At 63.7% G+C, this 49,317-nt stretch carries 42 protein-coding genes and 1 pseudogene (1 of these 43 cut by a window edge); 13 read left to right on the top strand and 30 right to left on the bottom strand.

The annotated features are described in order from the left end of the window. On the top strand, positions 1-430 hold a 430-nt coding region (locus tag GJ654_RS07535), incomplete at its 5' end, for a transposase (protein ID WP_210350812.1). Positions 431-712: 282 nt separating this feature from the next. On the opposite strand, the pseudogene GJ654_RS07530 reads toward GJ654_RS07535, so the two are convergent. From GJ654_RS07530 to cysQ, 6 genes and pseudogenes are all read right to left on the bottom strand, one after another. Continuing rightward, positions 713-886: pseudogene (locus tag GJ654_RS07530) on the bottom strand (transposase); the annotation flags it as partial. Between the two features lie 165 nt (positions 887-1,051). Next, on the bottom strand, positions 1,052-1,951 hold the full coding sequence (gene rfbD / locus GJ654_RS07525) for a dTDP-4-dehydrorhamnose reductase (protein WP_155445515.1): 900 nt from the start codon (positions 1,949-1,951) through the stop codon (positions 1,052-1,054). Continuing rightward, positions 1,948-3,000 (bottom strand): dTDP-glucose 4,6-dehydratase, encoded by a 1,053-nt coding sequence (rfbB, locus tag GJ654_RS07520; RefSeq protein WP_155445514.1) that lies wholly within the window; start codon positions 2,998-3,000, stop codon positions 1,948-1,950. The genes rfbD and rfbB overlap by 4 nt, the downstream gene beginning before the upstream one ends. 10 nt (positions 3,001-3,010) lie before the next feature. Beyond that, on the bottom strand, positions 3,011-3,883 hold the full coding sequence (gene rfbA / locus GJ654_RS07515; RefSeq protein WP_155445513.1) for a glucose-1-phosphate thymidylyltransferase RfbA: 873 nt from the start codon (positions 3,881-3,883) through the stop codon (positions 3,011-3,013). A 13-nt stretch (positions 3,884-3,896) separates the two neighbouring features. After that, positions 3,897-4,451 (bottom strand): dTDP-4-dehydrorhamnose 3,5-epimerase, encoded by a 555-nt coding sequence (rfbC, locus tag GJ654_RS07510; RefSeq protein WP_155445512.1) that lies wholly within the window; start codon positions 4,449-4,451, stop codon positions 3,897-3,899. Positions 4,452-4,678: 227 nt separating this feature from the next. After that, the gene (gene cysQ, locus GJ654_RS07505) at positions 4,679-5,479 is read right to left on the bottom strand and encodes a 3'(2'),5'-bisphosphate nucleotidase CysQ (protein WP_155445511.1); all 801 of its coding nucleotides are present in this window, start codon (positions 5,477-5,479) and stop codon (positions 4,679-4,681) included. A gap of 91 nt (positions 5,480-5,570) precedes the next feature. On the opposite strand from cysQ, the gene cysD reads away from it, so the two are divergent. The 4 genes from cysD (at position 5,571) to GJ654_RS07485 (ending at position 11,618) form a co-directional block, all read left to right on the top strand. Then, entirely contained in the window at positions 5,571-6,473 is a 903-nt protein-coding gene (gene cysD, locus GJ654_RS07500) for a sulfate adenylyltransferase subunit CysD (RefSeq protein WP_155445510.1), read from the top strand. Then, a complete protein-coding gene (gene cysN / locus GJ654_RS07495; protein WP_155445509.1) occupies positions 6,473-8,323 on the top strand; it encodes a sulfate adenylyltransferase subunit CysN in 1,851 nt (616 codons plus the stop codon). The genes cysD and cysN overlap by 1 nt, the downstream gene beginning before the upstream one ends. A 264-nt stretch (positions 8,324-8,587) precedes the next feature. After that, complete coding sequence (locus tag GJ654_RS07490; protein WP_155445508.1) at positions 8,588-10,315, top strand: ATP-binding protein; 1,728 nt, start codon at positions 8,588-8,590, stop codon at positions 10,313-10,315. A gap of 184 nt (positions 10,316-10,499) precedes the next feature. Then, the gene (locus GJ654_RS07485; RefSeq protein ID WP_155445507.1) at positions 10,500-11,618 is read left to right on the top strand and encodes a glycosyltransferase family 2 protein; all 1,119 of its coding nucleotides are present in this window, start codon (positions 10,500-10,502) and stop codon (positions 11,616-11,618) included. Here the strand turns inward: GJ654_RS07485 and GJ654_RS07480 are convergent, their stop codons facing one another. From GJ654_RS07480 to dapF, 7 genes are all read right to left on the bottom strand, one after another. Further along, entirely contained in the window at positions 11,619-13,019 is a 1,401-nt protein-coding gene (locus GJ654_RS07480) for a 4Fe-4S binding protein (protein WP_425540377.1), read from the bottom strand. A 34-nt stretch (positions 13,020-13,053) separates the two neighbouring features. Continuing rightward, positions 13,054-13,401 carry a cupredoxin domain-containing protein gene (locus GJ654_RS07475; RefSeq protein WP_246664645.1) on the bottom strand — a complete coding sequence of 116 codons (348 nt, stop codon included), beginning with the start codon at positions 13,399-13,401 and terminating at the stop codon, positions 13,054-13,056. Positions 13,402-13,447: 46 nt separating this feature from the next. Next, on the bottom strand, positions 13,448-13,987 hold the full coding sequence (locus GJ654_RS07470) for an iron transporter (protein WP_155445504.1): 540 nt from the start codon (positions 13,985-13,987) through the stop codon (positions 13,448-13,450). Positions 13,988-14,152: 165 nt separating this feature from the next. Then, the gene (locus GJ654_RS07465) at positions 14,153-14,419 is read right to left on the bottom strand and encodes a hypothetical protein (protein WP_155445503.1); all 267 of its coding nucleotides are present in this window, start codon (positions 14,417-14,419) and stop codon (positions 14,153-14,155) included. Between the two features lie 65 nt (positions 14,420-14,484). Beyond that, the gene (locus tag GJ654_RS07460; protein ID WP_155445502.1) at positions 14,485-15,507 is read right to left on the bottom strand and encodes a hypothetical protein; all 1,023 of its coding nucleotides are present in this window, start codon (positions 15,505-15,507) and stop codon (positions 14,485-14,487) included. Positions 15,508-15,648: 141 nt separating this feature from the next. Next, positions 15,649-16,908 carry a tRNA (N(6)-L-threonylcarbamoyladenosine(37)-C(2))-methylthiotransferase MtaB gene (mtaB, locus tag GJ654_RS07455; protein WP_155445501.1) on the bottom strand — a complete coding sequence of 420 codons (1,260 nt, stop codon included), beginning with the start codon at positions 16,906-16,908 and terminating at the stop codon, positions 15,649-15,651. Beyond that, entirely contained in the window at positions 16,901-17,785 is an 885-nt protein-coding gene (gene dapF, locus GJ654_RS07450) for a diaminopimelate epimerase (RefSeq protein ID WP_155445500.1), read from the bottom strand. The genes mtaB and dapF overlap by 8 nt, the downstream gene beginning before the upstream one ends. 105 nt (positions 17,786-17,890) lie before the next feature. Between dapF and GJ654_RS07445 the strand changes: the two genes are divergently transcribed. Next, the gene (locus GJ654_RS07445) at positions 17,891-18,505 is read left to right on the top strand and encodes a GyrI-like domain-containing protein (protein ID WP_155445499.1); all 615 of its coding nucleotides are present in this window, start codon (positions 17,891-17,893) and stop codon (positions 18,503-18,505) included. Positions 18,506-18,801: 296 nt separating this feature from the next. On the opposite strand, the gene leuB is transcribed toward GJ654_RS07445, so the two are convergent. The 5 genes from leuB to GJ654_RS07420 form a co-directional block, all read right to left on the bottom strand. Beyond that, positions 18,802-19,908 carry a 3-isopropylmalate dehydrogenase gene (leuB, locus tag GJ654_RS07440; RefSeq protein WP_155445498.1) on the bottom strand — a complete coding sequence of 369 codons (1,107 nt, stop codon included), beginning with the start codon at positions 19,906-19,908 and terminating at the stop codon, positions 18,802-18,804. Between the two features lie 145 nt (positions 19,909-20,053). Beyond that, on the bottom strand, positions 20,054-21,676 hold the full coding sequence (locus GJ654_RS07435) for a porin (RefSeq protein ID WP_155445497.1): 1,623 nt from the start codon (positions 21,674-21,676) through the stop codon (positions 20,054-20,056). Between the two features lie 439 nt (positions 21,677-22,115). Next, on the bottom strand, positions 22,116-23,795 hold the full coding sequence (locus tag GJ654_RS07430) for a porin (RefSeq protein WP_155445496.1): 1,680 nt from the start codon (positions 23,793-23,795) through the stop codon (positions 22,116-22,118). A gap of 417 nt (positions 23,796-24,212) precedes the next feature. Beyond that, positions 24,213-25,898: a porin gene (locus GJ654_RS07425; protein WP_196305464.1), complete on the bottom strand. Its 1,686-nt coding sequence runs from the start codon at positions 25,896-25,898 to the stop codon at positions 24,213-24,215. 301 nt (positions 25,899-26,199) lie between these two features. Beyond that, entirely contained in the window at positions 26,200-27,894 is a 1,695-nt protein-coding gene (locus GJ654_RS07420) for a SulP family inorganic anion transporter (protein WP_246664644.1), read from the bottom strand. A 115-nt stretch (positions 27,895-28,009) separates the two neighbouring features. Here GJ654_RS07420 and glk point away from each other — a divergent pair, with 115 nt between their 5' ends. Further along, positions 28,010-28,969, top strand: a complete 960-nt coding sequence (gene glk, locus GJ654_RS07415) for a glucokinase (protein ID WP_264586171.1) — start codon at positions 28,010-28,012, stop codon at positions 28,967-28,969. A 49-nt stretch (positions 28,970-29,018) separates the two neighbouring features. On the opposite strand, the gene ppa is transcribed toward glk, so the two are convergent. From ppa to GJ654_RS07400, 3 genes are all read right to left on the bottom strand, one after another. Beyond that, complete coding sequence (ppa, locus tag GJ654_RS07410; protein WP_155445492.1) at positions 29,019-29,555, bottom strand: inorganic diphosphatase; 537 nt, start codon at positions 29,553-29,555, stop codon at positions 29,019-29,021. Between the two features lie 71 nt (positions 29,556-29,626). Further along, positions 29,627-30,139 carry a GNAT family N-acetyltransferase gene (locus GJ654_RS07405; protein ID WP_155445542.1) on the bottom strand — a complete coding sequence of 171 codons (513 nt, stop codon included), beginning with the start codon at positions 30,137-30,139 and terminating at the stop codon, positions 29,627-29,629. Positions 30,140-30,235: 96 nt separating this feature from the next. Further along, the gene (locus GJ654_RS07400; protein WP_155445491.1) at positions 30,236-31,549 is read right to left on the bottom strand and encodes a carbohydrate porin; all 1,314 of its coding nucleotides are present in this window, start codon (positions 31,547-31,549) and stop codon (positions 30,236-30,238) included. Positions 31,550-31,716: 167 nt separating this feature from the next. On the opposite strand from GJ654_RS07400, the gene GJ654_RS07395 reads away from it, so the two are divergent. The 5 genes from GJ654_RS07395 (at position 31,717) to gor (ending at position 36,815) form a co-directional block, all read left to right on the top strand. Continuing rightward, positions 31,717-32,235, top strand: a complete 519-nt coding sequence (locus GJ654_RS07395; RefSeq protein ID WP_155445490.1) for a hypothetical protein — start codon at positions 31,717-31,719, stop codon at positions 32,233-32,235. Between the two features lie 64 nt (positions 32,236-32,299). Next, on the top strand, positions 32,300-34,174 hold the full coding sequence (locus GJ654_RS07390) for an ABCB family ABC transporter ATP-binding protein/permease (RefSeq protein WP_246664642.1): 1,875 nt from the start codon (positions 32,300-32,302) through the stop codon (positions 34,172-34,174). Positions 34,175-34,234: 60 nt separating this feature from the next. Then, a complete protein-coding gene (gene rpiA / locus GJ654_RS07385) occupies positions 34,235-34,948 on the top strand; it encodes a ribose-5-phosphate isomerase RpiA (protein WP_155445488.1) in 714 nt (237 codons plus the stop codon). 10 nt (positions 34,949-34,958) lie between these two features. Continuing rightward, a complete protein-coding gene (locus tag GJ654_RS07380) occupies positions 34,959-35,435 on the top strand; it encodes a DUF2059 domain-containing protein (RefSeq protein WP_196305463.1) in 477 nt (158 codons plus the stop codon). Further along, entirely contained in the window at positions 35,436-36,815 is a 1,380-nt protein-coding gene (gor, locus tag GJ654_RS07375; RefSeq protein WP_155445486.1) for a glutathione-disulfide reductase, read from the top strand. Between the two features lie 66 nt (positions 36,816-36,881). Here the strand turns inward: gor and GJ654_RS07370 are convergent, their stop codons facing one another. From GJ654_RS07370 to GJ654_RS07345, 6 genes are all read right to left on the bottom strand, one after another. Further along, positions 36,882-37,931 (bottom strand): NAD(P)-dependent alcohol dehydrogenase, encoded by a 1,050-nt coding sequence (locus GJ654_RS07370; protein ID WP_155445485.1) that lies wholly within the window; start codon positions 37,929-37,931, stop codon positions 36,882-36,884. Positions 37,932-38,041: 110 nt separating this feature from the next. Further along, positions 38,042-39,541: a phosphomannomutase/phosphoglucomutase gene (locus GJ654_RS07365; protein ID WP_155445484.1), complete on the bottom strand. Its 1,500-nt coding sequence runs from the start codon at positions 39,539-39,541 to the stop codon at positions 38,042-38,044. Positions 39,542-39,601: 60 nt separating this feature from the next. Then, positions 39,602-41,014: a mannose-1-phosphate guanylyltransferase/mannose-6-phosphate isomerase gene (locus GJ654_RS07360; RefSeq protein ID WP_155445483.1), complete on the bottom strand. Its 1,413-nt coding sequence runs from the start codon at positions 41,012-41,014 to the stop codon at positions 39,602-39,604. Positions 41,015-41,113: 99 nt separating this feature from the next. Then, positions 41,114-42,187 carry a peptide chain release factor 1 gene (gene prfA / locus GJ654_RS07355; protein WP_155445482.1) on the bottom strand — a complete coding sequence of 358 codons (1,074 nt, stop codon included), beginning with the start codon at positions 42,185-42,187 and terminating at the stop codon, positions 41,114-41,116. Positions 42,188-42,206: 19 nt separating this feature from the next. Beyond that, complete coding sequence (gene ptsP, locus GJ654_RS07350; protein ID WP_155445481.1) at positions 42,207-44,471, bottom strand: phosphoenolpyruvate--protein phosphotransferase; 2,265 nt, start codon at positions 44,469-44,471, stop codon at positions 42,207-42,209. A gap of 162 nt (positions 44,472-44,633) precedes the next feature. After that, the gene (locus GJ654_RS07345; protein ID WP_155445480.1) at positions 44,634-45,869 is read right to left on the bottom strand and encodes an aspartate kinase; all 1,236 of its coding nucleotides are present in this window, start codon (positions 45,867-45,869) and stop codon (positions 44,634-44,636) included. Between the two features lie 102 nt (positions 45,870-45,971). On the opposite strand from GJ654_RS07345, the gene ubiG reads away from it, so the two are divergent. After that, positions 45,972-46,733, top strand: coding sequence for a bifunctional 2-polyprenyl-6-hydroxyphenol methylase/3-demethylubiquinol 3-O-methyltransferase UbiG (ubiG, locus tag GJ654_RS07340; RefSeq protein ID WP_155445479.1), 762 nt, complete (start codon positions 45,972-45,974; stop codon positions 46,731-46,733). A gap of 216 nt (positions 46,734-46,949) precedes the next feature. Here ubiG and GJ654_RS07335 read toward each other — a convergent pair whose 3' ends face one another. From GJ654_RS07335 to GJ654_RS07325, 3 genes are all read right to left on the bottom strand, one after another. Then, positions 46,950-47,348: a F0F1 ATP synthase subunit epsilon gene (locus tag GJ654_RS07335; RefSeq protein WP_155445478.1), complete on the bottom strand. Its 399-nt coding sequence runs from the start codon at positions 47,346-47,348 to the stop codon at positions 46,950-46,952. 67 nt (positions 47,349-47,415) lie between these two features. Beyond that, positions 47,416-48,855, bottom strand: a complete 1,440-nt coding sequence (gene atpD / locus GJ654_RS07330; RefSeq protein WP_155445477.1) for a F0F1 ATP synthase subunit beta — start codon at positions 48,853-48,855, stop codon at positions 47,416-47,418. A gap of 27 nt (positions 48,856-48,882) precedes the next feature. Then, positions 48,883-49,317, bottom strand: the 3' portion of a protein-coding gene (locus GJ654_RS07325; RefSeq protein WP_155445476.1) for a F0F1 ATP synthase subunit gamma. Its footprint extends 429 nt past the window's final position; 435 of the gene's 864 nt are visible here — the last part of the coding sequence; its start codon lies off the right edge, out of view; it ends in the stop codon at positions 48,883-48,885.

Below are 49,317 nucleotides of genomic sequence, written 5' to 3'. Positions count from 1 at the left end.
AGCTCGTCGACCAACCGTGGCGCATCATGTCCATCGGACTCCGCGATTGGGCGCATGGGTTCTGATCAGCGAGACTTGGTATAAGCCGTTCTTCGAGGCGTTGCTCGCCACGTTCGCCCGCGAGGCCAACGCTGGCCGCGAGCGGACGATCGTTCTCGTCCTCGACAACGCCGGCTGGCACACTGAAGCGGGGTTGAACCTCCCCGAAGGCGTACGCCTGGTCTTTCTTCCGCCCTATACGCCCGAACTCCAGCCGGCGGAGACGCTATGGGCGCTCGTCGATGAGCCGATCATCAACAAGCACGCCGCCAACATCCAACAGCTGAACGAGATCATCGCATCGAGATGCGTCGCGCTCGCAAACGAACGCGACACCATCAAAAGCCGAACTGGATTTCACTGGTGGCCCGAAATCGTAAAACCGAAGTGATCAAACGGAAACCGTATGATTTTTTTCCGCAGCCGTGGTGTTGGATGCGACTACGGTCGGGCTACGCCCTCCCTGCATCACACCCAACACCACGGTGCCCGCAACAAACGAAACCCGGCAGAAAACCACTTATCATTGGCGGGAAACTGTTCAGACAACCGGCGCCAGCTCTGTTGCCGAAAATAATCAGCAGCGTAAAGTTCCGCGACTGAATCGAAGCTGCGTCCGAAACCAAATCCGCCGCTTGATTCACGCCGTCACCCAAATTTCCGCATAGCTCTTGTCGACTTCCGCCTTGCTAACCCATTCCCGCAGGGTGTGCGGCCGGCAGCCGATCTTGGCGGCAATCGATGACATCGCCGCCCAGCGCGAGGCGTGATCGCCCTCGTGTTCCAAAACCATCCGAACCGCGCTGGCCCGAACCTCAGGTGAAAATTTATTGGTCGTATTGCTCATGACGGCTCCATCCTACTTGGGAGTTGGAGCCTCCGGCAAACCCGGCGCGGTTCAATTTGCGGCGCCTGCAAACAGGCGGAGACTTGGCCTTGGAACTACGCTGGGTGACCGCGCCATCCCTAAGCCGCGCGGCGATTGCGGACGTGCATCAATGGCGTAAGACGCCTATTGCCGAGGGCGCCCGGCGGCCTGTTCCAATTCGTGCATGACCCGTGTCAGCCCGTCGCGCCAGTGCGGCAGGCGCACGCCATGGGCCTCAGCGAGTTTTTCGATGGACAATCGCGAGTTCAGCGGCCGCTTCGCCGGCGTGGGATAGTCGCTTGTCGGAATCGACACGACATTGGCGCACGGCCCCCCGCGCGAAAAAGATTGGGCGAAAATTTCGCGGGCGAAATCCGCCCAGGTCGCCTCGCCCTGCGCGGCCATGTGGAAGACGCCGCGCAAGGCTGAGTCCTTCGGCCGCGCGACGAGGTTGCGCGCCACGGCGACCACCCCTTCGGCGATGTCGAGCGCGGAAGTCGGCGCGCCATGCTGGTCGGCGACCACCCGCAGTTCGGGCCGAGACTCCGCGAGCCGCAGCATGGTTTTCACAAAATTCGCCCCCCAGGGCGCATAGACCCAGGATGTGCGCAAGATCGAATGGTTCGGCGTCGCCGCCGCGACCGCCTCCTCGCCGGCGCGTTTCGACGCCCCGTACACCCCGAGCGGCCCCACCGGATCATCCTCCCGCCAAGGTCTCTCGCCGGACCCGTCGAACACGTAATCCGTGGAAATCTGAATGATCGGGATGTTCAACGCGGCGGCGGCGCGCGCCACACGACCGGCCCCGCGTCCGTTAATGGCGAAGGCCAGCTCCCGCTCGCTCTCCGCCTTGTCCACCGCCGTATAGGCGCCGGCGTTGACGATCGCGTCCGGACGCGCGGCGGCGAACACAGGGGTCGGGTCGCTCTCGGCGGCAAGATCGAATTTGTCCCGGCCCAGCGCCACAATTTCCAAATCAGGACCGGCAAGCGCCTGCAGCGCGCGGGTGACCTGCCCGTCCCGCCCGGTGACGACCAGCCTCATGGCGCCGTCACCAACCCGAGCCGCTCGCCAGCGTAGACTTTGTCACGCAGCGGCCGCCACCACCATTCATTGTCGAGATACCACGCCACCGTTTTCTCGATGCCAGTGTCAAAATTCTCTTTCGCGCGCCAGCCGAGTTCGGTCTCCAGCTTGGTCGCGTCGATGGCGTAGCGATGGTCGTGCCCGGGTCGATCCGTGACGAAGGTGATCAGGTTTTGGCGGCTTTCCGCCCCCGGACGGGCGCGGTCGAGGATGTCGCAAATGCGCCGGACGATGTCGATGTTGCGGCGCTCGTTGCGCCCGCCCACGTTGTATTTCTCGCCAACCCGTCCCAGCGTAAGGATTGTCAGCAGGGCGCGGGCGTGGTCCTCGACATAGAGCCAGTCGCGCACGTTCGACCCGTCGCCGTAGACCGGCAGTTTCTTGCCGTGCAGCGCGTTGAGGATGACCAGCGGAATGAGCTTTTCCGGAAAATGATAGGGCCCGTAATTGTTCGAGCAGTTGGAAATCACCACCGGCAGGCCATAGGTGCGGCCCCAGGCGATGGCCAGATGATCGGACGCCGCCTTCGACGCCGAATAGGGCGAGGACGGATCGTAGGGCGTGGTTTCTTCGAAGAGTCCGTCCGGCCCGAGCGACCCGTAAACCTCATCGGTGGAGACGTGCAGAAAGCGAAAAACGTCTCGTTGCGGCGCCGGCAGCCCGCCCCAATAGGCGCGCGCCGCTTCGAGCAAGGTGAAACTGCCAACGACATTGGTCGTGACGAAATCGCCGGCGCCGGTGATCGACCGGTCGACATGGCTTTCGGCGGCGAGATGCATCACCCCGTCAGGCCGGAAATTTTCGAAGGCCGCGTCCATGGCGGCGCGATCGCAAATGTCGGCTTTCAAAAAGTGATAGTTCGGATTGCCCGCGATGTCGCGCAGCGACTCCAGATTGCCGGCGTAGGTCAACTTATCGACATTGAGCACTTGCGCGCCCTCGCCCACCAGATAGCGGCAGACCGCCGAGCCAATGAACCCCGCGCCGCCCGTCACAAGAATCCGCATTGACGTCTCCTCACAACCCGTCTTCGGCGATGCGCAGCAGGAAGCGCCCGTAGGGGGTCTTGCCGAACAATTCGCCGCGCGCGATCAACTGGTCGCGGCCGATGAACCCGTTGAGATAGGCGATTTCCTCAAGGCAGGCGACCTGTATGCCCTGCCGCTTCTGGATGACCTGGACGAATTCGCTCGCCTCCAGAAGGCTGTCGTGGGTGCCGGTATCGAACCAGGCATAGCCGCGCGACAGACGCTCCACGTGCAGCGCGCCCCTTTGCATATAGACGCGGTTGACGTCGGTGATCTCAAGTTCACCGCGCACCGAGGGTTTGAGGTTTGCGGCGATGTCCACGACCTGGTTGTCGTAGAAATACAGTCCGGTCACCGCCCAGGGGGATTCGGGATTTTCAGGCTTTTCGACAATGGCGACAGGCCGCCCCTCGGCGTCGATGGTGACGACGCCATAACGCTCTGGATCTTCAACGTGATAGCCGAACACGGTGGCGCCGGCGTCCCGGTCGCGGGCGCGCTTGAGCGCGGCGCTCAGCCCCGCGCCGAAAAAGATGTTGTCGCCGAGCACCAGGCAGACCGGGTCCGTCCCGACGAAGTCCGCTCCGAGAACAAAAGCCTGCGCCAGCCCTTCGGGCCGCGGTTGGACCTTGTAGGAGATCTGCACGCCGAATTGCTCGCCGGAGCCGAACAGGCGCCGGTAATTGTCGATATATTCGGGCGAGGAAATGATCAGGATCTCGCGAATGCCGGCGAGCATCAGCACCGAGATCGGATAGTAGATCATCGGCTTGTCGTAGATCGGCAGCAATTGCTTGTTGATCGCCAGCGTCGCCGGATGCAGCCGCGTGCCTGAACCGCCGGCCAGAACAATGCCCTTCATCTAAAAAAGCTCCTCAAACGAAACAATCCGGAAGGTCGCAAAGCCTGGGGTGCGTCCGATCCTTGGGAGACAGCAAATAGTCGTGCGCAAACCTGGGCCAGTCGATGGCGAGCGCGGGGTCATCGAAAGCCAAGCCGCGGTCGCATTCGGGCGAATAATATTCCGTGACCTTGTAGACCACTTCCGTGTCGGGTTCGAGCGTGCAGAAGCCGTGGGCGAAACCGACGGGAATCCACAATTGCCGCCAGTTTTCGGCGCTCAGCGTCGCAGCGATGTGGCGGCCGTAGGTCGGGGACGAGCGGCGGAGATCGATGGCGACGTCATAAATGGCGCCGCGCACCACGCGCACCAGCTTGCCCTGCGCCATCGGGTCGATTTGGAAATGCAGGCCGCGCAGCGTGCCCGCCGGCTTCGACAGCGACTGATTGTCCTGGACGAATTTTTGGCAACCGATCAGCGGCGAAGCGAGACGCTCATTATAGGTTTCGGAGAAAAAACCGCGCTCATCACCAATTTTCTTCGGGGTGAGCAGAACGGGACCGGCAATTTCAAATGTCTGGGACTGCATGTGCTGCTTCCAACCCGGCTCACATCGAACGGATATAGCCAAGCATAAGTGTGACCCCTAAGCAATTAGGGAGATTATTGATCTCAGTCAATCGCCGCTGTTGCCTTTACGTAACTCTCGACACCCGAATTGAACGATGCTGTCGCTCGCAGAGCGTCGAAAAGATCATCCCTGGCGCCCACAAGCTCGCGAAGCTCGCAACAACAAGGCCATCTCCCGGGCCCCGCTCACCTGCCTCGGGCGACAAAACCGGGATTGGCGTAGCCCTCATCGCTCTTGCCATAGGCAAACGGCGCGCCCGACACTGTTTCCATGCGCCCGCCAGCCGCGCGCAAAACCGCGTCGCCGGCGGCGGTGTCCCATTCCATGGTGCGGCCGAAACGCGGATAGACATCGGCCGCCCCCTCCGCGACCAGACAGAATTTTATCGACGAGCCCGAGGGCGCGGCGCCGCAGTCGTGACGCGCGAGCCAGTCTTGCGTCTCCTTGTCGAGATGTGAGCGGCTGACCACGGCGATGAGTTTCTCCGGCGCCTTCCGGCAGCCGATCTCCGTCCAAACGATGCGTTCGGGATCGACGACGCCCACGGGCAGGACGCCGGCGCGGGCGCGGGTTTCGCAGCCGACCCAGAGGCGTCCCTGGGCCGGCGCGAACACCACGCCGCATACCGGCGCGCCGCGCTCGACCAGCGCGATGTTGACGGTGAACTCTTCCGCTCCCTTCAAGAATTCCTTGGTGCCGTCAAGCGGATCGACCAGGATGAACACGTCGGCCTCGGCTGCGGCCTCGGGCGTCTCGGCCTCTTCGGAAACTACGGAGATTTGCGGCAGGGCGTCCGCCAGCCGGGAGAGAATGACGCTGTTGGCCGCGAGATCGGCCGCCGTGACCGGGCTGCCGTCGGCTTTCGCCTGCGCGTCCGCGTCCTTGCGCCAATAGGGAAGAATCGCGGCGCCCGCCTCCAGGGCGGTCGTAACGAAGAGATCGGCGATCGCGGGGAAATCGAGTGAAAAAGTCTGAACGTCGGCCATGCGGGCTCCGTCTTGCTAAAATCGCAAATTCCAGCTTTCTATACGCTACGCGCGGTTTGTCTAAGGCTTGTTGCGGAGATCGACACATTCAATGGTTTTAAGTGAACATTTGCGGCGTCTGGAAGCCGAGTCCATTTTCATCCTCCGCGAGACCGTGGCGGAGTTTTCCAATCCGGTCATGCTCTATTCGATCGGCAAGGATTCGAGCGTGATGCTGCATCTGGCGCTCAAGGCCTTTTATCCGGCCAAACCGCCCTTTCCACTGCTCCACGTCGACACCACCTGGAAATTTCGCGAAATGATCGCCTTCCGCGACGAGACCGCGGCGCGGGTGGGCATGGACCTGCTGGTTCACGTGAACCAGGAAGGGGTCGCGCGGGGCGTCTCTCCGGTGGCGTCGGGTTCGTCGGTCCATACGCAGGTGATGAAGACCGAAGGACTGCGCCAGGCGCTGGACAAGTGGAAGTTCGACGCGGCCTTTGGCGGCGCCCGCCGCGACGAGGAAAAGAGCCGCGCCAAGGAGCGCATCTTTTCCCACCGCAACGCCGCGCACGGCTGGGACCCCAAGAACCAGCGGCCGGAACTGTGGCGCGTGTTCGACACCCGCATCCAGCCGGGCGAGTCGATGCGCGTCTTTCCGCTGTCGAACTGGACCGAACTGGACGTGTGGGACTATATCGCCGCCGAAAACATTCCCGTCGTTCCGCTCTATTTCGCCAAGCCGCGCCCGGTCGTGCGCAGAGACGGCGCGCTGATCATGGTGGATGACGAAAGGCTGCCGTTGAAGGCTCAGGAGACGCCGGAAATGCGCCAGGTGCGCTTTCGCACCCTCGGCTGCTATCCGCTCACCGGGGCCATCGAGTCCGAAGCCGCCGCGCTCGAAGACATTATCGCGGAAATGCGCGCGTCCAAAACCTCCGAACGCCAGGGCCGTCTTATCGATTTCGACGAATCCGGCTCCATGGAAAAGAAGAAGCGCGAGGGTTATTTCTGATGCCGCTGCCCACTTTGCGTTTTCTCACCTGCGGTTCGGTCGACGACGGCAAGTCCACCCTCATCGGACGCCTGCTTTACGAGCGCAGCCTGATCTTCGACGACACGCTCGCCAGCCTGGAGCGCGATTCGAAAAAATTCGGCACGACGGGCGAGGAGGTGGATTTCGCGCTCCTGGTCGACGGCCTTGAGGCCGAGCGCGAACAAGGAATCACCATCGACGTCGCCTACCGCTATTTCTCGACGGCAAATCGTTCGTTCATCGTCGCCGACTGCCCTGGCCACGAGCAATATACCCGCAACATGGCGACCGGCGCCTCCAACTGCGACCTCGCCATCCTCCTGGTGGACGCGCGAAAAGGCCTTCTGGTCCAGACCCACCGACACGCCAACATCGTGTCGCTGCTGGGCATCCGCCACGTGGTGCTCGCGGTCAACAAGATGGACCTCGTCGACTACGACCAGGCCGTGTTCGAGCGCGTTGTCGCGGATTTCAGGGCTGCGAGCGCCACGCTGAATTTCGCGACGGTCACGCCCATTCCGCTTTCGGCGCGGCGCGGCGACAATGTCTCCGGCGCTTCCGCGCACATGAGCTGGTACAAGGGGCCGGACCTCCTAAGTTTCCTGGAGCAGGCCGATGTCGAGGAAGCCACGGCCCACCGTCCGCTGCGTTTCCCCGTCCAATGGGTCAACCGTCCCAATCTCGACTTTCGCGGCATGGCGGGAACGCTCGCCTCCGGGAGCATCGCCAGGGACGACGAAATCGTCGTCGCCGCCTCGGGGAAAAAGACGCGCGTCGCCCGCATCGTCACCATGGACGGCGACCTGGAGCGCGCCGAAGCGCCTGACTCCGTCACCCTGGTGTTCGCCGACGAGATCGACGCCTCGCGCGGCGACCTGCTATGCGACCCACTCAACCGGCCCGATGTCGCCGACCAGTTCGCGGCGCATCTGATCTGGATGAGCGAGGAGCAGCTTTTTCCGGGACGCTCGTATCTGCTGAAATGCGGCGGCGCCGTCATTCCCGCCAGCGTCACCGAGATCAAGCACAGGGTCGATGTCGAAACGCAGGCGCAGGCGGCGGCCAAGACACTTCATCTCAACGAGATCGGCCTCTGCAACCTCGCGCTGTCAAAACCGATCGCCTTCGACGCCTATGCGGACAACCGCACCACCGGCGCTTTCATCCTCGTCGACCGCGCCACCAACAGCGTCGCGGCGGCCGGCGTCATCGCATTCGCCCTGCGGCGCGCCAGCAACGTGCATCTCCAGGCGCTCACCCTCGACAAGGCCAAGCGCTCCATCCTCAAGCACCAGAAACCGGGCATTCTCTGGTTCACCGGCCTGTCGGGCGCCGGAAAATCGACCATTGCGAACGCCCTCGAGGCCAAGCTGCTGCAACGGCGCGCCCACACCATTCTTCTCGATGGCGACAATGTCCGCCACGGGCTGAACAAGGATCTGGGCTTTACCGAAGTCGACCGCGTCGAAAACATCCGCCGCGTCGGCGAGGTCGCGAAGCTGATGGTCGAATCCGGCCTGATTGTCCTGTGCTCGTTCATCTCGCCCTTCGCCGCAGAGCGCCGGCTGGTCCGCGATCTCGTCGAAACAGGCGAATTCGTCGAGATTTTCGTCGACACGCCGCTTGCGGATTGTATCGCCCGGGACCCCAAGGGCTTGTACAAGAAGGCGCTGACCGGACAGATCAAGAATTTCACCGGCGTCGACCAGGCATACGAGCGGCCGGAAGCGCCGGAAATCGTCATCGGCGGGGATGGCGCGACCCCCGAGCAGGCGGCGGACGCGATCATCGCCTGGATGGATGGGCGCGGTTTTTTCGCGCTGGGGTAAAAATCGACCGGAGGCGACGATCGACCCACCGGTCTGTTCGATCGCCGCCCTCCAGAAAAAACGCGCCGGCGTCTTCGGCCTGGCCGCCCATGCCACGTCGCGACTTGGCTTGAGCGCGGGTGACCCATGCCGCCGGCTTTCGGGCGGGATTTTCTCATCCCTCCTCCGAAGCGCTGGCGTCCGCCCCCTGCTGGTAAGAAAATCTTGATACCGCAAGCCTAAGACTGACGACCGCATACTTGCGGCCGCCAAAATGCGACGCTCATGGCTCATTCGATCGCACTTCCATTCCTCGCAGCCCTGCTCGCAGGCGTGGCGCTCTTTCTGGGCGAAAAGCTTCGGCGCTGCGCATCGCGGCTCCACGCCGCGGAACAGCGGCTCGAAGCCGCCCAGGACGAAGTCTGGGAGCTGAAATCCGCCGCCGCCGCGCGCGACAAGGCCGAAGCCGCGAGCGAAGCCAAGTCGCGCTTCCTCGCCACCGTCAGCCATGAGTTCAGAACGCCGCTCAACGGCATTCTCGGGCTGGCGGAGCTTCTGGCGGCCACGCCCCTGAACGCCGAACAGGATTCCTACCTCGCCGCGATCCGCGCATCCGGCGACGCCCTGTCGTCGCTCATCAACGACATCCTCGATTTCTCCCGGCTGGAAGCCGGAAAACTGGAGCTGAGGCCCGCCGAGTTCGACTTGCCCGCCCTCATCGAAGGCGCCGTGGAGCTTTTGGCGCCGCGCGCGCAGGACAAAGGCCTGGAGATATGCAGTTTTGTCGACAGGGAGGCGCCAAGACTGGTGATCGGCGACTCCGGCCGGTTGCGGCAAGTCCTCATCAACCTCGTCGGCAACGCGGTCAAATTCACCGAAAGCGGCGGTGTCGCGCTGGAAGTCGGCTCAGGCTCCGAGGGTCGGCTGCGTTTTTCCATCCGCGACACCGGGCCGGGCGTCCGCGAGTCGCAGCGCGCGGCGATTTTCCAGGATTTCGAACAGGGCGACGGCTCCTCGAGCCGGCGCCACGAGGGCGCCGGCCTGGGGCTGGCGATTTCGCGCCGGATTGTCGAACAGATGGGCGGCAAGCTGTGGCTCGAAAGCTCGGGACCGCGGGGATCGCAGTTCTGCTTCGAAATCCCCCTGGAGCGCGGCAAGTTTTCGCCGCGCGAGATCGGGCGACGGCTCCAGGAGCGACGCGTCCTGATCGTCGGCGATGCGCCGTTTGGCGGCGACTATCTGGCCCGCCGCCTCGCCGACGAGGGCGCGCAAACGCATGTCGCGCGCGACCAGGCGGGCGCGGCGTCGATGCTCGCCCAAAAATTCGAAATCGTCATTTTCGATTGCTCGCTCGGCGAAAAGATCATTGGCGATCTCTCGGCCCTGTCGCGAAATTTTCCAGACTGCCAGCGCGTGCTGCAATTCTCGCCTTTGGAGCGCCGCGCCTTCGGCGAGGCCATGCTGAAGCATTTTGACGGCTGGCTGGTGAAGCCGGTGCGCCTGGAATCCGTCGCAAAAAAACTTGTCCACGCCGCCGGCCGAGGGAACGAGGGCGAAGCGAGGAAGGCGGAAAGTCCGCCCCCCCTCCTCTCGGGAAAACACTTCTTGCTGGCGGAGGACAATGACGTCAACGCGCTGCTCGTCGAACGGCAACTCGGCAAGCTCGGCGCCAGTTTGCTTCGCGCGCACGACGGCGCGGAAGCCGTCACGCTCCTCGAGAGCAGCCTTGACGGCCTGATCCCGCGCTTCACCGCCGTTCTCATGGACCTGCGCATGCCCAGGCTCGACGGCTTGTCCGCGGCGAAAATGATACGCGCGATCGAACAGGCGCGGTTCGAAAAGCCCGTGCCGATCCTGGCGCTGACCGCCAATGCGTTCGACGACGACCGTGAGGCCGCGCTGCTCGCGGGCATGCAAGGATTTTTGACCAAACCCGTGGACCTCTCGGCGCTGGTCAGCACTCTGAGTGAGCTTGGCGCGGAGACCGTCAGCGCCACCCCTGCATATCCTTGAGCAGGCTTCTCCAATCCCGCAGTCTCTTGCACTGACGCCGATCCGCCGCTCGACCACGCCGGCGGGACCGGCGCGAAAACCCTTCCTTGCCTCGGTGTCACGGTTCGATTAAGCGCGGCGGATCAAGTTGCAAAAGCGCCGTCCTCAGGAAGTGCTGGCCGGTTGACGTGGAGTAGATAGCATCATGCAGGATCGCGCCCTGGTCAGCGTCGTCATTCCCTCCTTCAACCACGTGAAATATGTCGGGAGGGCCATCGACAGCGTGCTCGACCAGACCTATCCGCATTTCGAAATCGTCGTGATCGACGACGGCTCGCGCGATGGCTCCTACGAGTTCATCATGGAGCGCTACGGCCACGATCCCCGCGTGAAGGCGTCGCATCGGGAGAATCGGGGCGCGCACGAAACCCTCAACGAAGCCATCGCGGCTTCGACCGGCGCGTTCATCTCCATCCTGAATTCCGACGATGTCTATGCGCCGAACCGGCTGGCCGCTTTTGTCGAAGCGGCCGGCGAGGCGCCGTTCTTCGGCATATCGGCGCTGAACCTGGTGGATGAGAATGGCGTGAGTTTCGCGCCCGGCAGCGGCTACACCGAATATTACGACATGGTCTGCCGGCTTTCGGCAGGCAAGCCGGACGTTTATGGCCTGTGGTGCGGCAATATCGCCATCACCACCTCCAACTTCTTTTTTTCGCGATCGGTGTATGACGCGATCGGGCCTTTCCGGGCGCTGCGCTATGCCCATGACTGGGATTGGGCGTTGCGCGCGTCGGCGCGCTTCAACCTGCGCCGGATCACGGAAAAACTGCTCAGCTATCGCATCCATGGCTCGAACACGATTTTGGAGACTGACCGCTGGGCGCATGTGGTCGAAAACGCCTTTGTCTGCGCCTCGGCCTTGCGGCGCGACAAGGTCGACCTGCGCGACGCCTCGGCCGGGGCCCAACTTTTTGGCGGACTGCAGGTCAATTGGGCGTTCCCGCTGCTGCCGACGCTTTACTTGTTGGCCGATACGCGCGGCGAAGCGGAGCAATTGGCGCTGCTCGCCACGGGCGCGCTCCTGGAGGAAACCCGGCTCTTGCCGCAGGGCGCTGAAACAGACCCGCTGCTGTGGGAGTCGGCGCCGGGCGCGCTGCGCGGCTTGCGGGACTTGCGCGCCGCACGAGCGCAGGCTGAGCGCGACCGGGCCGCGGCCGGCGGCGAGTTGGCGGCAATCAAAAAGTCCCTGGCCTGGAAGCTGGTCGGCTGGCTATGGCGGCTGGAGACACGCAGGGCGCGGAAAGCCGCGAAGGCCGGCTGACTACCAGATCCAGAACAGCATGATCCAGGCGCCGACGCCGGCGCCGATGGCGGCGAGCATCGGGACCATGGCGACGAGCCGGCGCGGCGCGGCGGCGTAGAGGCCGCTCACCCGCCACGCAAGGCCGACGGCCCAAAGCCCGGCGCCGGCCAACAGGAACGCGCGGATTTGCGGGACAAAGGCCAAGCGAACCCCCTCCTGCTTGAGCAGGGTCACGGTCAGGGCGGACAGTCCGAGGAACACGCCGCAAGCCGCCACGGGAATCAGGCATTGGGCGAAATGGTGCAGCCGCGCCGAAGTTTTGGCCGGGCCGATGGCGCGGGCGGCGAGTCCGAGGCAGGCAAGGAGAAACCCGCCCATCACGGCGGCGGTCCCGGCGACATAGGCAAGCAGCATGGCGCCGTCGAGCAGCGACATGGTGTCGTTCTGGTCGGGATAATTGGTGAGCAGCCACCAGGGGGCGAGCGGCTGGAGCATCCACACCGCGCCAACGTCCACCAGTTTTTCCGCCGCGAGTTGTTTGAGCGCAACATACCAGGGGCTCGCCGACCAATGGAACGCGCCCACCGCCACCCCCATCAGCCCGAACACGATCAGCGCCGTCTCCCAGGGACGAGGGGTTTTGCCCGCGACATGGACGATCTCGCTGCCCGGCGCGCGGATCGACAGGGCGACGGAATCTTTGAAGCCGGAGCAGCGGCCGCACATGTGGCAGGCGCTCGCCCCCTTCATGATCTTGACCGGCACCAGCGGCGCGCAATTCAGCTTTGGCGTGGGGGCGCCGCTCTGGTTGTGGGCATGCCAAGCCCGCTCATCCACCTTGAAATGGATCGGCGCGAGTTTTGACAGAAGGCCAAACACCCCGGAAACCGGGCAGAGATAGCGGCACCAAACCCGCTTCGAGCGGCCCCAGAGATACCCCACGATCATGGCGGCCACGGTCGAGCCGCCGAGCACCAGCAGGGCCGGCGCGGCATATTGATAGACGCTGACCATCTGCCCGTAGATGGTGGTGAGGACGAAGGCGAGGAACGGCCAGCCCTTCCACGACAGCCAGTGCGGCAGCGAGCCGCCGCGGCCGTGTTCGCTCGCCAACTCGGTCAACGCGCCTTCCGGACAGAACACGCCGCACCAGACCCGGCCGACGAGAACCATGGATAGCAGCACGAACGGCCACCACACGCCCCAGAAGGCGAACTGGGCAAACAGAGTGAGGTTGTTCCAGATATGGGCGTGTGATTCGGGCAGCGGCAGGAAGGCGGGAACCGCGACCAGCAGCAGGTAGAAGCCAACAACGATCCACTGCACGCGGCGGATCAGAGCCTGATGGCGCATCAAGACATCGCCGAAACCGGCGAGCGCGCGGGCGGCGGCGCCTCTTGGCGCTGGCGCCGATGTCACGTCTGGCTCGCGGATCGCCATATTCATGCGGGGCTCATTTCGCCACAAGGATCGCCGGGGGCGCGTCGGGGTGGAAATCGTCGAAGAACGGATATTCTCCGGGATCGAGCGTGCGGAACACCAGGACGGACTCGGAGTCCGCCGCCAAGACCTTTTCCTTCTTCAACTCCTTGCTTTCGAATTCGGCCGGCGTCTTGCCGATATTCTTCAGCTCAAGGCGGAAGCGCGTGTTGGCCGGCACTTCCAGCCGCCCCGGCGTGATCGCGCCGTCGTTGAACTCGATGCGAAACGTCGGCTCCTCCGCCGCGCGCGCGGGCGCGAAAAACAACAACGGCGCCAGCAAGCCGCAAACCAAAGCCAGCCCCAGTCCCGTCGCCCGCATCGTCACCCTCCGTTCACGCCTCATCCGCAAGCAGGATGCAGGCCAATCAATAGCCGCCCTTCTTGCCGATGCCGGCAAAAGTAAACTCGTACACCGCCGTCAGCGGCTTGAACCATTCGCCCACGCCCGTCTCCTTGTCGGTGTGGCGACCGAAATGGTTGTGCATGGAGGAGTTCGGCGGCGAAATCGTGAGCGTCAGCTTGTATTTGCCGGGACCGAACATTTTGACGTTTTCGCCGTAATGCGGGCCGTCATTGGCGACCATGGGCATGAAATCCCCCTTGACCGTCTGGCCGTCGTCCAGCTTGGTCAGCTCGAAGCCGATGGCGAGATAGGGAATCCAGTCGCCTTCGGCGAAACCGTTGGGATTGCCTTTGGAGGCGTGAATGTCGGCCTCCAAATGCACGTCGGAGTCCTTGGCCGCGCGCATCATGCCGGGCGGGTCCATTTCGATGGGCTGGAGATAGACGGCGCCGACCTCCATGCCGCCGAGCTGCTGCTTTTTCCCGACAGGATATTCCTTGGCGGACGCGGCGCCTCCAAAAACGAGGACCGCGACAGCGGCGGAGGAGAAAATTTTGCGCATGCGACAGGCTCCAGTCCAAAATTCCATGCCGGCAATTTCCGCGAGCGGAGCCGTCGGCGCAAAAGATTTTCGGCAGTTTAGAGGTTTTCTAATCTGATGACGATGGCGCCCCCAACAAAAAAACCCCGCCTGAAAGGGCGGGGTTTCTGACGGGGGCCGAAGCGTTCAGCGCGGGGTCCAACCGATGGGGTCGCCGGGCGCCGGCAGCAACCCCTGGTGGAGCTCGTCGCGCCGGGCCGCGCCGCCGGGCGCGGCATAATTCAGCCGCGCGCTGTCCACGACATAAAGGTTTTGCGATCCCACGGGGACGACATTACCGGCGTCAAGGAAACTGCGGTGTTTTTTCACTTCGATCTGGTGGCTTTGCGCCAAGGCGGCGGAAGCGCCCAGGCTGGCGACGGCCACCGCCACGACAAAAACGGAAATGCGCATGGGACACTCCTGCTGCGAATGCTCAATTCTACTGCTTCCAACGGTCAAACGATAGCCGACGCTCGTCATTTTCTTCGCGCCGTGTCCGTGCAGGCACGGCTTTTTCGAACCCCCGCCGCGCCGAAGAAATCGGCGAGTTCGCGGTCCTGGCCCGCCGCGACGAGATCGAGCCGGTCGAGGACGCAGGCCAGATCGGCGAGGCCGAGCTTTTCGTCGCCGGCGCCGCACATCAAGCCGCCCATGGTCAAGGCGGGTTTTTCGAGCGCAAGCCGAAAACCGCGGCAATTGCCGCGCTTCACGTTCCCTGACCCGGAAAGCTCCACGGCTCCCGACTCGAAGTCGCCAAATCGGGTGGACAACGCCTGAGGCAGTTCCGCTTGCAGGACGCCGAGGCCCGATGCGGCGGCGCGGCGCGCCATGTCGACGAAATAGCCCGCATCGGCAACATCCTCGTCGCCCTGCCGATAGACGTTCAGGCGCAGAAAGGGCTTGGCGCCGCCGAATTGCCCGAAGGTCAGGACGTCCTCCCGTCCGCCGCCCGGCGCATGACGTCGCGCCGTATAAACGGGCTGGCCAAGACTCGGGGCGAGCAGTTCGAACAGCGGATAGGGTTTTGAGATCTCAACCCAGGCCGCCGGAGGGACCAGCGCGACAGGGGCGTCGCCGACCAGCGGCCAATCGCGCAACAGACCTGCCGTCCCCAGGGCGAGCAGGACGCCAAGCAGACTCTTGAGCGCCAGCCCGCGTCTCGCGGAAAGGACGCCGAGCGCCGATTGAGCCACGTTCATGGCGAAGGCGAGAGCTTCCTCTCCCCTCGCCTGCGCCGGCGCCTCGCGAAGAGAAGCGTCGGCGACGGTCACGCCGCGAGGCTCCGGCGCCCGCCCCGCCGATGGCTGGGCCGAAGGACGCCTGCCGTCCGCGAAATATTGGGGCGGGGGGTCGTTCCAGTTGTGTCTGAGATCGACGCCGAGATCGCGCACCCTCTGGCGCAGGGCGTCGATATCGGAGCGCTCGCCCAAACGACGGCGCGGCGTCTCCCGGACAAGAAATGGGGCGTTGTCGTCGTGAAAAGTGGTGCTGTCCGCCATCGGTCCCCTTCGCGCCACGAGCGCGCTCCGAACCTCCGAAATGTGCGCCGAAGGAGCGGAAGTCTGGTTACCGAGGGCCAAGCTTCTGGATTCATGATGAATCCGGCGTTAGGCGCCGTTTTGGGCGGAGCAAGGTCCGGATCAGGACAGCTTGAGGTCGAGGGACCCTTCCGAAAAGCCGATCACATCGGCTTCGAACAAGCGGCCGGGCTCGACACCGGGCGTCTTCGCGGCGGTAAAATCGTCGGCCCGCCCCGCCCCGCCGCGCTCGGAGAGAATTTTGACGCGCCGCCCCACCTGTTTCTCCAGATGGCGCGCCAAAACCCTGTCCCCCTCGGCGCGCAGGGTTTTGGCGCGCGCCTTGACGAGGGCCGACGGAACCGGCTTCATCCGCGCCGCAGGCGTTCCCGGCCGCGCGGAAAACGGAAAGACGTGGAGGAAGGCCAGACCGCAGTCCTCGACCAGCGCAAGGCTGCGTGCGGCAGCCGCGTCGTCTTCCGTGGGAAATCCAGCGATCAGATCGGCGCCGAAGGCCATTTCGGGCCGTTTTTCGCGCAAGCGCGCGCAAAAGTCCACGGCCTGGGCCCGGCTGTGGCGCCGCTTCATGCGTTTGAGGACGAGGTCGTCGCCGGATTGCAGCGACAGGTGCAAATAGGGGGTGAGCCGCTCTTCCTCCGCGAAGGCGGCGGTGAGATCGTCGTCGGCCTCAATGCAATCGATCGACGACAACCGCAGGCGCGGCAGTTTGGGCAGCTCGCGCAACAGCCGCCGTACGAGACGCCCCAGCTTTGGCGCTCCCGGGAGGTCGCCGCCCCAGGAGGTCAGATCGACGCCGGTGAGCACCAACTCCTTATGGCCCGTCTCCACGAACCGGCGCGCCTGCGCCAAGACCTCGTCCTCGGCGACGGAGCGCGAGGGACCGCGCCCCTGCGGAATCACGCAAAAGGTGCAGGAATGGTCGCAGCCGTTCTGCACGGCGAGGAAGGCGCGGGTGTGGCCTTCGAGCGCCGAAAGCAGCGGCGCCGGCGCATTGCCGCGACGCACCTCGGAGATCGCGCCGACGTTTTCGCGCGAAGCAAAATGGTCCCAACTGGCGGCGATGGTTTTTTCGGCATTGCCAAGCACATGCGCCACCTCGGGCATGTCGGCAAAAATTTTTGGCTCGATCTGCGCGGCGCAACCGGTGACGACGATGCGCGCGTCCGGTTGTTCCCGCGCAATGCGGCGGATCGCCTGCCGCGCCTGGCGCATCGCCTCGGCGGTGACCGCGCAGGTGTTGACGATCACAACGCCTTTTTCGGCGCCCTGCGCGGCCAGCGACCGGACGACTTCGGATTCGACCATGTTGAGACGGCAGCCGAAGGTGACGATCTCGGGGCCGTCCCGGGCGTCATCAGCCATTTTTACCCGCGAAGATGGCGGCGTCGAGTTTTTGCGAAAACTCGACTTCGACCGGACCGGTCATTTCGACGTGGTCGTCGGCCTCACGCCAATGAATGAGCAGATCGCCCCCGGGAAGCGAAATTTTTGTGCGACGTCCCGACAAACCCGCGCGCGCGGCGGCAACCCCGGTGGCGCAGGCGGCGGTGCCGCAGGCCAGCGTCAGCCCCGTCCCCCTCTCCCACACCTTTAGACGGATATGATCGGCGGTCAGCGGCTGCGCCAACGAAATATTGGCGCGCTGCGGAAACATCGGATCATGCTCCAGGCGCGGGCCGATCACTGCGAGGTTAAAAGCCTCAATCTCCTCGACGAAGAAAATGGCGTGCGGATTGCCCATGCTGACGCAAGAGGCGGGCGGGAGACCAAAATGGCCCAATTCGACCGCGGTCGTATCCACGTCGCGCGCCAGCGGAATGTCTTGCCAGCCCAGACGCGGCGGCCCCATGTCAACGGTGTAGGACAGCGCGCCTTCGCGAACAACCTCCAGCCGACCGGCGGAGGTGGCGAGGCGCAATTGGGTCGCTCCGGTCCTTTCGGCGAGATAATGCGCGACGCAGCGCGTGCCATTGCCGCAGGACGCCGAAAGCGAGCCATCCTGGTTGAAAATGGTCATGAACGCGGTCTCGCCGGGCTCGGAAGGATCGCCCAAAACCATCAACTGGTCATAGGCGAGCCCCGGCGCCCGCGCCAGGGCGCGAGCGTCTTCCGCGCGGGGGAGAAAACCGGCGCCGCGCAGGTCGAGGACAAGGATGGCGTTGCCGGCGCCGTTCATCTTGTGAATCTCGCGCCCGACCAAAGGATTTTCCGCAAAAGCGGTAAGAGGCGCCTGATCCATGCTTGCCCGCCATTCATGTCCGGTTTAGGCGGTATATAAGAGAAAAGACGGTGCGGGGCCATAGACCGCGGACGTTGCATTTTCGACGATTGTTTGGAGCTTGCCATGAAGAACGGCCACTTTGCTTCCTGCCGCGCGCCGCTGCTCGCCTGCATGGCGCTGGCCGTCGCCGTGACCGCGAGCGTCGCGCAAACACCGGCGCCCACGCCCGCCCCGTCGGCCCCCGCAGATGCGGCGCCGCCCGCCGCCGCCCCGGAATCGGAAACGCTGAAGCCCGCCGACCTCGCCGGCCGGCCCGCGCTGGTCATACACAGTTCCGCGAACTGGGAAGACGGCTACGCGAAAATCCGCGAGGGCATCGAGAAACTGCGCGCCGCCGCCCAAAAGGCCGGGTTGAAACCCGTCGACCACGGCATGGCCGCCTTCACCGAGACCGACGACGCCGGCTTCAAGTTCGACGCCATCCTGCCGGTCGAGCCCGTCGCCAAGCCGAGCCTGCCCGACGGGATCATTCTCGGGGAAACGCCGGCCGGAAAGGCGATCAAATTCACCCACACCGGCAGCTACGACGACATCGACACCACCTACGACGCCATCACCGCCTATCTCGACGAGAAGGGCCTCGAGGCGACCAATATCTATCTCGAGGACTATCTGGTCGAGGGCAAGGACGCGTCCGACCAGGCGCTCAAGGCCGATATCTACGTGTTCTTGAAATGAACGATTCGTATCGATAGCCATGGTTCGAGACGGCTGCTTTGCAGCCTCCTAACCATGAGGGGACCCTCTATATAAAATTAGCCCCCATGCTGAGGAGCCGCCCAAGGGCGGCGTCTCGAAGCACGAGGGCTATCCACGGACCTCTCAACGATCTGATACGATTTCCGAAGGATCAATTCGGAAATCGTATTCCGCTCGCGCGGAAATCCGCCCTTCGCCTGAAGGATTTCCGCGCGATTTCGTTTTCGCGGATCGCGAAGCGATCTTGCGGAAACCGTATGAGGCGTCGCTTCCCTTCAGATCGCCTTCTTCAGCGCGTTGGCGATGGCGTCGCCCATCGCCGAGGTCGAGATGCTCGACGCCGCCTCGCCCTTGATGTCTGCGGTGCGCAGGCCGGCGGCGAGCACGTCGGAAATCGCCTTTTCGATGAGGTCGGCGGCCTCGATCAGGCCAAAGGAATAGCGCAAAGCCATGCCGAACGAGCCGATCATGGCGATCGGATTGGCGATGCCCTTGCCCGCGATATCCGGCGCCGAGCCGTGCACGGGTTCATACATCGCCTTGCGCTTGCCATTGGCGTCGGCTTCGCCGAGCGACGCAGACGGCAGCATGCCCAGCGATCCCGTCAGCATCGAGGCGACGTCCGACAGCATGTCGCCAAAAAGGTTGTCCGTGACGATCACGTCGAACTGCTTGGGCCAGCGCACCAACTGCATGCCCAGCGCATCCGCCAGCATGTGCTCGAGCTTGACGTCGGCATAAGACTTCTTGTGGAGGTCGGTGACGACTTCCTTCCACAGCACGCCCGACTTCATCACATTGTGTTTTTCCGAGGAGGTCACCTTGTTGTTGCGCTTGCGCGCCAGCTCGAAGGCGACCGCCGCGATGCGCTCGATCTCGTAGGTTTCGTAGACCTGGGTGTCGACGGCGCGCTTCTGGCCATTGGGCAGGTTGGTGATTTCCTTGGGCTCGCCGAAATAGACACCGCCGGTCAGCTCGCGCACGATCATGATGTCGAGGCCTTCGACAATGTCGCGCTTGAGCGAGGAGGCGTCGGCGAGCGCCGGATAGCAGATGGCGGGGCGCAGGTTGGCGAACAGGCCCAGATCTTTTCGCAGACGCAGCAATCCCGCTTCGGGGCGCACTTCGTAGGGAACATTGGCCCATTTCGGACCGCCCACGGCGGCGAGCAGCACCGCGTCGGCGGCCTGCGCCCGCGCCATGTCCGCTTCCGAAATGGCCAGTCCATGCGCGTCATAGGCGGAGCCGCCGACGAGCCCTTTTTCGAATTCGAATTTGGCGAGACCGGCGTCCGAAACGATTTTTGCAACCTTTTCGACTTCCGCCGTCACTTCCGGCCCGATGCCATCGCCGGGAAGCAGGAAAATATTGTAGCTCGCCATCATCAGCCTCTTTGCGGATTTTTGGGGGATTTGGCGGCCTTGCTAAACCTGCGCGCGTCCCTTGGCAAGGATTCGGCGGGGGAAAAAGAAAATCCCGCGCGCCGAAGCGCGCGGGACGATTTTCGATCCGATCTGCCGACCGCGATCAGAAGGTGAAGCGGGCGCCGACGGTCGGGGCCCAGTTGACACTGTATTGCGAGCCGTTCGAGAAGCCGCCGTTCCAGGTCGACCAGGACACGCCGCCGTACACATCGAAGCGCTTGGTGAAGTGGTACACGGCGGAAAGGCTGGCCTGATTCATCGTGCCGGCGCAGGTGCCCGACGAACGGTTGTTGGTGTTGCAGGCGCGCTGGGTCGCGGCGGAGCCATAGCTGTTCTGGTTGGCATGCTCGTAGACCGCGATGATGTCGGTCTTGGGATCCCAGGCGTACTTCACGCCGAACCATTCGACGTCCAGCAGACGAGCGTTCGGATAGGCATTGTTGTTCACGGAGCTCAGGACATAGCCGCCCTGGTCGTTCTGCGAACCGATGCCGACCGGGTTCTTCGGGTTGTGGAAGATCATGTGGGACCAGCCACCGTAGAACTTCCACTGGTTCCAGGTGTACTTGGCGCCGATCGAACCGCCAGTGGTGTCCGCCGCAGTGCCCGAGAGCGTGCCGGCGTTGCTGTTGTTGACCGTGTTGATGGCCACATTCGTGCTGCTGCCGGGAAGCGTCAGGGTGTCGACGCCGCGCAACTGCGTCGTGTTGAGCGCGCCGCTGTTGATGGCCTGGTTGAAGTAGCCGATCACGCCGTCGACGTCGAAGCCGGCATAGGAGAACCCAACGTCGAACTGGGCGGCGTCGTTCTGACGCTTGAAGAACACGGTGGGCGTGTTGGCGTTGCCGGCGTTGCTGCCGCTGTTGCCGTCGACGAACTTGTACATGGCGCCAAAGCGGACCGGGCCGTAGGTAACCTTGTACTTCAGCGAGTTGTCCCAACGGCTGTCGCCGGTGAAGCCGAGACCGGCGCCGAACGAGCCGGAATAGCCAATGAAGGAGAAAGCAGGCGCGCCGCCGGTCGGGTCATAGGCGCCGAACAGATCATTGTTCAGGGTCCGGTGGCGACCGAAGGTCAGTGTGCCGAACGTCTTGCTGGACACACCGAAGTTCGCCTGGTCGTTGAAGGCTTGACCGCCGCGCGAACCGTCGCCGTTCTGCGACTGCGAGATGAGCGGCACGCCCGAGTTGTCGACCAGCGAACCCGGAGCGTTCTGCAACTGGCCGGACTGCGGGTTGAAATAGGTGTTGAGGGTGAAAACGCCGGCCCAGTCGGGGATCAACTCGACCGAACCCTTGACGCCGACCTGGCTGTTGCCGAGACCGTTCGGGTTGAAGCCAAAGTACGGCCGGTTGCCGGCCTTGGTGATCATTTCATTGCCGTTGTAGTACTTGCTGTTCAGCGGCGCGCCATGGGACGCGTAGCTGAGGCCGCCGTCAATGGCGCCGTTGATGCAGATGCCCTTCCAGCAGATCGGGCCATCATCCAGGACCACCGGCAGCGGTCCCTTGGTCACCTGCGCCAGGAAATCGGTCGGCGAGGCGGACGCGTCGGCGGCCTGCTGCGTTTCCAGCTTGCTGAGGCGCTTCTCGAGAGCCGCGTTCTGCTTCTTGAGCTCCGTGGCCTGGGCGCGCAGGGCCGTTACGGAGCCATCTTCCGCGCGGGCCACGCCCGACGCCGTGAGTACCGCAGCAGCCGCGACCGCCGCCATCCATTTGGTCTTCATTTCAACTCCTGTCGGGCTTTCGCCGCTGTTTGCGCGAAATCAAAACACAAGATTCAAAGATCGCCGGAGGAGAAGGGAGGGGCCGACGCATTGATCATGTGCTTGTCTGTTGCGCCCGACCAATAACCTGAACCATTTGCCCAAGAAAAGGCCCCGTTGTAGCCTCTATTATGTCACGTCTCTGACGCTTTTATGACAGTTTAAACACAAAATTGATAATCACGGAATTATTCTCTTTTCTATACGTTAGAAATAGTGATTTTTTTTCTTTTTGCTATAAAAACATTGTTTCTGTTCTCCGGTCTCGGACCGTTGCATATGGGCAACGCCGTAGCGGAAATCCGTCTTGGGGAATGATCAGACGCCTCCGCAACCGAACGCAAAAAATCCCGCGAGCCGAAGCTCGCGGGACGATTTCGATCCGATCGTCTGTCGGCGATCAGAAGACGAAGCGGGCGCCGACAGACGGCGTCCAATTGGAGTTGTAGAGGTAACCGGCGGCGAGGCCGCCGGCGAAGTTGGAATAGGACACGCCGCCGTACACGTCGAAGCGCTTGGTGAAGTGGTAGTCCACGAAGGCGCCGAACTGGTTGATGTAACCGGAGCAAGAGCTGGCGCGAACCGCGTTCGTGCCGCCGCAGTTGGCGGCGACAGCGCCAGCGAGCGTGTTGGTGTAGTAGCTGTTTTGACCCACGTGCACGTATTGCGCGACGATGTCGGTCTTGGGATCCCAAGCGTACCTCACGCCGAACCACTCGGTGTCAAGCAGACGGGCGCGCGGGAAAGCTCTGTTGTTGACCGAGCTGTAAACGTAGCCGCCCTGATCGTTCTGCGAACCAATGCCGACCGGGTCAGCCGGGTTGTGGGAGATGAGATGCGCCCAACCCGCGTAGAACTTCCACTGGTTCCAGGTGTATTTCGCGCCGATCGCGCCGCCGGTGGCGTCCTGAGCCGTGCCAGAGAGCGTGCCGGAATTGTTGTTGCCGACCGTGGTCACCGCGGCGCCGGGAAGCGGAGGCGTGAAGGTCGACGTGCCGCTCAACTGGAGGCTGCTCAGAACCGAGGCATTGGTGGCTTGGTGGTAGTAGCCGATCACACCGTCAATATCGAAGCCGCCATAAGAGGCGCCGAGATCGAACTGGGCGGCGTCATTATGACGCCCATAGAAGACCCGCGGCACGGTCGTCCCGTTCACGGTGCCAACGGGGCATCCCGTGGAGCCGATGAGGCAGGTGGTGTTGCCCCAGTTGCTGCCGCCGTTGCCGTCAACGAACTTGTACATGGCGCCGAAGCGGGCCGGGCCGTAGCTGACCTTGTACTTCAGCGAGTTGTCCCAGCGGCCGTCGCCGGTATAGGCCAAGCCGGAGACGTAGGACCCGGAATAGCCGATCAGCGAATAGGCCGGAGCGCCGCCGGTCGCGTCATAGGCGCCGACCAGATCGGTCGCGAAGGTGCGGTGGCGACCGAAGGTCAGCGTGCCGAACTCCTTCGAGGACACACCGAAGTTCAGCTGGTCGTTGAAGGCCTGACCGCCGCGCGAACCATCGGAGTTGAGCGACTGCGCCGCAACCGCAAGGCCTTGGTTGTCGACCAGCGATCCCGGGGCGTTCTGGAGCTGGCCGGACTGCGGGTTGAAATAGGTGTTGGCGGTGAACACGCCGGACAGGCCGGGCAGGATTTCGACCGAGCCCTTGATGCCGATCTGGCTGTTGCCGAGGCCGTTCGGGTTGAAGCCGAAATACGCGTGGTTCGCGTTCCGGGTCAGCTGCTCGTTGCCGTTATAGTACTTGCTGTTCAGCGGGATGCCATGCTGCGCCCAGGCGAGGCCGCCGTCGATGGCGCCGTTGATGCAGATGCCCTTCCAGCAGATCGGACCGTCATCGGGCACGACCGGCAGCGGACCCTTGGTTACTTGGGCGAGGAAATCGCCGGACGCGGGCGCCGTCTGGCCCGCCTGCGCCTCGAGCGCGCTGAGGCGCGATTCGAGGGCCTCGTTCTGCTTCTTCAGGGCCGCCGCCTGAGCCTTCAGGTCCTTGACGCTGACGGTCTCCTCGGCGCGCGCGCCCGCCGCGCTCATGATCGCGACCGCTGCGACCGCGGCCATCCACTTATGTTTCATGTTCTGCTCCTGTCGAGCTTCAGCCGCTATTGGGCGCGCCGGACGACGCGCATGAGGTCCGTCTTGTGGTGAGGGGAACCGACGAACAACGTTGCTATTGGCAAGTCGTGTTTTACTTACATCGCCCGCCCGACCCGATAAAGGTCATTTCTTGGGCGCCCTTTCGACTCTACTTCGTCTGATTTGACCAGTCCGCACGCGCACGTCCCGTTCCAGGGAAAAATAATGCCTCAAATAGCTTGAGCGAAGCTGAATTTCCTCTTTATGTAGATAATTTTCCTATTTTCAGCGCCTCTGACGCGACTGTTGCAAACACGCAACAAGCGTCGGGAAATTGGCCAGGCCGCTCAGGCGACAAAGAAAGACCCGCGAACCGAGGTTCGCGGGTCTCCATTTGTTTAGGCTTCTGTTTCGAGATCAGAAGACGAAGCGGGCGCCGACGGACGGGGTCCAGTTGGTGTTGTAGAAGTAGCCGGCGGCGAGACCGCCAGCAAAGTTGGAATAGGACACGCCGCCGTACACGTCGAAGCGCTTGGTGAAGTGGTAGTCCACGTAGGCGCCGAACTGGTTGATGTAACCGGAGCAAGAGCTGGCGCGAACCGCGTTCGTGCCGCCGCAATTGGCGGCGACGGCGCCAGCGGGCGTGTTGGTGTAGTAGTTGTTCTGACCCACGTGCACGTATTGCGCGACGATGTCGGTCTTGGGATCCCAAGCGTACCTCACGCCGAACCACTCGGTGTCAAGCAGACGGGCGCGCGGGAACGCTCTGTTGTTGACCGAGCTGTAAACGTAGCCGCCCTGATCGTTCTGCGAACCAATGCCGACCGGGTCAGCCGGGTTGTGGGAGATGAGATGCGCCCAACCCGCGTAGAACTTCCACTGGTTCCAGGTGTATTTCGCGCCGATCGCGCCGCCCGTGGCGTCCTGAGCCGTGCCAGAGAGCGTGCCGGAATTGTTGTTGCCGACCGTGGTCAACGCGGCTCCGGGAAGCGGAGGCGTGAAGGTCGACGTGCCGCTCAACTGGAGGGAAGACAAAGCCGCGCCGGTGGTGGCCTGGTGGTAGTAGCCGATCACGCCGTCAATATCGAAGCCGCCATAGGAGGCGCCGAGATCGAACTGGGCGGCGTCATTATGACGAGCATAGAAGACCCGCGGCACGGTCGTCCCGTTCACGGTGCCAACCGGGCATCCCGTGGAGCCGATAAGGCAGGTGGTGTTGCCCCAGTTGCTGCCGCCGTTGCCGTCGATGAACTTGTACATGGCGCCGAAGCGGGCCGGGCCGTAGCTGACCTTGTACTTCAGCGAGTTGTCCCAGCGGCCGTCGCCGGTATAGCCCAAGCCCGAGACGTAGGATCCGGAATAACCGAGCAACGAATAGGCCGAAGCGCCGCCGGTCGCGTCATAGGCGACGACCAGATCGGTCGCGAAGGTGCGATGACGACCGAAGGTCAGCGTGCCGAAATCTTTCGAGGACACACCGACGAACAACTGGTCGTTGAAGGCCTGGCCGCCGCGCGAACCGTCAGCGGAAAGCGAACGCGCCGCAACCGGGAGACCCTGGTTGTCGACCAGCGAACCCGGGGCGTTCTGGAGCTGGCCGGACTGCGGGTTGAAATAGGTGTTGGCGGTGAACACGCCGGACCAGCCGGGCAGGATTTCGACCGAACCCTTGATGCCGATCTGGCTGCTGCCGAGGCCGTTCGGGTTGAAGCCGAAGTAGGGGCGGTTCGCCTGGCTCGTCAGCATTCCGTTGCCGTTGTAGTACTTGGCGTTCAGCGGCGCGCCATGCTGCGCCCAGGCGAGACCGCCATCGATGGCGCCGTTGATGCAGATGCCCTTCCAGCAGATCGGGCCGTCATCGAGCACGACCGGCAGCGGACCCTTGGTCACCTGGGCGAGAAAATCGGTCGGAGAAGCGGACGCGTCGGCGGCCTGCTGCGTCTCCAGCTTGTTGAGGCGCTGCTCTAGAGCGGCGTTCTGCTTCTTGAGCTCGGCGGCCTGGGCCTTGAGAGCCTTGACGTCGGCTTGATCACCGGCATAAGCGACGGAGCTCGCGGACATCAACGCGAGGACGGCGGCCGCTGCCATCAAATGGTTCTTCATTTCGGTCTCCAAATCCAGGGTCAAAGGCCGTTCGAGACGCATAAACGTCGCGGCAACCTGAAACTACGAGGCGCGCTTAACCCCTCAAGCGCGGCTGTCATAACCAATAAAATCGGCTCAAATTTTTGGCAACGACCCGCGGCCTCGAAAGCCGCCTCTGGGCGCGGTTTGCAGAAGTCTGTTTCAAATTTGCCACATTTTTTTGGGCGTTTTGTGACAATCCGAATCTAAAATGCCGACTGTTGGCTCAAAGATCAGAGCCAGCGGCAGCCCGAGGATCTCCTGTGACGGAGGCCGGTCGTCATCGCCCTCCTTGCGGGCCGACCAGTTGACGCAAAGCCTCGTCAACGCTGTGGAAAATCCGCGTCTCGCCGCTGGCGTCCGGACGGGCGAGCGCCTCCACCACCCCGGAGGCGCGCAGGGCCGCCTGCGCGCGCACGGACTCGAGCCGAGCGATGGCGAAATCGCAGCCGAGCCCGTGGCAATGCTTGATCGCCGCGGCCAGCGCCCGCGCCGCCGTGTAGTCGATGGAAACGATGGCGGAGGCCTCGAGGACGATGAGCCGCATCGGCTGTCGCTGCGCAAGCTCCTGCAATTGCATCCGGAACCGGTCGGCGTTGAGGTGGGACAGCGGCGCCTGGAAGCCGACCACGGCGACCCCGGGGAGGGTTTCGCCGGGGCAGGAAGGATTGCGCGGCCACCACACGGTTTCACCCGGCAGGCGCTCGAACGTTTGCAAGTCGGTCTGCGTCGTCGACCAGACGCCGTGGATCAGCGACAGGATGATCGCCAGCGCCACCCCGGTCTGCACCGGCAGCAGCACCACGGCCGCCGCCGTGATCGCCATCAGCAGGAATTCAGGCCGGGAACGCCGGAAAATGTCGCGCATGTCGGCCAGCCTCACGATGCGGCCGGCGATGAACAGCAGGATGGCCGCCAATGAGGCTTCCGGCGTGTGGCTGAGGAATTTCTCGCCGAACGCCGCGAGCAGCGCGAGCGCAAGCGCGGCGGAGAGCCCGGACAGTTGCGATCGCCCGCCGCTGGCCTCGACCATCGCGGTTCGCGGCGGGCTGGCGTTGACGGGGAAGGCGCCGAACAGCCCCGCCAGCAGGCCGCCCGCGCCAATGCCGACAAAATCCCTGTTGATGTCGGTCTCCCCGTCGGGCGATCCATAGGCGCGCGAAACGGCCGCGCTCTGCACCATGATGACGAGCGTCAGGAGAACGGCGAGGCCGACCAGCCTGAAGACCTGTTCGACACTGGCGTCCAGCGCAACCGATTTCGGCCACTCGACGGGAAAGGCCCCAATGACCGGAAGCGCGGCGGGATCGACATCGAACCACAGCGCGCCAAACGTGGCCGCGCCCACCGCCAGCAAGGCGGCGGGAAGCCGTGGCGCAAAAACCTCGGCCGCGACGATCAGGGCGAGGCTAGCCAGGCCGACGGACATCGCCAGCGGCTTGGCCTCGCCGATCCGGGCCGCGATCTCGCCGGCGCGCTGCAACGCGTCGCCCGAACCCGGGGGCAGGCCAAGCAGCGCCGGCAATTGCGACATCACGATGTGGACGGCTATACCGGCCAAAAACCCGGTCAGCACCGGGATCGACAGCAGATTGGCGACCCAGCCGGCGCGAAACAGCCCGGCCCCGCACATCGTCGCGCCGACGAGAAAAGCCAGCAGCGCCGAGAGCATGGCGTAGTCCGCGCCGCCCACCGGCGCGATCAGGGCGAGCGAGGCGGCGAAAATGGGCATGATCGTCGAATCCGCACCCACCGACATCAAGCGATTGGCGCCGAACGCGGCGAAGCCGAGCGCGCCCGCCATAAAGGCGAAAAAGCCGATCGAAGGCGCGTAGCCGCCGAGGCGCGCCGTCGCCATCTGCTCGGGCGCGGCGATGGCGGCCAGCGTCAGCCCCGCCAGCAGATCGGCGCGCCACGAGGCGCCGGCGCCCATCAAGCCGCGAAACAACAACCGGCTTTTTTCCGTTCCGTTCATCGGCGCCCCCTCGCCAAATCTGTCCCATGCCGGCGGCGAAGGAAAGGGATTCGTGCGCGCAACGCGCTTTGGGGATAGACTCGCGCCGAAAACTCGGGCGCATCGGAGGATTCACGTGGCAAACGGCTCACACGCGGAAATCATCGCCGTCGCCGACATTGGCGGCACCCATGCGCGCTTCGCGCTGGCCGGGATCGACCGCGACTCCAGGCCAGAGCTTGGCGACGCCGTTGTGTTGCGCACGGCGGATTATCCCGACCTCGCCTCCGCGTACAAGACGTTCGCGGACAAGATCGAGGGCGCGCGCCCCCGGCGCGCGAGCTTCGCCCTCGCCTGCCCGATCCGGGGCGAGACGCTGAAATTCACCAACAATCCCTGGACCCTGCGTCCCAAAACGCTGGCCGCGGAGCTTGGCCTGGACGAAGTGCGGTTGCTCAACGATTTCGGCGCCGTCGCGCATGCGGCGGCCAAAGCCGATCCGTCGAGTTTTTCGCACGTCTTCGGACCAGATCGACCGCCGCGCTCCGGGGTGATCTCGATCCTGGGACCGGGCACGGGCCTGGGCGTCGCGCAATTGATCATCGGCGCCGACGGCCATCGGGTCGTCGAAACCGAGGGCGGCCACATCGACTTTGCGCCGCGCGACGCCTTCGAGGATGATCTGCTGGCGCGCCTGCGCGAAAAATTCGGCCGCGTCTCGATTGAGCGCATCCTGTCGGGGCCGGGTTTGGCGGAAATATTTTCGGCGCACTCGGGCGTGGAGGCTCCCGACGCCCCCACGCTGTGGGCGGCGGCCATCGCCGGAACCGACGCGTTCGCGCGCGCCGCGCTGCAAAAATTCTGCTCGTGCCTTGGCGCGGTCGCCGGCGATCTCGCCCTGGTTCATGGCGCCGAAGCCGTCATTCTCGCCGGCGGCCTGGCGCCGCGCATAGCCCCCCTGCTGGGCGCTTCCGCATTCGCGAACAGCTTCGTCGCCAAGGGGCGTTATCGCGAGATGATGGCGAACATTCCGGTCTGGATGATCGTCCACCCGCAGCCCGGCCTGTTCGGCGCGGCGGCGGCGTTCCGGCCATGAAAAAGGCGCGGTGGTTTCCCCCGCGCCCTCGGATAAATCGAAACCGAACTTACTTCTTCTCGATCTTGGCGCGCTCGATCGACTCGGTGATGACGCGCTTGGCTTCCGCCGCATCGCCCCAGCCGGCGAACTTGACCCATTTGCCGGGCTCCAGATCCTTGTAATGCGTGAAGAAGTGCTCGATCTGCTTCCAGGTGATCTCGGGCAGATCGGTGTAGCACTGCACCTTGTCGTAGCGTTTGGTGAGCTTGTGGCTGGGCACGGCCAGGATTTTTTCGTCGCCGCCGGCTTCATCGATCATCTTGAGCACGCCGATCGGGCGGACATTGATGATCGCGCCGGGAATGATCGGGCGGGTGTTGGCCACCAGCACGTCGCAGGGGTCGCCGTCTTCGGACAGGGTGTGCGGAATGAAGCCGTAATTGCCGGGATAGCGCATCGGCGTGTAGAGGAAGCGGTCCACCATCAGCGCGCCCGACGGCTTGTCCATTTCATATTTGATCGGCTCGCCGCCGATCGGAACTTCGATGACGACATTGACGTCTTCGGGATAATTCTTGCCGATGCTGATGGCGTCGAGACGCATTGGGCTCTCCGATGATTGACCTGAGCCCTTGTTTAGTCATTCACTCGACAATCGCAACCGGAATCGTCCGGTCAAGCGGCTTCAAATCCGAAGGCGACGCGTCCAAGCCGGACGCCGCCGAAGATTTCGCGGGCGCGGCGAATTTCCTTGCCGCCAAGCCGTCGATAGAAATCAAGGGCTCGCGTATTGTCCGCGAGCGACCAGACCAGAACGCGGTCGAGGCCATTGGCGGCCAAGTCGTCGCGCCCGCCCTGGAACAGGCGCCGGCCGAAGCCAAGCCCCTGATATTCCGGCGCCAGATAGAGTTCGAAAATCTCGCCATCATATTCGAGCGAAGGCGCCCGGTTGCGTCCGTAGGAGACATAGCCGCCCAGCCGCCCATGCGTGGACAGGACCAGGAGCCGGCTACCTTGCAGCACGGCGCTGCGCCACCAGTCCGGCCCGCGTCGCGCAATCAGTCGCTCGAGCTCCCGTCCGGGAATCACGCCGCGATAGGCCTCGCGCCACGCAGCATCGTGGACTGCGGCGATCTGGTCGGCATCGCCGGGCATTGCGCGCCTTATGGTGATGAGCGCCTGCGACATGGACGAGATGTTACGACCAAGCGTGTTTTCCGGCAAGCGAGTTCCATGCGAAACCGCGCTTGCGGCGCCGCCAGTTTCCGCTTCTCGCCGGGCGCGTCAGAAATTCACGGCGCCGCCGACGCCCCGGACCAGGGCGTTGGGGTGGGTTCCGCCGTCCAGTTGCGCGCCGGGATGAATCACATATTGAACGACCGGCTGGACGCTGAGGCCAGGAACGACCTGCGCCTGATAGGTCGCCTCGACCAGCGCCTCGAAATCGGGACGCACGGAATAGCCCGCCTCGATGACGGAATTCGCCGTGGCGTTGGAAATGCGCATGAAGGCGAAGCAAAGGCCGGCGATGTCGTTCGGCCGCCCGTCGAAGAAGCCGGACAGGTTGACGCCGGTGTCGAAATCGAAATCCGAAACGTTGCGGTCGCCCGGCGCGGTGAATGCGCGGAAGAAGGCGCCCAGCCCCTTGGTCGCATCGCCCGGCGCCCTGATCAGCTGCTGGTCGATGATGCCGTAAAATCCGTAGTCGCCCGAGTGAACCGGCACGGGCAGACCGACAATGACGAAAGGACGGCCGTCGACGTCGTTGAACATGCCGAAATTCCGCCACGCGCCCAGCTTGATCGTTCCCGCAAGGCCCGGCGCGTCCTTGTCCTGGTTATATTTGATCTGCAGTTCCTGCATGACCAGCGGCGGATCGGTCAGGCGGAAATTGAGGCCATAGGGGTCGCGGAGCTGCGGATCGCCGGTTCCGGGTCCCGCGGGATTGCCGTCGTAGACGGCGACGACGTAAGTGAAGGCGTCGTTGATGTCATATTTGACGCGCGCGCCCAGCGCCGAAAACGGGTAGGCGGAGCCGCCGCTCGGCATGTCCCAGGCGAGGAGGCCGGGCCATCCCGTCGTGGAATTGATGAAAAGCTGCGCGTATTTCGACGAGACGAAATCAGTGTCCGCGCCGAGCTGGCCGATTCTCACGGCGACCTTGTCGTCGAAGAGCTTTTGCTCGTACCACAGCTCATAGAGCCGGATGGTGGGCATGGCCTCGATATAGCTCGCCGGCAGCAGGTTGTTCAAATAGTAGCGCGAGAGTCCAATGCCTTGGATCCAAAAACCCTCGGCGTGGAATGTTCCGCCGTTCAGATTGGCGATCTTGCCCATGTCGGCTTCGATCACCGTGTCGAGGCGCCCTTCGGCGATCACGCCCTGGCGCGCGCCGCCGGTCGGATTGCCAAGGACTTCGCCGATATAGGTGTTCTGAAGGGTCACGCCCTGGTCGGCCAGCATTTTCTTGAAGTCGCCGTAGGGGGCGAGCGCCGGGACCGAACTGATGATCGAGGGCGGCCCGTCATCGGCGCGCGCTGAGGCGGCGAACAGGGCGAGACAAGCGGCCAGCGCCGATTTCTTGCACGTGTTCAGCATCCGGCCTCTCGCCCGTATCTCATCCCGCCCGTGGAAAATCGGCGATCGCGCCAAGCTTGACAAGCATTAGCATCGGTATGGAACGATTCAAATCTGCGAACATCCACCAGGGCTTGCCTGGTCGAGCGTGGACCGAGCCAGTGTCGCCCGGCGGATTTTCCGATAACATGCGCGCCAAGTCACAGAACCAGAGTTTGTTGTTCACCATGGCAAAGAAGAGCAAGGCGCGCGCTCCGGGCGCCCGGTCGACCCCGGAAAAATCCGCTCCCCTCGAGCAAAAGAAGCGCGTAGCCGGCAAGCTGACGCTCACCCTGCCACTGACGCGCGCGCGCAAACTGGCCGGCGATCTTTACGAGGCCGCGGGAATGCGGCTGTGGGCGGAAGCCATGGAGGCGGCGTCGCCCGAAGCTCGCGAAGAGCTGATCCAGGCGCAGGACGCCATCTGCGACGCGGGCGACCTGCTCAAGCAAGCCAAGCAGTGCAATCCGAAGCACCTGTCCCTGTTCATGGTGGCCTGTTTCGAGCGCGACGGCCTGCCGGTGACGCCGCCGCAATTCATCACCGCCAGCAGCGAGGACGAGGCGATCGCAATCTGGAAAGCCGCCTTCAAGGGGGAATTCGGCCGGCGCAAGCCACGCGCGCAAAAGATCCCCGAGCGCGGCGACCAGCCGGGCTTGCACAGCTGATCCCGGGGCCGGGGCGTGAATGCGCTTGTCGCGACGGCGTTCGCTCATATATGCACGCCTGACGATGAACGAAAACGCCCCCCGCCTGTCGACGGTCCTGCTGGAATTGTGGCCCTATGTCTGGCCGAGCCGGCGCGCCGACCTGAAGATTCGCATTTTCATCTCCTTCGCCCTGCTGATCCTCGCCAAACTGGCGACGATCGGGATGCCCTACGCCTTCAAATGGGCGACCGACGCCCTCACCGACCTTGCGAAGGGGGTGGAGGTTTCGCCCGGCCTTATCGCCGGCCCCATCGCCATGACCGTGCTTTACGGCGCGCTGCGCGTCGCCATGGTCGGATTCACGCAGGCGCGCGACGGCATGTTCGCCAAGGTGGCGATGAACGCGGTGCGCCGCCTCGCGCTCGACGTGTTCGTCCATCTGCACGCGCTGCCGCTGCGCTTTCATCTGGAGCGCAAGACCGGCGCGTTGACGCGCGTGCTCGAGCGCGGCCGCAACGCCATCGAAACGCTGACCCGCCTGGTCATGCTGACGGGGGCTCCAACGATCCTGGAGCTCGCCCTGGTCTGCGGCGTGCTGTACTTCCAGTTCGACGCGCGTTACGTGGGGATCGTCGCGGTGACGGTGGTCGCCTATCTCTCCTATACTTTCGTCGCCACCAACTGGCGGATCGGCATCCGCGCCTCGATGAACGAAAGCGACACCGACGCCAACGCCAAGGCCATTGACTCGCTGCTGAACTACGAAACGGTCAAATATTTCGGCGCCGAAAAACGCGAGGCCGAGCGCTACGACCGCACCATGGCGCGCTACGAGAAAAACAGCGTGCTGAGCTATGTGTCGCTCAACGTTCTGAATTTCGGCCAGGCGCTGATCTTCACCACCGGCATGATCGCGATGATGTCGCTCTGCGTCACCGGGATCAAGGCGGGACGCCACACCGTCGGCGATTTCGTCCTGCTCAACACCATGATGATCCAGCTTTACCAGCCGCTGAACTTCATGGGGATGCTCTATCGCGAGACCAAGCAGGCGTTGATCGACATCGCCGCCATGTTCGACATTTTGCGACAGCCGAACGAAATCTCCGACGCGCCCGATGCGCCGGCCCTGGTGGTCAGCGCCGGCGCCGTCCGCTTCGACGACGTCCATTTCGCCTACGACCCCGCCCGCCCCATTTTACGCGGGCTGAGCTTTGAAGCGCCCGCCGGCAAGACCGTGGCGATCGTCGGTCCCTCCGGCGCCGGAAAAAGCACGATTTCGCGGCTGATCTTCCGCTTTTACCAGCCGCAGCAGGGCCGCATCCTCATCGACGGCCAGGATATTTCGACGGTTTCGCTGGAGTCGCTGCGGGCCAGCATCGGCATGGCGGCCCAGGACAACGTGCTGTTCAACGACACCATCCGCTATAACATCCTGTACGGGCGCCCCGAGGCGAGCGAGGAAGAGATGCGCGCGGCGGCGGCCCTGGCGCGGATCGACAAATTTGTCGAAGTGGCGCCCGGCGGTTACGACGCCCAGGTCGGCGAACGGGGCCTCAAATTGTCCGGCGGCGAAAAGCAGCGCGTCGCCATCGCCCGCACCCTGCTGAAAGACCCTTCGATCCTGGTGCTCGACGAGGCCACCAGCGCGCTCGACACGCTGACCGAGCGCGAGATCCAGGCGACGCTCGAAGAGCTTCCGCGCCGAGGGGCGACGATCGTGATCGCCCACCGCCTGTCGACCATCGTCAACGCCGACGAGATTTTGGTCATGGACAAGGGCGCGCTCGTCGAGCGCGGCGACCACGAAACCCTGCTCGCCCAAGGCGGGGTTTACGCGGCCTTGTGGAACCGCCAACTCGCGGAACAGGAGGGGCAGGCGCAGGACGAAACGCCGGTGATCCCGCCCGAGGAAAAACGCGATGACGAAGAACTGTTTGGCGCGTCGCAAATTTAGGCCGATTGCCTTTCGACGGCTGAGCCTTTAGCCCTAGTCCTGTCATCAGGAGATTGCGCCTTGTCTCTTTCCCCCGTCGAACAGTTGAAACGGCAAGCTGCGGAGCGCGCCGCCGCGCTCGTGCGCTCCGGAATGAAGCTCGGCCTGGGCACCGGCTCCACCGCCGCGCACTTTGTCGATTGCATTGGCGAAAAGGTCCGCGACGGACTCGATGTCATCTGCGTTCCCACCTCGGAGCGTACGCGCGCGCAGGCGGAAGGCTTGAACATAAAGCTTTCGACGCTGGACGAAACGCCGGAGCTCGACCTCACCGTCGACGGCGCCGACGAGTTCGATCCGAAACTGCGCCTGATCAAGGGCGGCGGCGGCGCGCTGCTGCGCGAAAAAATCGTCGCGGCGGCGTCGAGGCGCATGGTGGTGATCACCGACGCCTCCAAGGAGGTCGAAAAACTCGGCAAGTTCAAGCTGCCGGTCGAAGCGGACCTGTTCGGCCTCACCGCGACAGCGCGGCAGATCGAGCTTGCGGCTAAGGCAAATGGCTGTCATGGCCCTGTCAGCCTTCGATATAGCGCGCCAGGGGCTCGTTTCATCACCGATGGCGGCAATGCGATTTTCGACTGCGATTTCGGCGTGATCCCCGACCCCGACGGACTCGCCGCCGCGCTCAACGCCATCCCCGGCGTCGTCGAGCATGGGCTGTTCATTGGTCTCGCCACGGCCATCATCATCGCCGACCCCGCCGGCATTCGCGTGCTCGGCGATCTCTCGGCCTAAGAGGCGAAAAATGCGCCGCCTGCTCGCCCCGCTTCTGGTCGCCGCCCTCGCCTTTCCCGTCTTTGCGCAAGAGGGGGAAGATTCGCTGCGGCTGGCGCGGCTGGTCGTCGAGAATTCGGGCCTCTCGCGCTCGTTTCGCGGGCTGACCGAAGCCATGCGCATGGACCTTTCGCGCGCCGCCACCACCAGACCGGAACTCGCCAGCGACCTTCAGGCGGCGCTTGCCGAAATGCAGCCGGCTTTCGACGCCGAAGCCGACGAAATGACGGCCAAAGCCGCCGCCATCTACGCGCAAAAACTGTCGCGGCGCGAACTGGCGGATTGCGCGGTGTTTTTTGCGGGCCCGTCCGGAAAAGCCTATGTCGCGGCGCAGCCGGCGATCCTGGCCGATCTCGGCCCCGTCCTGGACGACTGGCGCCGCACGGCCTCGGTCACCCTGACCACGCGATTGCGCGAAAAACTGCGCGCCAAAGGCAAGGATTTCTGAATGACGTTTGACCTCGACCTCTTCGTCATCGGCGCGGGATCGGGCGGCGTGCGCGCGGCGCGCATCGCGGCGGGCCATGGCGCCAAGGTGATGGTCGCCGAGGAATTCCGCATCGGCGGAACCTGCGTCATCAGGGGCTGCGTACCCAAAAAGCTCTATGTCTACGCCTCGCGTTTTGCCGGCGATTTCGAGGCGGCGGAGAGTTTTGGCTGGCGCCTGGCGCAAAAACCCGAATTCGACTGGAACAAACTCGTGGCGGCCAAGGAGGCGGAGATCAGCCGTCTGTCAGGCCTCTACGCCGCCAATCTCGCCAAGGCCAATGTCGAGATCGTGCAGGAGCGCGCCGAGATCGAGGGACCGCACGAAGTGCTCCTCAAAACCTCGGGACGCCGCCTGACCGCAAGACATATTCTGGTGGCGACCGGCGGTGCGCCGCAGATGCATCCGGAAATTCCCGGGATCGAGCACGCCATTTCCTCCAACGAAATTTTTGACTTGCCGGACTTTCCGCAAAAACTGGTCGTGGTCGGCAGCGGCTATATCGCGGTCGAGTTCGCCAGCATTTTTGCGCGACTCGGGGCGGAGGTCACGCTGCTGTTCCGCGCCGACCGCATCCTGCGCGGCTTTGACGATTTTATGCGCGACGGTTTGACGGAGGCGCTGGCGGCGGCGGGGGCGCGGCAAATGGCCGGCGTCCTGCCGACCGCCATCGACAATACGGCCGATGGGCTGCGCATAAACCTTTCCAATGGCGAAACGCTCGCCGCCGACCAGATTCTGATCGCCACCGGCCGCGCGCCGCACACAGTTGGCCTCGGACTCGAGAAAGCGGGGGTCGAACGCGAATGGAATGGAGCCATCCGAGTTGATTGCGAAAGCCGCACCAACGTCCCGTCGATCCATGCGGTCGGAGACGTCACGCACCGGATCAACCTGACGCCGGTGGCGATCCGCGAGGGCCATCTCCTGGCCGACCGCCTGTTCGGCGGCAGCGTACAGATGGTGGATTACGACTTCATCCCCACCGCCGTCTTCACCACGCCGGAGATCGGCACGGTCGGCCTGACAGAGACCGAGGCGCGCGAAAAATATCCGACCGTCGATATCTATCAAACCAGCTTCCGCCCGATGAAGGCCACGCTTTCGGGCGGGGCCGACCGCACGCGCATGAAAATCGTCGTCGATGGCGACAGCGACCGCGTGCTCGGCGTCCACATCCTCGGCGAGGACGCCGGAGAAATGGTTCAGGCCCTTGCCATATCCCTCAGGCTGGGCGCGAAAAAAGCCGATTTCGACGCCACCATGGCGCTGCATCCGTCGGCGGCCGAAGAGTTGGTCACCCTGCGGACGCGGACGGCGCGCTACACGCGCCACCAATAGACCTCATGCTGAGGAGGCGCTGAAAGCGCCGTCTCGAAGCACGAGGGCGGTCCACGCCTCCATCAGCTATTCTGTCAACGACGCAATATCGATGACGAAGCGATATTTGACGTCGCTTTTCGCCATGCGCTTGTAGGCCTCGTTGATCTCCTGGACCTTGATCGTCTCGATGTCGGCATGAATCCCGTGCTTGCCGCAGAAATCCAGCATCTCCTGGGTCTCGCGGATGCCGCCGATGATCGAGCCGGCGACTGACCGGCGACCAAAGATCAGCGGAACGGTGTCGACGGGGTCCTTGCCCTTGCCAATGAAACCGACCATCACCAACGCGCCGTCGAGCGCCAAGGTGGGAATATACGGGTTCACGTCATGGTCGTTGGGCACGGTGTCGATGATCAGATCGAACCGGTTCGCCACCGCCTTCATCTGCGCCCTGTCAGTGGACAGCACGACGGCATCCGCGCCCAAGCGGCGGGCGTCCGCCTCCTTGCCCGGCGAGCGGGTGAACAGAGTGACCTGCGCCCCCAGCGCCTTGGCGAGTTTCAGCGCCATATGACCCAGGCCGCCAAGGCCGATCACGCCGACGCGGCTACCCGGATGAACATTCCAATGCCGAAGCGGCGACCACGTCGTGATGCCCGCGCACAGCAGCGGCGCGGCCCCGGCGAGGTCGAGCGCATCGGGAATGCGGACGACGAATTTTTCGGAAACGACGATTTTTTCGGAATAGCCGCCATAGGTCGGCGTCCCGTCCCGGCGGTCGAGCGCATTATAGGTGTAGGTTGGGATCTCCTCGCAATATTGCTCCAGCCCCTGCCCGCAGGGCTCGCAGCTTTGGCAAGAATCCACCATGCAGCCGACGCCGACGCGGTCGCCGACCTTGAAGCGCACCGTCTTTGAACCAACGGCCGAGACAATGCCGATGACCTCATGGCCCGGCACCATCGGATAGATCGAGCCGCCCCAATCATTGTCGACCTGGTGCAGGTCCGAATGGCAAACCCCGCAAAATTTGACGTCGATCTGCACGTCGTCGGCGCGCAGGGCGCGGCGGGTGAAGCGCCAGGACGCCAGCGCCTGCTTTTCACCCGAAGCGGCGAAACTGAGAATTTCCATCAACGACTCCCGTCAGTTGCCAACGGCCACTTGGGCCGGCGGCTTGGACGGAAAAATAGGATGAAATTCCCGCGACGCCCACGCGAATTTTGCAATGCGGCCTTTGCGCGTCAGATCATCTGATTGTACGCGCCCACTTCCGGGTTCTCGCGCAGCACGGCGTCGACGGCCTTGAACATGGCGTGCAGGTTTTCGTTGGAGGTCGGGCTTTCAATCACGACGACCAGTTCCGGCTTGTTCGACGAAGCGCGCACCAGGCCCCAGGTGCCGTCCTCAACGGTCACGCGCACGCCATTCACCGTGACGAGGCTGACAATGTCCTGCCCGATGATCTTTTCGCCCGTCGCCTGCATGGCCTCGAACCGCGAAATCACCCGGTCGACGACGTCATACTTCACCTCGTCGGCGCAATGCGGCGACATGGTGGGCGAGCCCCAGGTCTTCGGCAGGTCGGCATAGAGATCGGCCATGCTCTTGCCAGGGTTGCGGTCGAGCATTTCCAGCACATGCACCGCAGTCAAGAGGCCGTCGTCATAGCCGCGCCCGATCGGCGCATTGAAGAAGAAGTGGCCGGATTTTTCGAAGCCCGCCAGCGCGTTCAATTCGGTGACGCGGCGCTTGATGTAGCTGTGGCCGGTCTTCCAGTAATCGGTCTTGACGCCGTGGGCCAGCAGCATGGGATCGCTGGCGAACAGGCCGGTGGATTTGACGTCGACAACAAAAGTCGCGCCCCGGTGCAGTTTTGAAAGATCGCGCGCCAGCATGACGCCGATCTTGTCGGCAAAAATTTCCTCGCCATGGTTGTCGACGACGCCGCAACGGTCGCCGTCGCCATCAAAACCCAGGCCCACGTCGGCGCCGGTTTCGCGCACCTTGGCGGCCATGGCGTGCAGCATCTCCAAATCTTCGGGATTGGGATTGTAGCGCGGGAACGTGTAGTCGGGGGTCACATCGAGGGGGATCACCTCGCAGCCGAGGCGCTCCAGCAGCTGCGGCGCGAAGGCGCCGGCGGTGCCATTGCCGCAGGCCGCGACCACCTTGAGCTTGCGCCTGAGTTTCTTGCCCGACGCGAGATCGTCGAGATAGATGCGGCCAAAATTTTCGACATATTCGTAGGAGCCGCCCGAGCGGCTCTCGAAGCGTCCCGCGAGCACGATATCGCGCAACCGCCCCATTTCGTCAGGACCAAAGGTCACCGGACGCTGCGCGCCCATTTTGACCCCGGTCCAGCCGTTATCGTTGTGCGAGGCCGTGACCATGGCCACCGCCGGACACTCCAGCGCGAATTGAGCAAAATACGCCATGGGCGACAGCGCGAGGCCGATGTCCACCACTTCAACCCCGCCGGACATCAGACCGCAGATCAGCGCCTGCTTGATCGACAGAGAATAGGAGCGGAAATCGTGCCCGGTGGCGAGGCGCGGTTTGACGCCCATTTCGTTCAAAAGCGTGGCGAGGCCGAGGCCGAGCGCCTGAACGCCTAAAAGGTTCAGCTCCTTGCCGAACAGCCAACGCGCGTCATATTCGCGAAAGCCGGTGGGTTTTACGAGCGGCAGGCGCTCATATTCGAACGTATTGGGCTCAAGAACGGCGACGGGTTTCGGCAGCATTTTTGCACTCATAACAAAAAAGCCGCCGGGCAAGGGCGCCGGCGGCCGGAGAAGAAAAAATCACGCCCGGTGGTAAACGTCCTCGATACGGACGATGTCGTCCTCGCCGAGGTAGGAGCCGGTCTGCACCTCGATCAGTTCCAGATCGATTTTCCCCGGATTGACCAGCCGATGGACGCTGCCGATCGGCAGATAAATGGACTCGTTTTCGTGCACCATCAATGTGTCGGCGTCGCGCGTCACCTCCGCCACGCCGCGCACCACGATCCAGTGCTCGGCGCGATGATGGTGTTTTTGCAGCGACAGCTTGTGGCCGGGCTTCACCACGATGCGCTTGACCTGGTGCCGGTCGCCGCCGTCGATGGACTGGTAATAGCCCCAGGGCCGATAGACTCGGCTATGCTCCTGCGCTTCCTTGCGCTTGCGCCGCTTCAGTTCGTCGACGAGATCCTTGACCTTGTCGCCATATTGCGCGCCCAGCACAAGCACGGCGTCGTCGGTGGTGACGACGATCACGTCCTTCACGCCCAGCACGGCGGTCAGGGTGTCGTCGGCGCGGACATAGCAATTCTCGCCGCCCACCACCACGCCGTGGCCGCGAATGGCGTTGCCGTGACCGTCCTTCTCCGAGAGCTCCCAGACCGCCTGCCAGTTGCCGACATCCGACCAGCCGATGTCCGCGGGAATGACGGCGGCATGGGAGGTGCGCTCCATCACCGCATAGTCGATGGAGGTTTTGGGCGCCCTGCCGAAAGCGTCCTTGTCGAGCGCGAGGAATCCCAGGTCCGTCTTGGCCTGCGAAAAAGCCTCGGCTGCGGCGGCGGCGATTTCCGGCTCGAACGCCGCCAGTTCGCCCCGCATCACGTCGGCGCGGAAAAAGAAGTTTCCAGAGTTCCAGAGATAGCCCTGGGCGATGTATTTTTCCGCCGTCTCGGCGTTGGGTTTTTCCACAAACGCCTCGACCTTGGCGACCCCCAAGTCCGCGACCGCTGCGGCGCCGGGCCGAATGTAGCCGTAACCGGTGGCGGGTCCGGTGGGGGTAATGCCGAGGGTGACGATGTGGCCCTGTGCGGCGGCCTCTGCCGCCTTCGCGCACAGGGCCTGGAAAGCTTCGACTTTTTGCACGACGTGGTCGGCGGCGAACACGGCAACGACGGAATCGGGTGCGCTGGCGGCGGCGATTTCGCAGGCGATGGCGACGGCGGCGGCGGAATCGCGGCGCTCCGGCTCAAGCACGATCTGCCCCTGAACCCCGATCTGCGCCATTTGCTCCTGCACGAGAAAGCGGTAATCGTGATTGGTGACGATCACCGGAGCGGCGAAAACCTCCGCGTTCAGGCGCAATAACGTGTTCTGGAAGGTGGAGCGGTCGCCGAGCAGGGCGATGAACTGTTTGGGCATTGTCTCGCGCGAGGCGGGCCAAACACGCGTGCCTGCGCCGCCGCACATGATGACTGGAATGATCTTCTGCATATGCTCCCCGCATCGCCGTAATCGCCAACGATTAGCCCTGCATTACGGCTCCCACAAGACATTCCTAAATTACGGTTAACCAGGCGCCTGGCGGCGCGCTCACGCCGCTTCGCTCTCCGCCAGCAGACGCGCCTGATGGTCGGCGATCAGCGGATCGAGAATTTCGTCCAACGCCTCGCCTTCCATCACCTTGTCGATCTTGTAAAGGGTCAGGTTGATGCGGTGGTCGCTGACGCGCCCCTGGGGGAAATTATAGGTGCGGATTCGCTCGGACCGGTCGCCGGAGCCCACCTGCGCCTTGCGATCGGCGGCGCGCTCGGAATCGAGCCGATTGCGCTCCAGGTCAAACAGCCGCGAGCGCAACACGTCCATGGCCTTGGCCTTGTTGCGGTGCTGCGAGCGCTCCTCCTGCATCATCACCACCACGCCGGTGGGAATGTGGGTGATGCGAATCGCGGATTCCGTCTTGTTGACGTGCTGCCCGCCGGCGCCGCCCGCACGCATGGTTTCGATGCGCAGGTCGTCGTCATGGATGGCGAGATCGACCTCCTGCGCCTCGGGCAGCACGGCGACGGTCGCTGCGGACGTGTGGATGCGTCCCTGCGTCTCGGTCGCGGGCACGCGCTGGACGCGGTGGGTTCCGCTTTCGAACTTCAGCTTGGCGAATACCCCCCTGCCCTGGACCTGGGCGATGATTTCCTTGAAACCGCCCGCCGTGCCCTCGCTCGCGGACAAAAGCTCCATCTTCCAGCCATGGAGCGCCGCATATTTCTGGTACATGCGGAACAGGTCGCCGGCGAACAGCGCGGCCTCGTCGCCGCCGGTTCCCGCGCGAATTTCCAAGATGGCGCCCTTTTCGTCGGCGGCGTCGCGCGGCAGCAGCGACAGGCGCAGAGCCCGCTCCGCCTCGGCCAGCTTTTCGCGCGCCCCCGGCAGTTCGTCGGCAGCCATGGCGCGCATCTCGGAATCGGCCGAAGCATCCGCGCTGAGGCTTTCGAGATCATCGACCTCGTTCTGCAAGGCGCGATAGGCCCGGATCGATACGGCCACGGGTTCGAGATCGGCGAGTTCGCGCGACAGCGCCGAGAACGTGCTCGCTTCCCCCGCCGCGAGGCAATGGGCGATCTCCTCATGGCGGCGCAAGATGATGTCGAGTTTTTCAGCAGGAAGCATTTGGTCTTGCTAACGATCGCTAGAGCGGAACGCAATGCGCTTCGGCAAAGGCCTGCAGTTCCCGCCGAATGGAAAAACTGTGGTCGAGCCGTTCGATCATCGGCATCAGCAGCGCGGTCAACGCCCCGAGATCGACGGCGCGAATGGCCGCCTTGACCGGGCCTATTGACGAAGGCGTCATGGAAAAGCCCCGGAAGCCGATGGCGGCGAGCGCCAGCGCTTCGAGAGGCTTGCCGCCCATTTCGCCGCACAGGGTGACGGGCTTGTCGTATCTGGCCGCGACATCGACAATCGACTTGAGCGCTCGGAGATTGGGGGCGGACAGGTCGTCGAACCGGCCCGACACCCGCTTGTTGTCGCGATCCGCCGCGAAAAGATACTGGGTCAAGTCGTTCGAGCCGACCGACAGGAAATCGGCGAGTTCGCAGATTTCGTCGAGCTGCCACAACAGCGAAGGCACCTCGACCATCACCCCCAACTGCAGGTTCCTGGGCGTCTTGTAATCGTGCCGGCGCAAGAACTCCATCTCGCGCACGCAAATGTCGCGCGCGGCGACGAATTCGCTGGTCTTGGCCACCATGGGGAACATGATGCGCAGCGTACGGCCTTCGGCGGCGCGCAGCATGGCCCGGATCTGCATGCGCAAGAGTCCGGGGCGATCGAGGCCGATGCGGATCGCGCGCCAGCCGAGCGCCGGGTTTTCTTCCTCCACCTTGGCCATGTAGGGCAGAACCTTGTCCGACCCGATGTCCAGCGTACGAAAGGTCACGGGAAGATCGCCCACGGAATCCAGCACTTTGCGATAGAGCGCATATTGCTGCGACTGGCGCGGAAAGCTCGGCGCGACCATGAACTGCAATTCGGTGCGGAACAGGCCGATGGATTGCGCGCCCACCTCGTCCGCGTGCTGGCAGTCGATCAACAGGCCGGCGTTCATGTGCAGGCCGATTTCCACCCCGTCCTTGGTGACGGCGGGGACGTCGCGCAGCTTGTGATATTGCTCGCGCCGCCGCGCCCGCAGCCGCGCCTTTTCGCCATAGGCCGTTTCGACATCCGGCGACGGCCGCAACTGCACTTCGCCTGAGCCGCCGTCGACAATGATGGCGTCGCCGGTTTCGACGAGGTCGGTGATGTTGGGCACTTCGCCGACGGCGGGTATGCCCAGCGCCCGGGCGATGATGGCGACATGGCTGGTCGGCCCGCCGTCCTCCAGCACCAGACCACGCAGATTGGCGCGCTCGTAGTCGAGCAGCGAGGCGGGGCCCATGTTGCGGGCGACGAGAATGGCGTTATCCGGGAGCGCGCCGCCATGGGGTGGAGTGACGCCGGTGAGCTGTTGCAGCAGGCGATTGGCGAGATCGTCGAGATCATGCAGCCGCTCGCGCAAATAAGGATCGGTCTGGCGCTGCAATTTGGCGCGGGCGTCGTTCTGCACGCGCTCGACCGCCGCTTCCGCCGTCAGGCCGGAATCCAAGGCTTCGCGCAGGCGCCGCATCCAGCCGCGATCGTTGGCGAACATGCGCACGGTTTCGAGAACATCGCGGTGTTCGCCGGCGCCGTAGCGGTCGCCGCGCGCGATCAACACCTCGATCTGTTCGCGCATGGCCAGGATCGCCGCGTCGAGCCGGGCGTTCTCGGCGTCGAAACTCTCGGCGACCAATTGCTTGACCACGATGCGCGGCTCATGCAGCACGACATGGCCGAGGCCAACGCCGTCGGAGAGCGGCGAACCCGTCAGCGACATCGGCTTTTGCAGGCTCAGGCTCTGGCCGGGCGCGGCCAGCGACTGCAACTCGCCGGAAGCGATCATCTCCGCCAGCAGCATGGCCGTGGTCTGGAGCGCCTCGACTTCCTCTTCCGAATAGGTGCGCCGCGCGCGGTTCTGCACGACCAGCACACCAAGGGTGTTGCCGCCGCGCAGGATCGGGACGCCCAGAAAACTTTGATAAACCTCTTCGCCCGTCTCGGGACGATAGCTGAAGGCGGGGTGGGCCTGCGCGTCAGCCAGAGCGAGCGGTTCGGCCTTCTCGGCGATCAAGCCGACGAGGCCTTCGCCCGTGGTCATGGTGGTGAGGTGGACCGCCTCGCGGTTCAGACCTTCGGTGGCGTAGAGTTCGAGCTTGCCGTCGGAGCGCTGCACGTAAACCGAGCAGACTTCTGCGACCATGTTGGCGGCGATGTGAATGACGATGCGGTCGAGGCGCGCCTGCGCGCTCACCGGCTCCGCCATAACCTCGCGAAGCCGGCGCAGAAGCAGACGAGGTCCGCCCAAACCGCCGCGCATTGTATCGTCCTGTCCTGGAACGCGCCGAAAACGCGCTCCTCATAACGTTCCTAACACCTATCCAAGACGCCTGACGCGCCTTGGCAAATATCAAGGCGATTCTTGCGTCACCTTTTCGCCACCAATAAGGATGCAAGGTCCGGACCGCAAGGGTCCGTAAGTTCAGGCCTTGTCGAGGCCGTAGAGCGAATGCAGCGTCCGCACCGCCAATTCGGTGTAGGCGGCGTCGATCAGCACGGAAAATTTGATCTCCGAGGTCGTGATCGCGCGAATATTGATGCTTTTTTCCGCAAGCGCGCGGAAAGCGGCGGCGGCGACGCCGGCATGGCTGCGCATACCCACGCCAATCGCTGAAATTTTCACCACATCGCCGGAGGATTGCAGGGTGGTGTAGCCGATATCGCCCTTGGCCTTTTCCAGAATGGCGCGAGTGCGCTCAAATTCGGCGGCGGGGACGGTGAAGGTGATGTCCGTGTGGGCGGCGTCATCGGACACGACCTGGATGATCATGTCGACATTGATGTTGGCCTCGGCGAGCGGCTCGAACACCGCAGCGGCGACGCCCGGCTTGTCAGCGACCTTGCGCAAGGTGAGCTGCGCCTCGTCCTTCGAGAAGGCGATTCCGGTCACGACCTGCTGCTCCACAATATCCTCCTCGTCGCAAATCAGCGTGCCCAGCTGCGGGTTTTCGGGATCGTCGAAGGACGACCGCACATAGGTTTTGACGCCGTGAATCATGGCCATTTCGACCGAGCGCACTTGTAAAACCTTGGCGCCGAGCGAGGCCATTTCCAGCATCTCCTCGAACGCCACCTTGTCGAGCCGGCGCGCCCTAGGGACGACGCGGGGATCGGTCGTATAAACGCCGTCCACGTCGGTATAGATGTCGCACCGATCCGCCTTAATTGCGGCGGCGACGGCGACGGCGCTGGTGTCGGAGCCGCCGCGCCCCAGCGTGGCGATGCGGCCGGTGGCGGGATCGACGCCCTGGAATCCGGCGATCACGGCGACTTCCTTGCGCTCAAAACCCTCAATCAGCCCGGCGCCGTCGATTCGCGCGATTCGGGCGGAGCCGTGGGCGTTGTCGGTTTCGATCGGGATTTGCCAGCCCTGCCAGGAGCGGGCCGGAATGCCCATTTCCTGAAGGACGATGGCGAGCAGGCCGGACGTCACCTGTTCGCCGGAGGCGACGACAGCGTCATATTCGCGCGGGTCATAGTGCTTGTGGGATTCGTTAACCCAGCCAACGAGTTCATTGGTCTTGCCGGACATCGCGGAGACCACCACGGCGACATCGAAGCCGGCCTCGATCTCTCGTTTGACGTGACGCGCCACATTGCGGATACGTTCGATATTGGCGACGGACGTGCCGCCGAACTTCATCACCAGACGCGCCATAATGCCCTGATTAAATCGCTGTAGACCTCGCCCTTGGGGCGGCTATACATGACGGCGCGCCCGGCGCCTGTCAATCTGCGCTTCTGCCGAATTGAGATCAAAATGTCTGAGAATCGCTCCGCCAGCACCGACCCCGAGGAACTCGCCCGCTTCGCCCGCCTCGGCGACCAATGGTGGGATTTGAAGGGCCCGCAAGCCGCGCTGCACAAGCTCAACCCGGTGCGGATCGGTTATCTCCGCAATCTGCTATGCTCGCACTTTCCGGACGGCGACAAGCCGAGGCGGCGCAATGCGGAAAAACCGCTTGCGGGCCTAAAAATCGTCGATTGCGGCTGCGGCGGCGGCCTTCTCGCCGAACCCCTCGCCAAACTCGGCGCTGATGTCACCGCCATCGACCCCGCCGACGAAAATATTAATGTCGCCCGCCGCCACGCCGAACTGGGCGGCCTGGACATCGACTATCGCCCCGTCACCGTCGAATCGCTGGCGGCGGCCGAAGAGCGGTTCGATGTCGTGCTCGCCATGGAAGTGCTGGAGCACGTCGCCGACGTCAACAGTTTTCTCAGCTCCGCCGCCTCGCTGGTGCGACCCGGCGGCCTGTTCGTTGGCGCGACTCTCAACCGCACGCTGAAAAGCTATGCGCTGGCCATCGTCGGCGCCGAATATGTTTTGCGATGGGTCGAGCCGGGTACCCACAACTGGCAAAAATTTTTGCGCCCCGACGAGATCGCACGTCCGCTGGTGAAAGCTGGCCTTCAAGAAATCGACCGCTCGGGAATGGTTTATAATCCGTTGCTCGATGACTGGCGGCTGTCCGGCGATACGGATGTGAATTATCTGATCGCGCTGGAGCGCCCAGCCTGACACGCAAGCGAGATGCGTGGTCCGCCCTCGTCCTTCGAGACAACCGCAGCGCGGCTTCCTCAGGATGAGGGCTACCGAATGGTATAGGGAGAATCCTCATGGTGAGGAGGCCCCGAAAGGGGCCGTCTCGAACCATGGATATCGGAACGGATCATCGTCTCAAAAATAAAGCGGCCCTCGCTGGCCGCTTTATTTTTTCCACCAACGGTTCGAGCATCAAGCGGCGAGCGCGGCCTGAAGCTCCTTGAGCTGGTCGATTTTTTCCGACGCCTGCTTCTTCGCGGTTTCGCTGGTGGCGTCCGCCAAATCCTCTTCAGCGTTCTGGATTTCCTGCGCCAGCTGAGCCGCGTTCAGCTCTTCCAGCGGTTTTGCGGATTCGGCCAGAATGGTCAGGCTACCGGCGACGTCGGCAAAGCCGCCGCGCACGAACAGCTTGGTCTTCTTGTTCGCCGCTTCATCGATTTCGATGACGCCGGCCTTGAGGACGGTCATGACAGGCGCATGGTCCTTCATCACCGTGAACAGGCCTTCAATGCCGGGCACGACCACGGCTTCGACTTCGCCCGAATAAAGCAGCTTTTCCGGCGAAACCAGCTCGAAGTGAAATGTCGCCATAAAACTCTCCGTCTCGGCGCAGATTTAATCGGCCCGGCGGGAAACCGCCGGGCCGGCAGCGAAAAAATCAGGCGGCCTGCGCAGCCAGCTTCTGGGCCTTTTCGACCGCTTCCTCGATATTGCCGACCATGTAGAAGGCGGCTTCCGGAAGGTGATCGTAATCGCCGGCCACCAGGCCCTTGAAGCCCTTGATCGTGTCGGCGAGCGAAACCAGCTTGCCCGGCGAACCCGTGAACACTTCCGCGACGTGGAAGGGCTGCGACAGGAAGCGCTCGATCTTGCGCGCGCGAGCGACGGTGAGCTTGTCCTCTTCGGACAGTTCGTCCATGCCCAGGATCGCGATGATGTCCTGAAGCGACTTGTAGCGCTGCAGCGTGGACTGCACTTTTCGCGCGATGTCATAGTGTTCCTCGCCGACGACGAGCGGCGACAGCATGCGCGAGGTCGAGTCGAGCGGGTCCACCGCCGGATAGATACCCTTTTCCGCGATCGAGCGCGACAGCACGGTGGTCGCGTCCAAGTGGGCGAAGGAGGTGGCCGGCGCCGGGTCGGTCAAGTCGTCGGCCGGGACGTAAATCGCCTGCACCGAGGTGATCGACCCCTTGTTGGTGGTGGTGATGCGCTCCTGCAGCATGCCCATGTCGGTGGCGAGCGTCGGCTGATAGCCCACCGCCGAGGGAATGCGGCCGAGCAGCGCCGACACTTCCGAACCCGCCTGGGTGAAGCGGAAGATGTTGTCGACGAAGAACAGCACGTCCTGGCCCTTGTCGCGGAAATCTTCGGCGACGGTCAGGCCGGTCAGCGCGACGCGGGCGCGGGCGCCCGGGGGCTCGTTCATCTGGCCATAGACCAGCGCGCATTTGGAGCCCGCGGTCGAGCCGTTGTTTTCCTTCGGGTCCTTGTTGACGCCGCCCTCGATCATTTCGTGATAGAGGTCGTTGCCTTCGCGGGTGCGCTCGCCGACGCCGGCGAACACGGAATAACCACCGTGCGCCTTGGCGATGTTGTTGATCAGCTCCATGATCAACACGGTCTTGCCGACGCCCGCGCCGCCGAACAGGCCGATCTTGCCGCCCTTGGCGTAGGGGGCCAGAAGGTCGACGACCTTGATGCCGGTTTCGAGGATTTGCGCTTCGGTCGCCTGCTCCGCATAGGACGGCGCCGGCTGGTGGATGGCGCGCTTGCCGGCGGTGACCACCGGGCCGGCTTCGTCAACGGGCTCGCCGATGACGTTGATGATGCGGCCGAGGCATTCCTCGCCGACAGGAACGGTGATCGGGGCGCCGGTGTCGGTCACTTCCTGGCCACGAACGAGGCCTTCCGACACGTCCATGGCGATGCAGCGCACGGAGTTTTCGCCGAGGTGCTGGGCCACTTCGAGAACGAGGCGGTTGCCATTGTTGGAGGTTTCCAGCGCGTTCAGGATTTCCGGCAGGTGACCGTCGAACTTCACGTCAACGACGGCGCCGATGACCTGGGTGACGCGGCCCTTGGACTGGTTAGCCATTTCTCGTCCTCACATTCTTTATGACGGTCAGAGCGCTTCGGCGCCCGAGATGATTTCGATCAGTTCCTTGGTGATCATCGCCTGACGCGACCTGTTGTAGATCGTCGTCTGCTTCTTGATCATTTCGCCGGCGTTGCGCGTGGCGTTGTCCATGGCGCTCATGCGGGCGCCCTGCTCCGAAGCGGCGTTTTCCAGCAAACCGCGGAAAATTTGCACGGAAATGTTGCGCGGCAGCAGGGCCGCAAGGATTTCGTCCTCGCCGGGCTCGCATTCATACGCGCCGGAGAGCGGCGCGCCGCACTGGATGTCGGCGGGAATGAGCTGCTGCGCCGTCGGAATCTGCGCGATCACCGAGCGGAACTTGGAATAGAACAGCGTGGCGACATCGAACTGGCCCTCTTCGAACCAGCCGATGACCTTCTTGCCGATGGGATCGGCGTTTTCAAAGCCGATCTGCCGCAC

The sequence above is a fragment of the Rhodoblastus acidophilus genome (assembly GCF_009720655.1).
GTDB lineage: Bacteria > Pseudomonadota > Alphaproteobacteria > Rhizobiales > Beijerinckiaceae > Rhodoblastus > Rhodoblastus acidophilus_A.
The sequence above is the reverse complement of the archived record's forward strand: the minus strand, read 5'-3'. Positions and strand labels throughout refer to the sequence as shown.

What these genes read in the sequence shown, in the direction of transcription:
- rfbD (WP_155445515.1), bottom strand. Translation starts at nt 1,951, where the DNA reads ATGAGGCTGGTCGTCACCGGGCGGGACGGGCAGGTCACCCGCGCGCTG.
- GJ654_RS07490 (WP_155445508.1), top strand. Translation starts at nt 8,588, where the DNA reads ATGGCTCATTCGATCGCACTTCCATTCCTCGCAGCCCTGCTCGCAGGC.
- ppa (WP_155445492.1), bottom strand. Translation starts at nt 29,555, where the DNA reads ATGCGTCTCGACGCCATCAGCATCGGCAAGAATTATCCCGAAGACGTC.
- cysD (WP_155445510.1), top strand. Translation starts at nt 5,571, where the DNA reads ATGGTTTTAAGTGAACATTTGCGGCGTCTGGAAGCCGAGTCCATTTTC.
- dapF (WP_155445500.1), bottom strand. Translation starts at nt 17,785, where the DNA reads ATGGATCAGGCGCCTCTTACCGCTTTTGCGGAAAATCCTTTGGTCGGG.
- ptsP (WP_155445481.1), bottom strand. Translation starts at nt 44,471, where the DNA reads ATGCGCGGCGGTTTGGGCGGACCTCGTCTGCTTCTGCGCCGGCTTCGC.
- rfbA (WP_155445513.1), bottom strand. Translation starts at nt 3,883, where the DNA reads ATGAAGGGCATTGTTCTGGCCGGCGGTTCAGGCACGCGGCTGCATCCG.
- GJ654_RS07395 (WP_155445490.1), top strand. Translation starts at nt 31,717, where the DNA reads ATGCGCGCCAAGTCACAGAACCAGAGTTTGTTGTTCACCATGGCAAAG.
- GJ654_RS07475 (WP_246664645.1), bottom strand. Translation starts at nt 13,401, where the DNA reads ATGCGGGCGACGGGACTGGGGCTGGCTTTGGTTTGCGGCTTGCTGGCG.
- mtaB (WP_155445501.1), bottom strand. Translation starts at nt 16,908, where the DNA reads ATGGCTGATGACGCCCGGGACGGCCCCGAGATCGTCACCTTCGGCTGC.
- GJ654_RS07430 (WP_155445496.1), bottom strand. Translation starts at nt 23,795, where the DNA reads ATGAAACATAAGTGGATGGCCGCGGTCGCAGCGGTCGCGATCATGAGC.
- leuB (WP_155445498.1), bottom strand. Translation starts at nt 19,908, where the DNA reads ATGGCGAGCTACAATATTTTCCTGCTTCCCGGCGATGGCATCGGGCCG.
- GJ654_RS07370 (WP_155445485.1), bottom strand. Translation starts at nt 37,931, where the DNA reads ATGGAAATTCTCAGTTTCGCCGCTTCGGGTGAAAAGCAGGCGCTGGCG.
- GJ654_RS07365 (WP_155445484.1), bottom strand. Translation starts at nt 39,541, where the DNA reads ATGCTGCCGAAACCCGTCGCCGTTCTTGAGCCCAATACGTTCGAATAT.
- GJ654_RS07335 (WP_155445478.1), bottom strand. Translation starts at nt 47,348, where the DNA reads ATGGCGACATTTCACTTCGAGCTGGTTTCGCCGGAAAAGCTGCTTTAT.
- GJ654_RS07405 (WP_155445542.1), bottom strand. Translation starts at nt 30,139, where the DNA reads ATGTCGCAGGCGCTCATCACCATAAGGCGCGCAATGCCCGGCGATGCC.
- prfA (WP_155445482.1), bottom strand. Translation starts at nt 42,187, where the DNA reads ATGCTTCCTGCTGAAAAACTCGACATCATCTTGCGCCGCCATGAGGAG.
- GJ654_RS07425 (WP_196305464.1), bottom strand. Translation starts at nt 25,898, where the DNA reads ATGAAGAACCATTTGATGGCAGCGGCCGCCGTCCTCGCGTTGATGTCC.
- atpD (WP_155445477.1), bottom strand. Translation starts at nt 48,855, where the DNA reads ATGGCTAACCAGTCCAAGGGCCGCGTCACCCAGGTCATCGGCGCCGTC.
- GJ654_RS07390 (WP_246664642.1), top strand. Translation starts at nt 32,300, where the DNA reads ATGAACGAAAACGCCCCCCGCCTGTCGACGGTCCTGCTGGAATTGTGG.
- GJ654_RS07485 (WP_155445507.1), top strand. Translation starts at nt 10,500, where the DNA reads ATGCAGGATCGCGCCCTGGTCAGCGTCGTCATTCCCTCCTTCAACCAC.
- GJ654_RS07380 (WP_196305463.1), top strand. Translation starts at nt 34,959, where the DNA reads ATGCGCCGCCTGCTCGCCCCGCTTCTGGTCGCCGCCCTCGCCTTTCCC.
- cysQ (WP_155445511.1), bottom strand. Translation starts at nt 5,479, where the DNA reads ATGGCCGACGTTCAGACTTTTTCACTCGATTTCCCCGCGATCGCCGAT.
- rfbB (WP_155445514.1), bottom strand. Translation starts at nt 3,000, where the DNA reads ATGCGGATTCTTGTGACGGGCGGCGCGGGGTTCATTGGCTCGGCGGTC.
- GJ654_RS07445 (WP_155445499.1), top strand. Translation starts at nt 17,891, where the DNA reads ATGAAGAACGGCCACTTTGCTTCCTGCCGCGCGCCGCTGCTCGCCTGC.
- cysN (WP_155445509.1), top strand. Translation starts at nt 6,473, where the DNA reads ATGCCGCTGCCCACTTTGCGTTTTCTCACCTGCGGTTCGGTCGACGAC.
- GJ654_RS07360 (WP_155445483.1), bottom strand. Translation starts at nt 41,014, where the DNA reads ATGCAGAAGATCATTCCAGTCATCATGTGCGGCGGCGCAGGCACGCGT.
- GJ654_RS07465 (WP_155445503.1), bottom strand. Translation starts at nt 14,419, where the DNA reads ATGCGCATTTCCGTTTTTGTCGTGGCGGTGGCCGTCGCCAGCCTGGGC.
- ubiG (WP_155445479.1), top strand. Translation starts at nt 45,972, where the DNA reads ATGTCTGAGAATCGCTCCGCCAGCACCGACCCCGAGGAACTCGCCCGC.
- GJ654_RS07345 (WP_155445480.1), bottom strand. Translation starts at nt 45,869, where the DNA reads ATGGCGCGTCTGGTGATGAAGTTCGGCGGCACGTCCGTCGCCAATATC.
- rfbC (WP_155445512.1), bottom strand. Translation starts at nt 4,451, where the DNA reads ATGCAGTCCCAGACATTTGAAATTGCCGGTCCCGTTCTGCTCACCCCG.
- GJ654_RS07470 (WP_155445504.1), bottom strand. Translation starts at nt 13,987, where the DNA reads ATGCGCAAAATTTTCTCCTCCGCCGCTGTCGCGGTCCTCGTTTTTGGA.
- GJ654_RS07400 (WP_155445491.1), bottom strand. Translation starts at nt 31,549, where the DNA reads ATGCTGAACACGTGCAAGAAATCGGCGCTGGCCGCTTGTCTCGCCCTG.
- GJ654_RS07435 (WP_155445497.1), bottom strand. Translation starts at nt 21,676, where the DNA reads ATGAAGACCAAATGGATGGCGGCGGTCGCGGCTGCTGCGGTACTCACG.
- gor (WP_155445486.1), top strand. Translation starts at nt 35,436, where the DNA reads ATGACGTTTGACCTCGACCTCTTCGTCATCGGCGCGGGATCGGGCGGC.
- GJ654_RS07420 (WP_246664644.1), bottom strand. Translation starts at nt 27,894, where the DNA reads ATGAACGGAACGGAAAAAAGCCGGTTGTTGTTTCGCGGCTTGATGGGC.
- GJ654_RS07460 (WP_155445502.1), bottom strand. Translation starts at nt 15,507, where the DNA reads ATGGCGGACAGCACCACTTTTCACGACGACAACGCCCCATTTCTTGTC.